Genomic DNA, 54,157 nt, shown 5'->3' with positions numbered 1-54,157 from the left:
CGCGTTGCTCACGCCGAGCGCCGCGGCCACGTCGGCGATCCTGACCGCCGCCACGCCCCGCGCCTCGATCTGCTCGATGGCGGCCCGCAGCAGCTCCTCGCGCCGCTCGGCCACACTCAACCGGACCCTCGCCACGCCGTCACCCTACACACCAGGCCCCTCGCGCAGGGGCCGCGACCTGCGCGGACGCCCTCACCGCCGGCGGCCGAACCGCTCCGCGATCACCGCCAGGCGCCGGGCGGCGACCGCGTGCGCGGCGGCCCGGGGCGTCGCCCCGTCGGCCTCCGCCCGCTCCAGCACCAGCTCGACCAGCGCCCGCATCGAGCGGCGCGTGTACGCGAACGCCTCGTCCGCGTCCGCGCCGATGTCACCGAAGAGCGTCCACCACCACCAGGCGTTCGTCCCCGAGTTCACGACGACGTCCGGCAGCACCCGCACCCCGCGCGCGTGCAGCAGTTCCTCCGCCTCGGGCAGGACGGGCATGTTGGCCGCCTCGGCGATCCAGCGGGCGCCGATCCGCTGCTGCTCGTCCACCCCGATCGCGTACGACACGGCCGCCGGCACCAGCACCTCCGCCTCCGCGGACAGCCAGGCGTCACCCGGCAGTTCACGGTCGTCGGCGCGCAGCGCGGAGCGGTCGACGGTGCCGTGGGCGTCCCGCGCGGCCAGCAGCGCCTCCACGTCCAGGCCGGCCGGGTTGGCGATCGTGCCCTTGACGTCGGCGACGGCCACGACCGACAGCCCCGCGCGCGTGAGGAAGCGCGCCGTGGCCCCGCCCATCGTGCCGAGCCCCTGCAGGGCGACCCGCGTGCCGGCGTACGGCACCCCGGCCCGGTCCAGGGCCGTGAGCACGGACTCGGCGACGCCGCAGCCGCCGACCAGCTCGTCCAGACCGATGCCGTCCACCTCGACCGCGAAGGCGTCCGCGAGCCGCTCACGGGCCGCCTCCTCGTCGTCCAGCAGCGGATAGACGGCCTGGACGCAGGAGACGAGCCCCGCCTCGGCGGCGGCCCGGTCGATCAGGTCCTGGGTCAGCCCGAGGTCCTCGCCGGTCGTCCAGCAGCTCTCCACGTACGGCCGCACCGCCCGCAGGTACCGCACCAGCAGCCCGTACGCCTCCGGGGCGCGCGGGTCGCAGTCGATGCCGCCCTTGGCCCCGCCCAGGGGGACGTAGCGTGCCTCGGGGTCGTAGTGCAGCGCCTCCTTGAGGCTCATGCCGCGGGCGAGGCCGGTCACCTCGTCGAGGGTGCAGCCCTCCCGCATGCGCAGACCGCCGCTGCACACACCCCGCACGAGCCGGTCGACGACCAGGAAGCCCTGACGGCCGGTGACGTCGTCGGTCCAGGTGAGGGACAACAAGGGGGCGGCCATACGGACTCCTCGACCAGGACCATTACTGAACAGCAGGTCAGTATCGAGATCCCTGAGTCCCCCTGTCAACGCGGTGCCGCAGGCCTGTTGACGAGGGCGGTCCGGCGTTGTCGGAGGGCCCGACCATAATGGGAGTCCTCAGCGACTCCACCTGGAGGTACCGTGGCCGGTTTCCGTACCCTGAGCTCCGGGCTCCGTGCCGTGCGGCCCGAGGCCTTCGGCGCGGACCCGAGCGGTGAGCGCCTCGCGCGCATCCGCAGATCGCCCCACTTCAAGGACGGGGTCTTCCAGAATCCCGGCGGCCCGGCGCGCACCCGCCCCTCGGGCTCGGCCCTCGACTTCGCCAAGGTCTTCTTCGACAAGGACTCCCGCCCCCGCCGCGCCCCCGCGGGCACGGTCCCGGTGCACGCCACCACCCTCGCCGACCTCGCCGAGCCGCCCGCCACGGGCCTGCGCCTGACCTGGATGGGTCACTCCAGCGTGCTCGCGGAGATCGACGGGCGCCGGGTGCTGTTCGACCCGGTCTGGGGTGAGCGCTGCTCCCCCTTCCCCTTCGCCGGTCCCAAGCGCCTGCACCCGGTCCCGCTCCCGCTCGCCGCCCTGGGCCCTGTCGACGTCGTCGTCATCTCGCACGACCACTACGACCACCTGGACACGCCCACCATCAAGGCGCTGGCCGGCAAGGACACCCTGTTCGCCGTGCCGCTCGGCGTCGGCGCCCACCTCGAACACTGGGGCGTGTCCCCCGGCCGGCTGCGCGAACTGGACTGGCACGAGGCGACGAAGGTCGGCTCCCTCACCCTGACCGCCACCCCGGCCCGCCACTTCTGCGGCCGCGGCCTGCGCAACACCCAGCACACCCTGTGGGCCTCCTGGGTCGTCGAGGGCGAGGAGCACCGGATCTACCACAGCGGTGACACCGGCTACTTCGATGGCTTCAAGGCCATCGGCGCCGAACACGGCCCGTTCGACGCGACGATGATCCAGATCGGCGCGTACTCCGAGTTCTGGCCCGACATCCACATGACACCCGAGGAGGGTCTGCTCGCCCACCTCGACCTCCAGGGCGGCGAGCCGGCGGGCGTGCTGCTGCCGATCCACTGGGCGACCTTCAACCTCGCCACGCACGCGTGGGCCGATCCGGGCGAGGGCACCCTGGCCGCCGCGCGCGCCGCCGGTGCGCCCGTCGCCCTGCCCCGGCCCGGCGAGCCCTTCGAGCCGACCGCCGAGACCTTCCCGGCCGAGCCGTGGTGGCGCGGTGTGGCGCTCGCCCCGGCGGGCGGATGGCCCGAGGTGCCGGCCCTCGAAGCCAAGGCCACGGCCGATACGATGAGTGACATACCGAAGGGTGCGGCCGAGGACGGCGAGGCCCCGGAGGCCGTACCGGCGGGCTGACCGAGGCCGCCGCGGCGGATCGCGGAGGGGGTCGGGGAGCGTGAGGCTCCCCGGCCCCCTTCTTCTGTCCGCGAGCACCTCTGAGCGCCTCTGACCAGCTCTGATCGACTTCTTTCGCTCTGGGATCCGGGAACTCCGGGGGGTCGTCGCTCTTACGTGCGAAGCCTCATACCAGAGCGGGACCCTCCCCGGGGGACTTTGTCAACTGCCCACCGCACATGATGCGTTGGCGACTACTGTGAGTGTCCGTCGGGCGACGTGTGGCCGAATACGCGGCTCTCTCGACCGACACCGCGATGGCGCATGCCCGAGTCGCGCACCCGCGCGAACCACCACGCCCGACGGACACAGTACGAGGACCCCCGATGTCTCACCTCCGCGCACCGGCCGCACGCGCAGACCGCCGTGAGGGCGGACGGCACGGACGACCGGTCGCCCGCACCGCACCCGCACCGGCCGAGACACACATACGGCCCCAGCTGCTGCGGCTCGCCGTGCTCCCTCCGACCGCCGTCGCCCTCAGCGCCTGCGCGGCCGTCCTGTTCGCCGTGCGCTCCACCGGCACCCGGCCCGGCCCGACCCTGTGGGCCGTCCTGGCCGGCGCCGTCGGAGTGACCGCCGCGGGCATCCTGATCGCGGCCGTGGCCGCCGACCGCGCCGCCCGCTCCGTCAGCGACCGCGTCGCCGCCCTGCGCCGCAACAGCGCACACGGCGAGGCCGACCTGCGCGCCCTGCTGGAGGCGCTGCGCCGCGGCGAGACCCCGCCCCAGCGCACCTCGCGCGGCGGGCCGCCCGCCGACGCCGACGAGTTCGAGCTGCTCGCCGCCGACCTCTCGCGCGCCCACGACGGGGCCGTCACCGCCGTGGTCCAGGCCGCCCAGCTCTCCAGCCAGGCCGGCAGCGAACAGAAGCTGGAGGTCTTCGTCAACCTCGCGCGGCGTCTTCAGTCGCTCGTGCACCGCGAGATCTCGATCCTCGACGAGCTGGAGAACGAGATCGAGGACCCCGACCTCCTCAAGGGCCTCTTCCACGTCGACCACCTCGCCACCCGCATCCGCCGCCACGCGGAGAACCTCGCCGTGCTCGGTGGCGCCGTCTCCCGGCGGCAGTGGAGCAACCCCGTCTCCATGATCGAGGTGCTGCGCTCCGCCATCGCCGAGGTCGAGCAGTACTCCCGGGTCAAGCTGGTCCCGCCGATCGACGGCGAGCTGCGCGGGCACGCCGTCGCCGACGTCATCCATCTGCTCGCCGAACTCGTCGAGAACGCCACGGTGTTCTCCGCCCCGCACACCCAGGTGCTGCTGCGCGCCAACCTCGTCACCTCCGGGCTCGCCGTCGAGGTCGAGGACCGCGGCCTCGGCATGCCCGCCGAGGAACAGAGCCGGATGAACGCCCTGCTCGCCGACCCCGACCAGGTCAACGTCGGCCGCCTGCTGGCCGACGGCCGCATCGGCCTCTTCGTCGTCTCCCAGCTCGCCCGCCGCCACGGCATCCGGGTCCGTCTGCAGACCAACATCTACGGCGGGGTCCAGGCCGTCCTCGTCGTACCGCAGGCCCTGTTGGGCTCGGCGACGGTGCTGCCCGGGCCGTCGGCGGAGGAGAAGCGCGGGGGAGCGGCGCCGGCCGCAGAGGACGTGCGGGGGCGGGCGCCCCGGACGGTGCAGGGGCAGGCGCAGGTCCGGGCGGAGCCCCGGCCACCGGCCGGCCGGACCCCGGCGCCCGGCCCCAGCAGCCGGACCGGCACGCCCCAGCCGCAGGCCATCCTGACGTCCGGGGCGGTTCAGTCCGGTACGCCGGTCACGGCCGAGGCACGGCGCAGGGCCGACGGACCGCCGGCGCGGAGCACGTCCGCCGGCGGCCGGCCGCCGTCCCCCGGACAGCCGCGGACCACCTCGGACGGGCTGCGGCCCCCGCTGACCCCGCAGCCCGTGCCCCCGAGCCCGCAGCCCGTGCCCCCGAGCCCGCAGACCGGCCCCGGAACCCGGCTCCCGGGCGGGTCGTCCCTCCCGTCCGGCCGGCCCGAGCACGACACCGCGCACCTGGGCGGCCGTGGCCCGGCCCCGCTGCCCGTGCCCCCGAGCTCGCAGGCCGGCCCCGGAACCCGGCTCCCGGGCGGGTCGTCCCTCCCGTCCGGCCGGCCCGAGCACGACACCGCGCACCTGGGCGACCGTGGCCCGGCCCCGTTGCCCGTGCGCGGCGCCCACGAGGAGCGGCCCAACCCGGCGGAGGCCGTTCCCGGCATCCGGCCCGGCGACCGGCCCGTCGTGGACGAGAACGCGGGCCGGGTACCGACCCCGCGCGCGGGCGCCGTGCGCGGCACCATGGGCAAGCCCCGACTGCCCCGCCGCCGCGCCCAGGAGCACATCGCGCCCCAGCTGCGCGGCGGCCCGGCCCCGCGCCAGGACGACGAGCGGCCCGCCGGCCACGACCCCGGCCTGATGGCGGCCTTCCAGCGCGGCATCGGCCTCGCCGAGGCCCAGCAGAGCCTGGAGGCGGACGCCCCGGAACCGGCCCCGTTCACGGCGCCGGACCCCCTGACGCCCTCGCCGCCCACCACGGACGTACCGCCCCCGACCGCCGTGTCCGAAGCACACCCCGCGCACGCGCCCGCCGTCCCCGAGGCGTACCGCGTGTCCGGCCCCGACCACCTCCCCACCACCCGGCACGACGGGAGCGCACCAGCCGGATGAGCACGCCCCTGACCACCCCCACCCCCACCGCCACCCCCACCTCTGCCCTCACCCCCACCGCTCCCGCAGACCTTCGTACCCCAAGGAGTCGATCCACCATGGCGAGCGATGCGCCGACCGGCCTCGTATCCGACCTCGACTGGCTGATGAGCGGCCTCGTGCAGCGTGTACCGCACACGACCAGCGCGGTCCTCCTCTCCTGCGACGGCCTCGTGAAGTCCGTGCACGGCCTCGACCCCGACAGCGCCGACCACATGGCCGCCCTGGCGTCCGGTCTGTACTCCCTCGGCCGCAGCGCCGGCGTCCGCTTCGGCGACGGCGGGGACGTGCGCCAGGTCGTCGTCGAGCTCGACTCGAGCCTGCTGTTCGTCACCACGGCCGGTTCCGGCACCTGCCTCGCCGTCCTAGCGGACCGCGAGGCCGACGCCGCGGTCCTCGGCTACGAGATGGCGATGCTCGTCAAGAGCGTCCGCCCCTACCTGGTGACCGCGCCCCGGCAGCACGCCGTGGAACCGTCGGTGATGGGGCCTTGAGCGTGGCAGCAGTCGGCGACGGGCCCTGGCTCGACGACGCGGCCGGACGGCTGGTGCGCCCGTTCACGGTCAGCAACGGCCGCACCGAGCCCACCGTCGCCCTCGACCTCATGACCCAGGTGAGGGCCACCGGGGCGACCCCCCTCGGCTACCTCGGCCCCGAGCACGCACAGGCCCTCGACCTGTGCCGCGCACCCGTCCCGGTCGCCGAGGTCGCCGCCCACCTCAAGCTGCCGGCGGTGGTCACCAAGGTGCTGCTGTCGGACCTCGTCGACTGCGGGGCGCTGACCACCAAGCCCCCCGAGTTCCACCACAACCCCACCGACCGGGCCCTACTGGAGGCAGTGCTCGATGGACTACGACGCCAGCTCTGAGCGCGATGAGCACGACGACGGCCCCGACCCCTTTCCCACCGCGCTGAAACTCCTGGTCGCGGGAGGGTTCGGGGTCGGCAAGACCACCTTCGTCGGCGCGGTCAGCGAGATCGCGCCCCTCAGCACCGAGGAGCTGCTCACCACGGTCAGCGCCGCGACCGACAACCTCGACGGCATCGAGAACAAGGTCGAGACGACCGTGGCGATGGACTTCGGCCGGATCACGCTCGACCCGCACCACGTGCTGTACCTGTTCGGCACCCCCGGACAGGAGCGGTTCTGGTTCATGTGGGACGAGCTGTCCGAGGGCGCCCTCGGCGCGGTCATCCTGGCCGACACCCGCCGTCTGGAGGAGTGCTTCGCGGCCGTCGACTTCTTCGAGGAACGCGGCCTCGGCTTCATCGTCGCCGTCAACGAGTTCGACGGAGCCCACCGCTACGACCCCGAGGAGGTGCGCGCGGCCCTGGACCTGCCCCCGGAGATCCCCGTCGTGCGCTGCGACGCACGTATCTCCGCCTCCGGCGTCCAGACCCTCCTCACCCTCGTCAGGCACCTCATCGCGCACGCACCGGCGGCACCCCGGCCGAGCCGCGGCGCCCACATGTGATTCCCGCACACAACGCACCGGAGCCGCACATGCCGTACCTCGACAGCGACGGAGCACGCCCATGAGCTACGACCCGCCGCGCCCGGCCGGTCGACTGCTGCTCACCCCCGAGGACAAGGAAGCTCCCGCCCGGATGCGCAGACTGCGCCGACTCGGCCTCGGGGAGCGGCCGGACCCCGCCCTCGACGCCTTCGCGGACCGTCTCGCCGAGCTGGCCGGGGCGCCGTACGCCATGGTCAACTTCATCGACGAGGAACAGCAGCTCCTCGCCGGGCTGCACACCCCGGACGGCGGCCGGGCCGCCCGCGGCGGCAAGCCCGAGCTGAGCCGCCGGCTGCCCCGCGACCACGGCTACTGTCCGTATGTCGTCGTGCGGCGCAAGGCGCTGGTCCTGGAGGACGTCCGCGACTATCCGCGCTTCGCCGGCAACCCGGTCGTCGACGAGTACGGCATCCGCTCCTACCTCGGCGCCCCGCTCATCGACACGACCGGCACGGTGCTCGGCACGGTGAGCGTCGCCGACCTCGCGCCCCGGCCCTGGGGGAAGGCGGGCCTGGAGACCATCAAGGCGACGGCGGCGGATCTCGCCGGACGGCTGGAACGCCGGGAGGCCGCAGGCCCGCCGTGAGCGGCGCCTCACGCGGTCACGAAGCGGGCCCGGGCGCGCCGGGCCACCGTCAGACGGCCCGCCAGACGTTGTCGAAGGCGGCATCCTCGACGGACCGTCGCTGCCGTACGCCCGCCAGTTCCGTCACCGCGTCGCCGACCGCGGCCAGCACGGTCACCACCGGGTCGGTCGGCGCACCCGGGAAACCGTCGGCCGGCTCCTCCCGGACACCGGCCGCGGCGGCCAGCGCGGCGAGGACCGGCTCACCCGACGCCCAGCGTTCCGCGGCGTGGCGACGGGCCGGTGACTCCGCCGGCGTCAGGCGGCCCGACCGTGCGCCGAACAGGCGGCCGCGCGGCCGGGTGAGGAGCCCGTCCGCCTCCAGCCGGGCGGTGTAGGCCGCCGACAGGCCACGGCCTCGGCGCCACAGCCAGTCCTCGACCGACTCGTACGGTTCCTCCCGGACGAGGGACGACGCGGCCTCCGCCAGAAGGCGGTCCTGCGCCGCCGGCTGCGGGCCGGGCACGAGGCGGTCGTCGTCGAGGACGAGCGCTCCGGCCTCTGCCAGGTCGATCACCTCGGCTCCCGCGAGGGCGAGGGACAGTTCACCCTGCTCCACCGGACGCACGGGCGGCACGTCCAACGAGACGAGCAACAGGTCCTGGGCTGTGGTCATGAGCGGCTCCCCGTCGGTCGGTCCCCCGTCCAGGGTCGCACGCCGCCGGGAGGCGTGAAGCGGATCTGTGGCACCGCTTAAGAAAGTCTCGATGGACCGGGCCGCCCCCGTACGGCAGATTGCTACGAGATCCCACCCTCCCCCCGCCGCGGGCTCCTTCGGCATGCCCGGCGCGGGCCTCACCCACAGGAGCCGTAGCGTTGAAGGCGCTGGTCAAGGAGAAGGCGGAGCCCGGGCTGTGGCTCACGGACGTGCCGGAGCCCGCAGTCGGACCCGGCGACGTACTGATCAAGGTGCTCCGCACCGGCATCTGCGGCACCGACCTGCACATCCGGGCCTGGGACGGCTGGGCGCGGCAGGCGATCCGCACCCCGCTCGTGGTCGGGCACGAGTTCGTCGGCGAGGTCGTGGAGACCGGCCGGGACGTCACCGACGTCGCCGTCGGCGACCGGGTCAGCGGCGAGGGCCACCTCGTGTGCGGCAAGTGCCGCAACTGTCTCGCCGGGCGCCGCCATCTGTGCCGGGCCACCGTCGGTCTCGGCGTCGGCCGCGACGGCGCCTTCGCCGAGTACGTCGCCCTGCCCGCGTCCAACGTCTGGGTGCACCGCGTGCCGGTCGACCTCGACGTGGCGGCGATCTTCGACCCGTTCGGCAACGCCGTGCACACCGCGCTCTCCTTCCCGCTGGTCGGTGAGGACGTCCTGATCACCGGCGCGGGCCCGATCGGCCTGATGGCCGCCGCCGTCGCCCGGCACGCGGGCGCCCGCAACGTCGTCGTCACCGACGTCAGCGCGGAGCGCCTGGAACTGGCCCGCAAGATCGGCGCGAGCCTCGCCCTCGACGTGTCGCAGGCGTCCATCGCCGACGGGCAGCGCGAGCTGGGCCTGCGCGAGGGCTTCGACATCGGCCTGGAGATGTCCGGGCGGCCCGAGGCCCTGCGCGACATGATCGCCAACATGACGCACGGCGGCCGTATCGCCATGCTCGGCCTGCCGTCCGAGGAGTTCCCGGTCGACTGGGCCCGGATCGTCACGTCGATGATCACGATCAAGGGCATCTACGGCCGCGAGATGTTCGAGACCTGGTACGCGATGTCGGTCCTCCTGGAGGGCGGCCTCGACCTCGCCCCCGTGATCACCGGCCGCTACGGCCACCGCGACTTCGAGGCGGCGTTCGAGGACGCGGCGAGCGGTCGCGGCGGCAAGGTCATCCTCGACTGGACCGAGTGACCTCCCTTCCGCCGGACCGAGTGACTCCCCTTCCGCGCAAGCACCTTCAGGAGCCTTCCCATGTTCGACTCCGTACGCGACGATCTTCGCGCCACCCTCGACGAGATCCGCGCCGCCGGGCTGCACAAGCCCGAGCGCGTCATCGGCACCCCGCAGTCCGCGACCGTGAACGTCACCGCGGGCGGCCGCCCCGGCGAGGTCCTCAACTTCTGCGCCAACAACTACCTCGGCCTCGCCGACCACCCCGAGGTGGTCGCCGCCGCCCACGAGGCACTGGACCGCTGGGGCTACGGCATGGCGTCCGTGCGCTTCATCTGCGGTACGCAGGAGGTGCACAAGGCGCTGGAGGCGCGGCTGTCGGCGTTCCTCGGCCAGGAGGACACGATCCTGTACTCCTCCTGCTTCGACGCCAACGGCGGTGTCTTCGAGACGCTGCTCGGCCCCGAGGACGCGGTGATCTCCGACGCCCTCAACCACGCCTCGATCATCGACGGCATCCGCCTGTCCAAGGCCCGTCGCCTCCGGTACGCCAACCGTGATCTGGCCGACCTGGAGGCGCAGTTGAAGGAGGCGTCCGACGCGCGCCGCCGTCTGGTCGTCACCGACGGCGTCTTCTCGATGGACGGCTATGTGGCCCCCCTCCGCGAGATCTGCGACCTCGCCGACCGCTACGACGCGATGGTCATGGTGGACGACTCGCACGCCGTCGGCTTCGTCGGCCCCGGCGGCCGGGGCACGCCCGAGCTGCACGGTGTGATGGACCGCGTCGACATCATCACCGGCACGCTGGGCAAGGCGCTCGGCGGCGCCTCCGGCGGTTATGTCGCCGCGCGTGCCGAGATCGTGGCGCTCCTGCGCCAGCGCTCGCGCCCGTACCTCTTCTCCAACACCCTCGCTCCGGTGATCGCCGCGGCCTCGCTGAAGGTCCTGGACCTGCTGGAGTCCGCCGACGACCTGCGGGTGCGGCTCGCCGAGAACACGGCCCTGTTCCGCCGCCGTATGACGGAGGAGGGCTTCGACGTCCTCCCCGGCGACCACGCCATCGCGCCCGTGATGATCGGCGACGCGGCGAAGGCGGGCCGGATGGCCGAGCTGCTGCTGGCGCGCGGGGTGTACGTGATCGGCTTCTCCTACCCGGTCGTTCCGCAGGGCCAGGCCCGTATCCGCGTCCAGCTGTCCGCGGCGCACTCCACGGACGACGTGAACCGGGCCGTCGACGCCTTCGTGGCGGCCCGTGCGGAACTGGAAGGCTGAGCACTCCGGACAAACTGAGAGAATCGGTCCCGTGATCGAAGCGCGGCGGCTCCACATCCTCCGTGCGGTGGCCGACCACCGCACCGTGACGGCGGCTGCCGCCGCGCTGTACCTCACGCCCTCCGCCGTCTCCCAGCAGCTCACGGCCCTGGAGCAGGAGACCGGCCACCGTCTGGTCGAACGGGGAGCGAAGGGCGTACGGCTCACCCCGGCCGGCGAGATCCTGCTCGCCCACACCCACGCGGTCCTCGCCCAGCTGGAGCGGGCCGAGGCGGAACTGGCCGCCTACGGCTCGGGGGCCGCCGGGACGGTCACGGTCGCCGCCTTCGCCACCGGCATCGCCCTGGTCGTGGCCCCCGCGGTGGCCCGGCTCGCCGGCACCGCGCCGGGGATAAGGATCCGCGTCCGGGACGCCGAGGGCGACGCGAGCCTGCCGATGGTCCTCGACCGCCAGGTCGATGTCGCGGTCGCCGTGGAGTACCGCGGGGCCCCGTCCGCCGACGACCCGCGCCTCACCCATGTCCCGCTGTACGCCGAGCCCTTCGACGCCGTCGTCCCGGTCACCCACCGGCTCGCCGACGTGGCCGAGGTGCCGCTCGCCGAGCTGGCGAAGGATCCGTGGATCGGCCCGTACCCCGGCAACCCCTGCCACGACGTGGTGGTCCTGGCCTGTGAGCACGCGGGCTTCCAGCCCCGCCTGGAGCACTCCTCGGACGACTTCCGGGCGGTCGTCGCGCTGGCCTCGGCCGATGCCGGGGTGGCGCTCGTGCCGCGGTCGGCGCTGCGCGGCATGGACCTCACGGGCGTGGTCGTCCGCCCCGTCGACGGGGTCGCCCCCACCCGCCGTGTCTTCGCGGCCGTACGCCGGGGCGCGGAGGAGCACCCGCTGATCCGGCCGGTGCTGGACGCGCTCGGGGAGGCGGCTCAGGAGTGAGTTCTACGTAACAAGGCTGTCTCATATCCGGGATAGATTCCCGGATATGAGAAACACGCAACAGGGCCGCACGCGACCCGCAGCCGGTGAGGCCGGGCCGCCGGACCCCGTCGACGCCCGGCTCGCCGCCCGCCTGGCCGAGCTGCGGGCCGAACGCGGGTGGTCGCTGGGGGAGCTGGCCGGGCTCAGCGGGGTGAGCCGCTCGACCCTGTCCCGCGCCGAGCGGGCGGAGATCAGCCCCACGGCCGCCACCCTCAACCGCCTGTGCCATGTCTACGGACGCACGATGTCCCGGCTGCTCGGCGAGGTGGAGGCGGAGCCCGCGCCGCTGGTCCGGGCCGCCGAGCAACCCCTGTGGGAGGACCGGACCTCCGGGTTCGTGCGGCGATCGGTGTCGCCGCCGCACCCCGGACTGCGGGGCGAACTGGTCGAGGGACGGCTCTCCGTGGGCGCCGACATCGCCTACGACCGGCCGCCCGTGGCCGGTCTGGAGCAGCACGTCTGGGTCCTGGAGGGCGCCGTCGACGTCACGGTGCAGGACGTCGACCATCACCTGGACGCCGGTGACTGCCTGCGGATGCGCGTGTGGGGGCCGACGCGGTTCCGGTGCGCGGGGGACACGGACGTGCGGTACGTGCTGGCGGTGGTGCTGCCATGACGACGACCCGTCTCGACGCCGGCCAACTGCTCGACAGAACGGACGCGTTGGCCGAGCTCCTGGTCGACACGGTGGACGGCGGTGCCTCGGTCGGCTTCCTCGCCCCGCTCGCCCGCGCGGAGGCCGTCGCCTGGTGGCGGGAGCGGGTGGCGGATGTGGCCGCCGGTCACCTCGCGGTCTGGGCGGCCCACGACGGCGACCGCGTCGTCGGCACCGTCAGCCTGGCCTTCCCCGGCAAGCCCAACAGCCGGCACCGCGCCGAACTCGTCAAGCTGATGGTCCGCCGGGAGGCTCGGGGAAGGGGCCTCGGCCGCAGGCTCCTGACCACCGCGGAGGAGGCCGCCGCCGCGGTGGGCGTCACCCTCCTCCACCTCGACACCGAGACCGACAGCCCCGCCGAACACCTCTACCGCAGTGCCGGATGGACCAGGGCGGGCGTGATCCCCGACTACGCGGCGAGCCCGGCCGGCGTCCTGCGGCCGACCACCCTGTACTACAAGCAGGTCGCCGCCGGGTGACTGTCAGTGGCAGGCGCTACGGTGCGAAGCATGCCGGACGCCGAAGACGTACGCCGTATCGCCCTGTCCCTGCCGGACACGACGGAGAAGATCGCCTGGAGCATGCCCACCTTCCGGGTCGCCGGGAAGATGTTCGCCACGCTGCCCGAGGAGGAGACCTCCATCGCCGTGCGCTGCCCCAAGGAGGAGCGCGACGAACTGGTCCTCGCCGAGCCCGGGAAGTTCTGGATCGCCGATCACGAGGCCCAGTTCGCCTGGGTCCGGGTCCGGCTGGCCGCCCTGGAGGACGAGGACGAGCTGCGTGACATCCTGGCCGACTCCTGGCGTCAGGCGGCACCGCCGCGGCTGCTGGAGGCGTATCCCGGGCTGGGGGTGGCGGCGGGGGAGTGACGCGGAGCCGGGGCGCCGGCCGGGGAGCGACGGCGGCCGGGCCCCGATAAACGGATGCGCGACCACCGACCCGAGTGCGGTATGGTTTCACTGCACGTTCGGCCGGGGGAAACCCCAGGTCAGACGGGCAACGGGACGTGGCGCAGCTTGGTAGCGCACTTGACTGGGGGTCAAGGGGTCGCAGGTTCAAATCCTGTCGTCCCGACCAGCTCTTATGCGGGTCGCAGGCCGTTTCCTCGAACACGAGGAGACGGCCTTCCTCGTGTTCGCGGGGTCCTTCAGAGGCGAGTCGTACGTCGCCCGGGCAGCTGTCGCAGCTCCTCGACCCGCAGCAGCCGGGCCAGGCCCACGTACACCAGCGCCATGGTCAGGGCCCCGGCCGTGAGCGCGAGCGCGGTGGGCAGGGTGCCGTCGCCCAGTGACCGACCGCAGGCCCGGTCCACCGCCCAGGCCAGGGCCGCGGCAAGACCTGCCGCGCACATCAGCCTGGTGTACGTACGCCGCAGCGCCCCGTCGTCGAGGCGGGCGCCGGTCCTGCGGCGCAGCAGCCGCACGGTGACGGCGAGGCCGGCCAGGTAGGACAGGGTGTAGGCGCCGGCCATGCCGGTCACCGCCCAGCGGGCGGGCAGCAGCAGGTGGCAGGCGGTGGCCAGGGCGATGTTGACCGCCGCGATCCGGACCGCCAGGAAGAACGGGGTCCGGGTGTCCTCGAAGGCGTAGAAGCCGCGCAGCAGCAGGTACTGCGCGGAGAAGGGGATCAGCCCGAGGCCGAAGGCCTGCAGCATGTGCCCGAGCGGCCGGGCGGAGGCCGCGTCGGCCGCGCCGTGGGCGAACAACAGCGTGGAGATCCGCGGGCCCAGGGCCAGGAACAGGAAGGCGGCGGGGACGATGACGACCCCGCTCACCCGCAGTCCGCGCGACAGGTCCGCGCGCAGGTCCGCGATCCGGCCCTCCGCCACCGCCCGGCTCATGCGCGGCAGCAGCGCCGTCACCAGGGAGACGGTCACCACCGACTGCGGCAGCATCCAGATCGTCTGCGCGTACGTGTACGCCGAGTAGCCCGCGCCGGCGTCGGGCAGTGCCTGGTCGGCCGCGTTGGCGTAGTTGGTGACCACCGTCAGGGCGACCAGGTTCGTCAGGACGAACAGCAGGGTCCACTGGGCGGCGCGGATCCCGGAGCCCAGACCCGAGCCGCGCCAGTCGAACCTCGGACGGAAGCGGAAACCGGCCGCCCGGGCGAACGGGATCAGGGCGAGGGCCTGCACCGCGACACCGGCCGTCGTCCCGATGCCCAGCAGGCGGACCTGGGCGCCGGTGATGTCCTGCACCCGTTCCGGTACGGTCATCAGGCCCAGGTAGGCGCCGAACATGCCCAGCAGGACGACGTTGTTGAGGACGGGGGTCCACATCATCGCGCCGAACCGCTCGCGTGCGTTGAGGACTTGGCCGTAGATGTTGTACAGGCCGTAGAAGAAGATCTGCGGCAGCAGGAAACGGGCGAAGACCACGGTGAGTTCGTAGGCCTCGTGGTTGTCCGGGGTGTCGCGCATGTACACCGCGACGATCTGCGGGGCCGCCCACACGGCGAGGGCGGTGCCGACGGCCAGGACGGTGACGACCAGGGTGACCAGTCGCTGTTCGTAGGCACGCCCGCCGTCGGGGTGGGTGGTCCTCGCCCGCACCAGCTGGGGCACCAGCACCGCGTTGAGCGCGCCGCCGATCAGCAGCGTGTACAGGCTGGTCGGCACCGTGTTCGCCGTGTTGTACGTGCTGGCCAGCAGGCCGGTGCCCAGGGCGGCCGCCTGGAGGACCTGCCGGATCAGGCCGGTCGCCCGGGACACCACGGTGCCCAGCGCCATCAGCACGGACGAGCGTGCCGCCCCGCCCGACCGCACGGCTCGCGCGTCGCTCTTCGTCCCCTCCACCATCCGGACAACCTACGTCATCAAGATCACCGGGATCCAACTCGCTTGGTCACAGGGCCGGTTGGTCGGCGTCCAGCGCGGGGGCCAGCAGGGTGAACGCGCGGTCGGTCAGGTCCGCCGGGTCCTCGGCGCCGTCGCTGTCGCTCCAGCGTCGCAGGACCGTGTCGAAGGCGGTGAGCGTCATTCCCGCGGCCAGCTGGGCCCGCAGGCCGGTGTCGGGGCCGGGTGGGAGGCGGTGGGCCAGTTCCGTGGCGAGGTCGTCGCGCCACTGCGCCTGGCGCTCCAGGAAGCGGGCGCGCAGGGCCGGGGTGCGCAGGATCAGGCGGACCACGCGCAGAGCCCGTTCGGCGTGGTCGGAGCGGTCGGCGCACTCGGCGACGGGCACCTGGACGGTGTGCCGCAGGGCGACCGAGGGGGGCTCGTCGGCGGGGCGGGCCGCCAGTTCCGCGCGCATCGCCTCGCCCATGCCGGACAGGAACTGGACGACGACGTCCTCCTTGGACGCGAAGTACCGGAAGAACGTCCGCTTGGACACGCCGGCCGCGACCGCGATCTCGTCGATGGTGACGCCGTCGAACCCCTTCAGGGCGAGCAACTGCAGGGCTGCTTCGGTCAGTTCGTCCGAGACGAGCTGACGTTTGCGCTGGGCCAGGCTGACTTCCGGTCGGGTGCTCACCACCCCATCGTACCTCTCATGCCATTTTTGGCACGCGATGTCTACTTGACACTTGGTGACATCGTAGGCAACGTGTGCCGCATGACCGAGCAGCAGCGCTGGACCACCGCGGAGATCCCGGACCGGACCGGACGGGTGCACGTCGTCACCGGAGCCACCAGTGGCCTCGGTCTGGCGACCACCCGGGCCCTCGCCCGTGCGGGCGGACACGTCGTGCTCGCCGTGCGCGACCCGGACAAGGGTCGGCGGACCGTCGCGGACCTCACCGCCGCACAGCCCGGCGCCCGGCTCGAGGTGCGCCGGCTCGACCTCGCCGACCTCGACTCCGTGCGCGCCTTCGCCGACGGGCTGCGCGCCGATCACGCGCGCGTGGACGTCCTCGTGAACAACGCCGGCGTGATGGCGCCACCGCGCACGCTCAGCGCCCAGGGGCACGAGATGCAGTTCGCCGTGAACCACCTCGGACACTTCGCGCTCACCGGTCTGCTGCTCGACCGGCTGGCCGCGGGGAGCGATCCGCGGGTCGTCACGGTCAGCTCCGTCAACCACCGGCAGGGTCACCTGCGCCTCGACGACCTCTCCGGCGAGCGCGGCTACCGGCCCATGGTGTTCTACAACCAGTCCAAGTTCGCGGGCGCCGTCTTCGGACGGGAGCTGCACCGACGGCTCGAGGCGGCGGGCAGTCCGGTGCGCAGCCTGCTCGCGCACCCCGGCTACACCCGCACCAACCTCCAGTTCAACGGGCCGGTCCGGCTCTACCGCGTGCTGTTCGGGCACCTCGGCGGCCCGCTGCTCGCACAGCCCGCCGACCAAGGCGCGCTGCCCCAGCTCTACGCGGCGACCGCGCCCGACGCCCGTGGCGGCGACTTCATCGGGCCGGACGGCCGGGGCGAGTTGCGGGGCGCGCCGACCCGGGTACGGCTGTCCGCCGAGGCGGCCGACGAGGAGACCGGGCGCCGGCTGTGGGAGGTGTCGGAAAAGCTCACCGGGGTGCGGTACGAACTGCCCGTGCGCTAGGGGGCGTTCATCCGGCGAGGGCGGGCGGGTCCGGGCGGTGCGGGGGATCGGCCGGGCCGGGCGGGTGCCGTCACCTGCGGCCGCGGGCCCGGGCCTCCCGCGGCGGACGGATGAACTGCAGCTCCAGCGTGACCGACGGCTCCGCGACGCCCGGCCCGCCCGCGGCCGCCCAGTCCAGGATCTCCTCCGTGCAGTCGTCGTCCGTGGCGAACCCGACCCAGGTGGCCCGGCCACCCGCCCGGCGTCCGGCGGCGGAGGGCTGCACGACGATGACGTTGGCCTGGTCGCAGGGGCCGAGGCAGTCCGTCGTACGGACCTGGAAAGCACCGTCGGACGCGGCGGCGGCCGCGCGCAGGCGGTCCAGTTGCCAGGCGTGGTCGTAGCCGGGGTGCTTGCGGGCGTCGCCACAGCAACAGCCCCGGCACACGACGAGGGTGCAGGGCCGGCGGGCGGCGGCCCCGATCGCCACCGCGCGCCGGCCCGGCAGCGCGGGACGCGGTGCCACGCCGGTCAGGAGGCCGAGAGGCCGACGTGGGCGAGGGCCTGCCGCAGCAGGAACCCGTGCCCGCCCGGCATCTCGCTCTGCACCGCGGGCGAGGCCGCCTCCTGCGGGTCGAACCACACCAGGTCCAGGGCGTCCTGCCGGGGCCGGCAGTCACCGGTCACCGGCACGATGTAGGCCAGCGACACCGCGTGCTGACGCGGGTCGTGGTACGGGGTGATGCCCTGCGTCGGGAAGTACTCGGCGACGGTGAAGGGCTGGAGGGAGGCCGGGACGCGGGGCAGGGCCACCGGGCCGAGATCCTTCTCCAGGTGGCGCAGCAGGGCGTCGCGGATCCGCTCGTGGTGCAGGACCCGGCCGGAGACCAGGGTCCGGCTGACATTGCCGTCCGGTCCGATGCGCAGCAGCAGGCCGATGCTGGTGACTTCGCCGCTGTCGTCGACGCGTACGGGCACGGCCTCGACGTACAGGATCGGCATGCGGGCGCGCGCCATCTCGAGCTCGTCGGAGCTCAGCCAGCCGGGCGTGGTCTCGGTCATGTCAGACATTGCTTGATCATACTTTCAGTGTCCGTCGGGAAGCCGGTAGACCCGGCGGGCGTTGTCCGCCGCGGCCCACCGCGCCACGCGCAGCGCGTCGGGCAGGCTCAGTTCGTCGGCGTCCACCCGGTCCTGGAGGAGCTCTCCCAGACCCCGGCGGAACGCCAGCGCGCCGAGCCCGTAGAACTCGGCGACACCATAGGCGTCGGAGCTGTACAGCAATTTGCGGAACGGTGTGATCTCCAGCGCCTCCTCCAGAACCGCTCGCGCCCGCACGGGACCCACATGATGCAGGGTGAGCCCCACGTCCAGGTAGACCTGCTCGAACACCGCGGCCAGATAGGCGACTTGCCGCTGGTAGGGCCAGCAGTGCAGGAACAGCACCGGGATCGTGCCCGCGACGAGGTGCAGCCACTCCGTCAGAAGGGTGGGGTCCACCCGGTGCAGCCGGATGTCGTCGTCGCCGAAGCCCGTGTGCAACTGCAGCGGCAGGCCCAGGTCCACGGCGGTCCACAGCAGATGGCGGACCAGCACCGGCTCGTCCAGCCGGCCGCCGCGGGACAGCCAGCGCCGGGCCGCCCGCGTCACCTCGGCGTCCGAGGGCCGGGCCGGGTCCAGTTCGAAGCCGGTGCGGTACGCGGCCACCGACTTCACCCCGACCACCCCGGGCCGCCGTACCGCGTCCAGCGCGGCCGCCCGGAACGCGTCCGCGTATCCGCCCGCCTCGACGCCCCGCGCGGCCACCGCCTCCGCGACGGCCTCCAGCCGTACGACCTCGTGCGCGACCCCGCCCGCCGCCTCGGCGAGTTCGCCGGGCGTCGTCAGGCGGTGCGGGGCGAAGCCGGTGTCCACGCAGAACACGCCGGTCCGGGCGGCCATGAGGAAACGCCGGTTGACCTCCGACGGGCCCAACTCGGCCCGCCGGGCCAGGTAGTCCTCGGCGGGGGCGTGCCGCTCCAGGTCCAGCACCGGGGCGCAGTGGCGCCGTACGGCCACGCCGGCCGGGGTGTCGAACGGCGAGACGCCGGGCCAGCGGTCGCCCTCGGTCAGCAGCGCCTCGAAGCCCGCGCGGTCGAGCGGGCCGGTGACGACGCCGTGGCAGTGGTGGTCCACCAACTCCAGCTCGGCGAGCGCCTCGTGGACCGGTCCGGAGGGGCCGGCCATCTCAGTACTTCCAGCGGTAGGCCGCGGCCACCTGCTCGTCGTCCAGCCCGTCCACCGCCTCGATCTCCCCCTGCCGTACGGCGACGACCGCGTCGGCGAGGACCGGGCCCAGCGCCGCCCGCAGCACCTCGTCCCCCCGGAACTCCGCCACGGCCTCGCCCAGCGAGGTCGGCAGCCGGCGCACGCCCCGGGCCGCGGCCTCCGCGGCGTCGAGGTGGGCCGGGTCGCCGGTGGTCTCCTCGGGCAGGACCGCCCCCGAGCCGAGCCCGTCGAGGCCCGCGGCGATCAGACAGCCGAGGGCGAGATAGGGGTTGGCGGCCAGATCGACGGGCTTGACCTCCAGGTTCGCCTGCTCGGCGCGCCGGCCCGCCGTGCCCCGCACCAGACGCACCGCCGACTCCCGGGTCTCCAGGCCCCACGCGGTGAACACCCCCGCCCACTGGGAGGGTTGGAGCCGCAGATAGCTCGCCGGACTCGGCGCGGTCACCGCCGTCAGGGCCGGCAGGCGGGCCAGGACTCCGGCCGCGAAGGCCTCCGCGTCGGCCGTCATGCCGTACCGGCGGTCGCCGCCCGCGTGCAGGTTGACGCCGTCGCGCCAGGCGGAGAGGTGGACATGGCCGCCGTTGCCGACGCCCTGCGCGACGACGGCCGGCGAGAAGGAGACGCGCAGGCCGTGGCGGCGGGCCAGCGCGCGGACGGTCTGGCGTACGAGGACGCTGCGGTCGGCCGCCGCCACCGGGTCCAGGGCGCCCACGGAGATCTCGAACTGGCCGGGCGCGTACTCGGGATGGACCTGGTCGACGTCCACGCCCTGCGCCGCGCACGCCGCCAGCAGATCGGCGGTGTACTCGCTCAGCTCGACCTGCCGGGTCGCGCCGTACGCGGGTCCGGAGGCCGCCGGCACGAACTCCCCGGCCGGTGCCAAGTCCAGGCCGAGAGTCCACTCGATCTCGATGCCCGCCTTGAAGGTGAGGCCGTGCTCGCGGGCCGCGCCGGCGACGATGCGGCGCAGGACGGTGCGGGAGCAGCCCGGGTGCCGTTCGCCGTCCTGGGTGACACGGTCGACCGGCGCCCACGCCCAGCCCGGCTGTCCGGCCAGGACGACCAGCCGGTCCAGGTCGGGGTACAGGCGCAGGTCGCCGTCCGGGGAGCCCAGCACGTCGGTGGTGACGATGCGGTCGTCGGCCAGGAACGTGTCGAACACCGGGGACATGCCGACGCCCCAGGCCGCCGCCGAGGCCAGCCCGGCGACCGGGATCGTCTTCACCCGGCCGATCCCCGCGGTGTCGACATAGGCCAGGACGACGCCGTGCACGCCCCTCCCCGACAGCTCCCCGCCGAGCGCTCTCGCCCGCTCGACGTCACCGGGGCGTCCACCGGGCACGGGGTCGGCAAGGGTGGTCATACGGCCTCCACGGTCACGGCCTCCACGGTCGGTCGCCGGTCAGGGTTTCACGGCCACCGCGCCGTACTGCGGCACCACGGCGGGGGAGCCGGGCTCGGCCCGCCACTGCGAGCAGGACACCAGGCCCGGCTCCAGCAGCTCCAGGCCCTCGAAGAACGCGGCGATCTCCGCACCGCTGCGGGCGGTGATCGGCGGAGTGGCGTTCTCGTTCCAGAACTTCATCGCCGGGATCTGGCCCTCGCCGCCCACCTCGCTGTCGTGGGTGGGATGGGTCAGGACGAGGAAACTGCCGGAGGGCACCTCCGCCATGAGCCGCCGCACGATGTGCCGGGCCGCCTCGACGTCCAGGACGAAGTTCAGGATGCCGAGCATCATCACCGCGACCGGCCGGCTGAAGTCGAGGGTCTTGGCGGCGCGTTCGAGGATCGCGTCCGGGTCGTGCACATCGGCGTCGACGTAGTCGGTGACGCCGTCGGTGGTGCCGGTCAGCAGGGTGCGGGCGTGCACCAGCACGATGGGGTCGTTGTCGACGTACACGATCCGTGAGTCGGGCGCGACGCGCTGGGCGATCTCATGGGTGTTGTCCGCCGTCGGCAGCCCGGTGCCGATGTCGAGGAACTGCCGTATCCCGCGCTCCTCGGCCAGGAACCGCACCGCGCGGCCCAGGAACCAGCGGTCGGCGCGGGCGATCTCCCGGATCAGCGGGAACATGCCGGCGACGTGCTCGCCGACCTGCTGGTCGACCTCGTAGTTGTCCTTGCCGCCGATCCAGTAGTTCCACACCCGCGCGTTGTGCGCCACGCCGGTGTTCAGCCGTGCGGTACCGCCCGACGGCGTGTGGCCCTCGCTCACGTCACTGCCCCTTCTCGCGTCCAGCCCCGTCGTCCGCCATTGTGCCGCCGGAAGATCACCGGTGTCCCGGGAATCGGCGCAGCCGTGGACCGGCTCGGGGCGGGGCGGCGTCCCCCGGTAGGGTGACAATCCGGTCACCCCCGTACAGGAAGCAGGACATGCCCTACTCCGACGCCCCGCACCTGACCGCCTCCGAGCCGTCGGCCGCCGCCGCCGACATCCGTCTGATCGTCACCGACATGGACGGCACGCTGCTCGACGACGACAAGCAGGTGCCCGACGGGCTGTGGGAGGTGCTCGCGCTGCTGCGGGAGCGCGGGGTGCTGTTCAGCCCGGCGAGCGGACGGCAGTACGCCACGCTGGCGCGGGAGTTCGCCGAGGTCGCCGACGGGATGGTCTTCATCGCGGAGAACGGCACCTATGTCGTGCGCGACGGGAAGGAACTGAGCTCCGACCCGCTCGACCCGGCGGTGGTCACCCGCGTCGTCGCGGCCGTACGGCGGCTCGCGGCCGACGGCGTGGACGTCGGGGCCGTCGTGTGCGGGAAGCGGTCCGCGTACGTCGAGCGGACCGACGAGGCCTTCCTGGCGGAGGTCCGCAGGTACTACGTGCGGCACGAGGTCGTCGAGGACGTCGCCGCCGTCGAGGACGACATCATCAAGGTCGCCCTGTTCGACTTCGGGTCGGCCGAGGAGACCACCGCCCCGGCCCTGGCGCCCTTCGCGGACACCCACCAGGTCGTCGTCTCCGGCGAGCACTGGGTCGACGTCATGAACCGCACCGCCAACAAGGGCGCGGCCCTGCGCCGCCTCCAGCGCGAGCTGGGCATCACGCCCGCGCAGACCCTGGTGTTCGGCGACTACCTCAACGACCTGGAGATGCTGGACGCCGCCGACTGGTCCTTCGCCATGGCCAACGCCCACCCGGAGGTCGTCCGCCGGGCCCGCCACCTCGCCCCGGCCAACAACGACAACGGTGTGCTGCGCACCGTCGTCCGCCTGCTCGGCCTGCCGGTCGGCGGCCTCTGAGCGCACGGCTCATGCACGGGGCCGCGCGTGCCCGTGCTGCCAGGCCCAGGCCGCGATCTCGACGCGGTTGCGGGCGTTCAGCTTGAGCTGGACGCTGGACAGATGTGTCTTGACGGTGGACAGGGACACATACAGCTCGGCCGCGATCTCGGCGTTGGTGCGGCCGAGGGCGACCAGCCGGACCACGTCGAGCTCGCGGTCGGTCAGGGGCTCGGCGGGTGACGGCGGACGGGGCGGGACGACCTCTCGCGGGGGCTGCGTGACGTGCTTGAGCAGCCGGACCGTGACCGACGGGGAGACCAGCGAGTCGCCGGCCGCGGCCGCGCGGACCGCCTCCGCGAGCAGGGTCGGCCCCGAGTCCTTCAGCAGGAAGCCGCACGCGCCGCCGCGCAGCGCCCCGTAGACGTACTCGTCGAGGTCGAAGGTGGTGACCACGACCACCCGCATCGGGTCGGCGACCTCGGGGCCCGCCAGCAGCCGGGTGGCCTCCAGCCCGTCCAGCTTCGGCATCCGGATGTCCAGCAGGCACACGTCCGGCCGTACCTTCCGGGCCAGCGCGACCGCCTCCTCACCGTCGGCGGCCTCGGCGACCACCGTGATGTCCGGCTGGGCGTCGAGGAAGAAGCGGAAGCCCGTGCGGACCATGTCCTGGTCGTCGGCGATGAGGACGCGGATGGGCGCGCCGGGCGGGGTGGGGCTCGTCATGGCTCGATCATGCCTCAGGGGTGGTCCGGCTCAGGTGCGGGCCGTCTCCCGTGCCGGCGTTCTCGGGCCGCCGGCCGCCGGCCGGCAGCGCGGTGGTGGAGCCGTGCTCCTTCATGAGGCCGTGACCGGCCAGGACGGTGTCCATGGCGGTGGGCCGGCCTTCTCAGCGCTCGAACTTCCAGGTGACGGAGGTGTCCGTGGCCTTGACCACGGTGACGGGGATGTCGACGGTCTCGCCGCCGCCCTTCTTGCCGGTGCAGGTGAGGGTGGCCCCGGCGACGGCCTTGAGGCCGGTGGGGCAGGTGACGCCGGAGACCTCGTCGCCGACCCAGGGGAGCGGGTGGTACTTGCTCTCGGTGCGGGCGGCGACGATGCCGGCCCTGAGCGCCTTGTGGCCGCCGACGGTCGCCGTGCTGTACCGGTCAAGTCCGGTGGTCGACTCGGTGCCGGAGAGCAGATGGGTGCCGACTCCGAAGACCGCGGCCACGGCGGCCGCACCGCCCACGGCGCCGACGAGGAACCTGCGCTGCATCACGTATCTCCTGAGGTGAGGGGGAGGAAGTGGCTCCACTCTCGCCCGCGGGCCCGGGCGCGCGCCTCGGCCATACGGTCAGGGACGGCGGGCCGTCTCCTCGACCGTTCGGCCGATCCCGCGGCCGGCCCACGCGCCTACGGTGATCCGCATGACCTCTTACTCCGGCCGGGGCTGCGCCCGGGGGCTCGCCGTCGGCGCCCTCCTGGCGTCCGCCGCCCTCGACGTGCTCATCGTGGGGAGCGGCGGCTTCACCGTGGGGCCACCTCTGCTGGTGCCGGCCGTGGGCCTCGCCGCCGTGCTGTGGCCGGCCGGGAGGCGCCCCTCCTGGCTCACCCCGCAGCTGCGCACGGCCGTCCCCGCGGCGCTCTCCGTCCTGGTGACGGCGTGCTGGGTGCCGGCGGGCGACAAGGTGGCGTTCGGCCCCGGCGAGGTGGTGCTCCTGCTCTGCCTGCTGTTCATCGCCGTACGCCACTGTCCGCGGCCGTGGGCCGTGGGGTGCGGCACGCTGGCCGGCGGGGCCCTGCTCCTGCTGCCGGCGCGGTACGCGCACTCCCTCACCCGGGAGGAGCCGCTGGCGCTCGTCGTGGTCGGCCTGCTCCTGGCCGGCCTCGTCGCCGGGCTCGCCGGGCAGCTGCGCTCCCTGGACTACCGGCGCACCGTCGCCGTCGCCGAGACCCGCCGGGAGGAGCGGCTGGCCATCGCCGCCGACCTGCACGACTTCGTCGCCCACCATGTCACCGGCATCCTCGTGCAGACCCAGGTGGCCCGCATGATGGCCGACAGCCGGCCCGGCGAACTCGACCCCGTCCTCGCCGGCATCGAAGGCGCCGCCACCGAGGCCCTGGCGTCGATGCGCCGCACGGTGGGCCTCCTGCGCGACACCGGACCCGAGGCGGCCGACCGCCGCCCGGTCGGCGACCTGGCCGGCATCGCCGAGCTCGCCGAGCGCTTCGGCGTGCCCGGCCAGCGGGTCACCCTGCACCGCGACCCGGCCGTCCCCGACGACCTCCCGCACGAGGTGCAGGCGGCGGCCTTCCGCGTCGCCCAGGAGGCCCTGACCAACGTACGGCGGCACGCGGCCGACGCCGCCGAGGTCACCGTCGCCCTGCGCCGCGACGGCGACCGGCTGACGGTCGCCGTCACCGACGACGGCCGCGGCGGCACCCGCCTTCCCGACGCCGCCCACGGCGGCGGCTTCGGCCTCGTCGGCCTGAAGGAACGGGTGACGGCACTCGGCGGCGAGCTGTGGGCGGGACCACGCGCGCGGGACGGCTGGGAAGTGCGGGCCGAGTTCCCGGCGGAGCCCGGCGGGAGGGGCCGCTGAGCGACCCTGGTGGGCCGGTGAGCCGGTGAGCCGGTGAGCCGGGATGCGCGGGGCGCGGCGCGGGTGCCGTCCGGTGACGACGGGTGCTGGTCGGGGGCCGTCGACGCCGGCGTCACCGGCCTGGGGTGCGCACCCTCGCCGTCGGACTCGCCCCTTCCCGCCGCGCGCCACCGGTTCGTCGACGCCGTCCAGTCGAGTGCGGACGGAGGGCGGACGCTGGGATGATGAGGCGCATCGAGGAGAGGGGAGCGGTATGAGCGAGCCGGCCGTCGTCGCGCGTCTCGCCCGTGAGGTGACCTCCGGGCTGAAGACGGCAGACCTGGAGGACTTCTACCGGGATCTGCACCGCCACCCCGAGCTCTCCTTCCAGGAGCACCGCACGGCCGCCCGCCTCGCGGTGCGGCTGCGCGCGGCCGGATACGAGGTGACGGAGGGCGTCGCCCGCACCGGAGTGGTGGGCGTGCTCGCCAACGGGGACGGTCCGGTGGTGTGGCTGCGCGGCGACATGGACGCACTGCCCGTGCGGGAGGCGACCGGCCTCGACTACGCCTCCACCGTCGACGGCGTCATGCACGCCTGCGGCCACGACCTGCACATCACCTGGCTCGCCGGCGCCGCCGAGGCGCTCGCCGCCGCCCGCGACACCTGGTCCGGCACGCTCGTCGTGGTCGGCCAGCCCGCGGAGGAGGCGGGCGGCGGGGCGGCGGCGATGGTCGCGGACGGGGTGCACGAGCGCTTCCCGCGCCCCGACGTGCTGCTCGGCCAGCACGTCACCCCCGGCCTCGTCGGCTTCTGTCCGCACACCCCGGGACTGACCCTGTCGGCCTCCGACGACCTGGAGGTCGTCGTCCACGGCGTGGGCGGCCATGGCTCCCGGCCCGAGTCGACGGTCGACCCCGTCGTGACGGCCGCGTACGTCGTCACCCGGCTGCAGACCGTCGTCGCGCGCGAGGTCGCCGCGAACGAGTCCGTGGTGCTGACGGTGGGGCAGTTCCACGCCGGGACCAAGCCCAACATCATCCCCGCCGAGGCGAGGCTCTCCCTCAACCTGCGCACCCAGGACACCCGGGTGCGCGAGCGCGTCCTCGCCGCGATCCGGCGCATCGTCGAGGGGGAGTGCGCGGCGGCCGGCTGCCCGGTGCCGCCCGAGGTGACGGTGCTCCCCGGCTACCCCGTCACCGTCAACGACGCGGCCCTCGACCAGGAGATCGCGGCCGTGCACGGAGAACTCCTCGGCGCGCACACGGTGTTCGACTTCGGCCAGGCGATGGGCAGCGAGGACTTCTCCCTCCTCGCGCCCGAGGGAGTGCCGTACGACTACTGGTACGTGACGTCGACACCGGCCGGGGTGTGGGAGGCGGCGCCGGGCGAGGAACTGGCGGAGAAGGTCGCCAACGTGCCCGGCAACCACAGCCCGTTGTTCGCGCCGGACCTCTCCGTGGTCGTGCCGGGCGTGCAGACGCTGGTGTCGGCCGCGCTCAGCCGGCTGACACGGCTCAGGGCTTGAGCGGATCGTGGCCGATCGTCATCAGACGGTGGCGCCGCCGGGTGTCCTCCGCCTCCGGCTCGTTCTCCGGTTCCGTCTGCGCGGTCACCGTGTCCACGACCCGGTACATCACACGGATGTCGTCGTCGGTCAGATCGGTGCGCCGCTTCTGCAGGATCGCCAGGACGTGCTGCCCGGTCGGCGTGCCGGCCTCCTCGGGCAGGGGCTCCGCGTTCTCGTCGGCGTCCCGCACCCGCAGCCAGGCGGCCAGCTCCTGCGAGGTCATGTTCACCACGCGGTGGAAGTCCTCCCACAGCGCGTCGAGTTCGAGGGCGTCGGTCATGGCATGCTCTTTCGTACGGTGGGTCAGTGGTCGCGCGGCCAGTTCTCCGCCTCGAACATCCACCGCTGCTTCTCCAGGTCGGCGGTGATGCCGATCAGCAGGTCCTGGGTGACCGGGTCCGGCTCGTCGGTCGCGGCGATCCGCTCCCGCAGCCGGTCGATGGCCGCCCCCAGGGTCTCGCTGAGCAACTGGACGACGTCCTCGTCGCGCAGCCAGCCGTCCTTCGGGGACGGCAGGGTGAACGCCGAGGCGATCGTCTCCGGGCGGCCGTCGGGCGCGAGGCCCAGAGCCGCGGCGCGCTCGGCGACCGTGTCGGCGTGGGCGCGGGCCGTCGAGACGACCTCGTCGAGCTGGAGATGGATGGAACGGAAGCGCGGACCCACGATGTTCCAGTGCGCCTGCTTCCCGATCAGGGACAGTCCCAGCAGGTCGACGAGGGTGCTCTGCAACGCGTCGAAGGTGACCTGACGGGCCGGTTCGGGAAGCGGGCTCTTCACGACAGTCATACCGAGGTTCTCCTGGTCGCGTCGGATCGGGCGGTACGGAGCAGGTCTGCGCGTTCCTCCTCGCCGGTCCCGCCCCACACTCCCGAGGTCTGCCCGCTGTCGAGGGCGTAGTCCAGGCAGGCGGCGGTCACCGGGCAGCGGGCGCAGACGCGCTTGGCGTCCGCGGTGTCCCGCAGGGCCGGTCCGGACGTGCCCACGGGGAAGAACAGCTCGGGGTCCTCGCCCACGCAGGCGGCACGGCGCAACCACTCCATGGGGGCGCGGGTGCCCAGGGCTAACCGCTGCAAACAGCCGTGTCCCAGCGTCTCAGCGGCCCGGCTTCGCGCGTGCGAGCACGCCGACGGTCGGCCCGCGGGCACCTCGGCGGTCAGCCGGGGAGCGTGCCGACGGCCGGCCCGCGGGCACGCCGGCGAGCAGGCCGCGAGCAGGCCGGCGGTCGGTCGCCGGCGGTCAGTCCGCGAGCACGCCGTCGAGGAAGCGCGTCAGGTCCGCGAGCACCTCGTCCTTGTTCGTCTCGTGGAACACCTCGTGCCGGGCCCCCGGGTAGATCCGCTCGGTCAGCCGGCCCCCGCTCAGCCGCTCCACGCCGACCCGGCTGCCGTCCGGCGGCACGAGCCGGTCGTCTTCGCCGTGCAGCCACAGCAGCGGGAGCGGGCCGACGTCGCCTCCCTTGGCGACCGTCTCCAGGGTGCGTACGAACGCCTCCAGCGTCGGCCGCTTCATCGGTCCGTGCCAGACCAGCGGATCGCCGGCGTAGGCGGCGCCCACCGCGGGGTCCCGGGAGAGCGCGGACGGGCTGACGGGCGTGTCCGGGATCTCGTCGAGGGCGAGCAGCCGCCCGGGCAGCTCCCAGGCGCCGATGACCGGACCGGACAGAACGAGCGCGGCGAGCCCGTCGCCGTACCGCTGGCCGTGGCGGGCGGCGATCAGGCCGCCCATGGAGTGCCCGATCACGACCACCCGCAGCCCGGGGTGCGCGGCACGCGCGAGCCCGGCGACGGTCTGCACGTCGGTGACCACGTCCTCGAAGTCGTCGATCACCACCCGCTCCCCGGCCGACCTCCCGTGCCCGGCATGGTCGACGGCGAACACGGCCGCGCCGTGCCCGGCCAGGACGCCCGCGACCTCCTCGTAGCGGCCGGCGTGCTCGCCGTAGCCGTGCACCAGGAGGGCGACGTACCGCGGGCGGGGCCGGTGGGGCCACGCGTACGCGGTCAGCGGGCCCCGGGTGCCCGCGAGGACGTGCTCGGCCATGTCTCCTCCAGCTGCGTCGGCGAAGGTCCTCGGGGATCTTCCCAGGGGCCCGGGCGGCGGTCTATAGTCCAAAACTAGCAGTGCTAATTAAGTGCTCCGGGCAACACCCCGGTCCGCAGCGTCGTCGGTCAGGAGTCCTGTCGTGCGTCCCGTCCACTTCGCGGCCGCCCGCCGCACCCCCATCGGAAGGCTGCGCGGCGCCCTGTCCACCGTGCGCCCCGACGACCTCGCCGCCACGGTGATCCGCGCCCTCGTCGCCGACGTGCCCGCGCTCGACCCGGCCCGGATCGACGACGTCTACTGGGGCGCCGCCAACCAGGCCGGCGAGGACAACCGCAACGTCGCCCGCATGGCCGCCCTGCTCGCCGGCCTCCCCGAGACCGTCCCCGGCGCCACGGTGAACCGGCTGTGCGCCTCCGGACTGGAGGCGGTCACCGTCGCCGCCCGCACCGTCGCCGCCGGCGAGGCCGACATCGTGCTCGCGGGCGGCTCCGAGTCGATGAGCCGCGCCCCCTTCGTCCTGGCCCGCCCCGACGAGGCCCTCCCGCACCGTGTCGAGACCGTCGACACCCGCCTCGGCTGGCGTCTGGTCAACCCGGCGATGAAGGACCTCCACGGCCTGCTCTCCATGGGCGAGACCGCCGAGGAGGTCGCCGAGCGGTACGGCGTCTCCCGCGAACGCCAGGACGAGTTCGCCCTGCGCAGCCACCGGCGTGCCGCCCTGGCCCGCAAGAACGGCCACTTCGACGACGAGCTCCTGCCGGTCCCACGGCCCGACGGCGTGGTCGTCAACGCCGACGAGGGCATCCGCGAGGACACCTCGTACGAGAAGCTCGCGGGGCTCCGGCCCGTCTTCCGGCCGGGCGGCACGGTCACCGCGGGCAACGCCTCCCCGATGAACGACGGCGCCGCCGGCCTCCTCCTGGTCAGCGAGGAGGCCCTGAACGAGCTGGGGCTCGAGTCCCTGGGCCGCTACGTGGCCGGCGCCTCCGCCGGCGTCCACCCCGACGTGATGGGCATCGGCCCGGTCCCCGCGACCCGCAAGGCGCTGACCCGCGCCGGCTGGAGCGTCGCCGACGTCCAGGAGGCCGAGTTCAACGAGGCGTTCGCCGCCCAGGCACTGGCGTGCGTGGACCAGCTCGGCATCGATCCCGACCTGGTCAACCCCAGCGGCGGGGCGATCGCCCTCGGCCATCCGCTGGGCTGCTCGGGCGCCCGCATCCTGACGACGTTGCTGCACCGGATGCGCAGGACGGGGGCGGAGCGGGGGCTGGCGACGATGTGTGTGGGCGTGGGGCAGGGGAGCGCGGTGCTGGTGGAGCGGCACTGACCGCAGTTCCGAGCGCCGGTCCGGCACCTTGTCAGCGAGACCCGGCGACACATCCCGTCCGGGAGCATCCACCTCCGGGGGAGTCCGTGGAGGAGCCCGTCCGGGGCCGATGCGGGGGCCCGGGAGCGGCAGTCCCCGGCGGGCGGCCACACCGGCACGGATGCGGCCGCCACCAGTCGAGACGCTCCTTACGAGCGTCCGTCGGCTGCGCCTAGCATCAGTACCCGCATGAACACGATGACGCACCTCACCGGCTGGGAGTTCGCCGCCCTCGCCTTCGCCGCCCTGCTGGTCGGCTTCTCCAAGACGGCCGTGAGCGGGGCCAACACGGTGAGCCTGGCGGTCTTCGCCGCGGTGCTGCCCCCTCGCGCGTCCACGGGCGTACTGCTGCCGATCCTGATCGCGGGGGACGTCCTCGCCGTCCTCACCTACCGGCGGCACGCCCACTGGCCCACGCTGTGGCGGCTGTTCCCGGCGGTCGCGGCCGGTGTGGTGGTCGGCACGCTGTTCCTGATGTGGGCCGACGACGCGGCCGTCGGCACCTCGATCGGCGCGATCCTGCTGCTGATGGCCGCGGTCACGGTGTGGCGGCGCCGCACCGCGGAGGCGGCGGAGGACCCCGACGCCGTGGTCACCCGGGCCGGCCGGCTCAAGGCTCGTTCGTACGGCGTCCTCGGCGGCTTCACCACGATGGTCGCCAACGCGGGCGGCCCCGTGATGTCGATGTACCTGCTGTCCGCGGGCTTCCGCAAACTCGGCTTCCTCGGCACCTCCGCCTTCTTCTTCCTGATCGTCAACGTCTCCAAGGTGCCGTTCAGCGTGGGCCTCGGCCTGATCAACGGGCCCTCGCTGCTCCTGGACGCCGCGCTGGTCCTGTTCGTCATCCCCGGGGCGCTGCTCGGCAAGTGGGCGGTGGACCGCATCAACCAGCGGCTGTTCGAGCAGCTGGTGATCGCCGCCACGGTGGTCGGCGGTGTCCAGCTGCTGCTGCGCTAGACCCAGCTGCCGCCAAGCCGGCCCCAGCTGCTACCGAGCCGGACCCAGCAGACACCGCTCCTCACGCAGCTACGACCGCGCCAGACCCAGCAGCGCCGGCACGTCCGCGAACGAGTCGACGACCCGGTCGGGTGCGCCGTCGGCCGCCTCGAGCGTCTCCGGCAGGAACTTGCCGGTTCTGACCAGTACGCCCGTGATCCCGGCCCGCTGTGCCGCCAGCACGTCCGACTCGACGTCGTCCCCCACCATCAGCGCCTCCCGCGCGCCCACCCCCAGGTGCCCGAGCGCGGCGGCGAAGAAGGCGGGCGAGGGCTTCCCGGTCACCTCCGCCTCCACCCGCGCGGCCGCCTCGAGCCCCGTGACGAAAGCGCCCGCGTCGAGCCGCAGCCCGTCCTCGGTACGCCAGTACAGGTTCCGGTGCATCGCCACCAGCCGCGCGCCCCGCTGGAGGTGCCCGAAGGCCCGGTCCAGCGCCGCGTACCCGAACTCGGGACCGGCCCCGCCGAGGACGACCACGTCGACGTCGCCGCCGTCCTCGTCGACCAGCGTGACCCCGGCGAGGTCCTCCCGGACGTCACCGCTGTTCAGCAGCGCGCAGCGCGCCCGCGGATACCGCTCGGCGAGGTGCGCGGCGGTGACGGCGGGGGCCGTGAGGATGTCGTCGGCGTCCACCGGGAACCCCGCCTCCGCCAGGGTCCGCGCGATGGAGGCCCGCGTGCGCGAGGTCGTGTTGGTGACCAGGGCGACGCCGAGCCCGGCGTCCCGGACCGTCCGCAGCGCCTCCACCGTGCCCGGGAGCGGTTTCCAGGAGACGGTGAGGACGCCGTCGACGTCGATCAGGAGGGCCCGCACACCGGTCACCCGTTCCGCGTCCATAGGGGGACGATAACGCCGGGGTCAGCCGCCCGCCGGAAGGATCATGCAGGTGGTGGTCGCGTGCGCGATGAGCCGGCCCCGCTCGTCGAGGACCTTGCCGTCGGCGGTGGCGGTGCGGCGGCCCGCGTGGATCACGGTGCCCTCGGCGGTGAGGGTCTGCCCGTCGGTGCGGGCCGCCCGGATGTAGTTCACCTTCAGTTCCAGCGTGGTGTAGCCGGTGCCCGCGGGGAGTGTGGTGTGGACCGCGCAGCCCAGGGCCGAGTCGAGCAGGGTGGCGGCGATGCCGCCGTGCACGGTGCCGAGGGGATTGGCGAAGTCCGGGCGGGTGTCGAGCGAGATCACCACGCGGCCGTGCTCCACCTCGTCGAAGCGCATCCCGAGCAGCCGTCCGATGGACGGCACGTCGCCCAGGCGCCCGGCCTTGACGAGCCGCATGAGCTCCAGGCCGGACAGGGCGGTGAGGCCGGTGGTGGTCAAGCGGGTTCCTTTCGAAGGGGCCCCGGAGCAGGGGGCTGGGGCAGAGGTCCGGACAGGGTCCCGAGTACCGGTCCTGGGGAGGGGCCCGGTGTGCGGGACGTCAGTCGCCCAGCGGGTTCGTCGTGTCCCGCAGAGCGGCCAGGGCCGGCGCGTACATACGTGACTTGATCGTGCGCAGGGTGTCGCCTGCCTTCCCGGCCTGGCGCTCGGCGATCCTGAGGGCGGTCGAGCGTACGGCGTCCTCGTCGACCGCCTGGTCGACGATCCCGGCGGACAGCGCGTCGTGCCCGCCGTAGCGCTGCGCGGTGATCATCGCCTCGGTCGCGGCCTGCGGGTCCAGCCTGGCCTGGATGAGCGCGGACATGCCCGGGGTGAACGGGATGCCGAGGTCGGCCTCGGGCAGACACCAGAATCCGCGGTCGGATCGCATCACCCGGAAGTCGTGGGCCAGCGAGAACATCGCCCCCGCCGCGAAGGTGTGCCCCTGCAGGGCCGCCACGGTCACGACCGGCAGGGACAGCAGCCGCGCGAACAGTTCCTGGACCGAGCCGACGTAGTCCACCTGCTGGTCGGCGTGCGCGAACAGCCAGTCCAGGTCGAGGCCGTTGGACCAGAACTTGCCCGTGGCGGCGGTGACCAGGGCGCGCGGCCCCTCGGCCTTCTCCACCTCGTCGAGGGCGGCGCCGACGGCCTCGACCCAGTCGGGATGGAAGCGGTTCTCGTCGTCCCCGAGGTCGAGGACGAACACGGTGTCCTGGCGGTCGAGCGTGGGCATGGCGACTCCTTCAGACGGGGGTGGTGCCTCAGGACCGGAGACCGGACGAGGACCGCAGCGCGTGGTCCAGCAGGTCGTGGATCTCCGCGGCGGCCGCGTCGAGCGGGGCCGTGCTCTGCTCGGCCCGGCACAGGACCACCGCGCCCTCGACCGCGGCGACGATGAACGAGGCCAGCCGGCGGCTGCGCTCCTCGGGCAGCCCGTGGCGCAGCAGCAGGGCGGCGAGCGCGTCCTGCCAGCGGGTGAAGGCCGCGGCCGCCGAGCGGGCGGGTTCCCCGGCCTCGTCGTCGGTCTCCACGGCGACCGCCACGACCGGACAGCCGGCCCGGAAGTCGCTGCGCAGGAGGCGCTCCCGCCACAGCGTGAAGAACGCGTCGATCGCGTCGAGCGGGTCGGGAGCCCCCACGGCGGTCTCGATCAGGCCGGCGATGACGTCCCCGGCGAACACGACCGCCTCGTCGATCAGCTGGGCGCGCCCACCCGGGAAGTGGTGGTACACGGAGCCGCGCGGGGCGCCGCTGTGCGCGAGCACGCGGTCGATGCTGACGCCGGCTGCTCCGTGCTCGCCCAGCAGCGCGGCGGCACTGGCCACCATCCGCTCACGACTGTCGCTCCTGCGCGGGCTCACAGCTGCCTCTCTGGTACGTCGGCGCAGGGGCCCCTCGGGCAGGGCTTGCTACCGCGCAGTAATTATGCTCTATGACATAGAAGACGCAAGAGGCATGTGGAGGTGCAGGGTCGGTTCCCGCGGGTGGACGCGGTCGTAGCCGGTCGTGGCCGTGCGGCGGCCGCCGCTGCCGGAGGGGGTGGCGGTGGCACCGGAGTGGCGGGCGTGCTGGGGCGGCGGGCGTGCTGGGGCGGCCGGGGTTCGGCCGCCCCGTCAGCCTCGGCCTCAGCGCGCCGTGACGGAGGCGCGCAGGCGGTCGATCGCGCGGAGCACCTCCGTGCGGTTCTTGGCGCTCTTGATCCAGGCGGGGAGACGGGCGACGTACGTCATCTTCCGGCCGTGCTCGTACCAGGGGGCCCGCTCTCGCAGCGAGGCGGCCACGAACCGTCTGAGCAGGTCGAGGTGTTCGAGGTTGTACGCCCACACCACCCCGTGGCGCGTCCGCGTCTGGAGCCACAGGGCCGGCCGCAAGGGCTGACCCGAGGGTGACGGTCCCACGGCGACGCGGGAGAAGCCGCAGGAACGGCAGACCAGACGGAACTCCGGGTAGACCCGGCCGCGTGCGTCGGGGGCGCGGCCGGGGTGCCGCTCGTAGTGGGCCACGCGCGCACAGCGCGGGCAGCGGACCAGGGCCGACGAGGCGTACGCGCACGTGGTCCTGCCGGGATCGTGGAACCGGACGGGGGACATGCCGCGAGTATGACGGCCGCTCCCGTGACCGAGCACTCGGATTTCAGGGTGCGGCAGGTGCCACGGCGGGCATCCCGCCCGCTGCGGCAGGGCCGCCCAGGGCGAGCCGCCGGCCGCCATGAACCAGCGGACCGCGTCGGCGCCGTGACTCTCCCGAGGTCACGACCACGTCGGCGGACCGGCCCCGTGCGCGGGAGCGGTCCGCCCGGGTGCCGTACGAGCGCGTACGAGCGCCCTACGCGTCCTCGGGGTTGCGGCGCAGCAGATACGTGTCCATGATCCAGCCCTTGCGCTCCCGCGCCTCGGCCCGCAGCCGCTCGATGCGGGGGCCGGCCTCGGCGAGCGGCCCGGACACGAGGATCTCGTCCGGCGTGCCTATGTAGGCACCCCAGTAGATGTGGACGTCCTGCTCCGCGTACTGCCGGAAGGTCTGATGGGCGTCCAGCATCACGACCACGTCGTCCACGCCCTCGGGGAAGCCCTCGGCGAGCCGCCGTCCGGTGGTGATCTGCACCGGCCGGGCCACCCTGTTCAGTCCCGTCCGATGCCGGGCGACCAGCGCCGAGACACTGCTGATCCCCGGCACGACGTCGTACTCGAACGCCACCGCGCCCCGCGCCAGCACCTCCTCCAGGATCCCCAGCGTGCTGTCGTACAGCGCCGGGTCACCCCACACCAGGAACGCGCCGCTCTCGTCCTCGCCGAGCTCCTCGGCGATCAGCCGCTCGTAGATCCCGGCGCGGGCGCTGCGCCAGTCGCCGACGGCGGGGGAGTAGGCCGCGCCGCCCGCACCGCGGTCCCGCTCCGGATCGCGGGCCTGCACGACCCGGTACGTCCCCTCCGGTATGTGCGCGTCCAGCATGTCCCGGCGCAGTCGCGTGAGGTCGCTCTTCACCTCGCCCTTGTCCAGGACGAAGAACACGTCCGTGCTCCGCAGCGCCTTGACGGCCTGCAGGGTCAGATGGTCGGGGTCGCCCGCGCCGATGCCGATGACATGAATCTTTCGCACGACCCCGAGTCTGCCGTACGCCACTGACAGTGACCGGGCCGGGTGTCAGCGCAGTCGCGGTGCCGACGCCCGCGCGTCCACCGCCGCGCCGGTCCGCTCCACGTCGTGCGCGAGCTCACGCGCCCAGTCGGCCAGCCCCGCCAGATCCATGCCGTACGGACGCCCCTGCCCGCCGCCCGCCGCCCACTCCTCCACGGCCCCGGCGCCGCGACGCAGCAGCCGCGGCCCGCCCGTGACGTTCCCCCGGGCCACGTGGGTGAGCCCCACGGCGAGCTGCGCGAGCCCGCGCCACAGCGTGCGCTCGGTCTCCGGGCCCGACTTCCAGGCGTCCTCGAAGACCTCGTGCGCGTGGAACGGTTTGCCCGCGTCCAGCAGGGCCTGCGCCTCGGCGACGGACTCCTCGGGCGTCCGGACGACCCCCTCCGGCTGCCGCTCCACACCCGCCGCGCCGTACGGCAGGGGCCGTCCGAGCCCGTCCCGCGGCCGGGCGTTGCGCGCCCGTCCCTCGCCGTCCCGGTCCCGCGTTCCGACGGACCGGCCACCGCTCCTGCTTCCTGTGCTGCCCATACGGCGATTGTCCCGCGCCGGTGCCCCCTTCGGCGCAACGCCCGGCGTGGGGTAAAGTGCTGTTCGCGCGATCACGCGGAACTCCGCGGGAAGCGCACCGGGACGTGGCGCAGCTTGGTAGCGCACTTGACTGGGGGTCAAGGGGTCGCAGGTTCAAATCCTGTCGTCCCGACGGTGCGAAGGGTCTTCGCAGGCGAGAGCCTGTGAGGGCCCTTCTTCTCATGCCCGGGGTTCCCGCTCGCCCGACCTGTGTGCCGATGTCGACGGTGTCCGCGTGCCCGAGGGCCGTGTGACCGTCCCCCGCCCCATCCACGCCGTGGATGACCCGGATACGGGATTCGGATCCTCCGGGGGATGGCGAGGGCCGCCCCGGCCCCGCATAGTCGTCGCTACCCGCACGCCGCTGCCCCCGGATCCGCCGCCGGCGTGCGGCGCTCCCCCGCATGCCGTGCGCCGCCGGCGCCCGTGAGGCATGCCCGCTCCCGTACGCCGTCCCCTGGAGTCGCCATGCCCGGTACCGTGCCCACGCCGCCTCCCGCCCCGGTCGACGACACCGCTCCCTCACCCGTCGCCGTGTCGGGTCCGGCCCATCTGCTGCGGGTGACCCTGCTGATGGCGGGCAGCTGTCTGCCGATCCTGGGGGCGGTGCTGATCGCCCCGGTGCTACCGAGGATGCAGGACTCCTTCGACTCGGCCCCCGGGGCCAAGGCACTGGTTCCCCTCGCGCTGACCGTCCCGGCGCTGTCACTGGCGCTGCTCGCGCCGTTCGCCGGGGCGATCGTGGACCGGCTGGGCCGCAAGCGCCTGCTGCTCGTGGCGACCGTCCTGTACGCCGCGTTCGGCACGGCGCCGCTCTGGCTGGACTCCCTGGGCGCGATCATCGCCAGCCGCGCCCTGGTCGGCGTCACCGAGGCCGCGATCATGACCTGCTGCACCACCCTGATCGGCGACTACTACTCCGGTCACCAGCGGGTGAAGTACCTCGCCCTGCAGACCATGTGCGCCTCGGCGTCGGCCACCGTCTTCTTCGTGCTCGGCGGCGCGGTCGGCGCGGCCGGCTGGCGCATGCCCTTCTGGGTCTACGCCATCAGTCTGGCGCTCGCCCCGCTGATGGCCGCGACTCTGCCCGACCCGGCGTCCCGCGCCGCCCGCGACGAGGCGCCGGCCGGGACCCCTGCCGAGGCCCCGGTCGGGGCGGAGGCTCACCGTGCCTTTCCCTGGCGGCAGTTGGCGGGCGTCTGCGCCCTCACCTTCTTCGGGGCGATGGTCTTCTACACGGTCCCGGTGGAGATGGCGTACCTGCTCGACGACCTCGGCGTGGCGAACTCGGGCGTGATCGGCCTGGCCACCGCGATCGCGAGTGCCGCCACCGTGGCGGGAGCGGTCACCTTCGCCCGGCTGAAGCGCTCGCCCGACCCGATGCTGCCCGCGGTCCTCGCGGTCTGCGCCGCCGGCTTCGGCGTCATGTACCTGGCGGGCGACGCCCCGCTCCTCGTCGTCGGAGCGGTGATCAACTGCCTGGGCACGGGCATGCTGCTGCCCGCCCTCCTCACCAGCGCCATGTCCCGCCTGGCGTTCGAGGACCGGGGCCGGGGCACGGGGCTGTGGACGGCGGCCTTCTTCGGCGGCGAGTTCGTCTGCCCGCTGGTGCTGCTCGCCGTGGAACCGGCGGTGGGCTCGCTCGCCGGGGCGGTGGGCGTGCTGGGGCTGGCCGCCGCGATCGTCGCGGCGGGGCTGTGGGCGGCGGCCCGGCGCCGCGCGGACGCCGCGGACGTCCGGCCGTTGCCGGAGCAACTGGCCTGAGCCGCGGAGGCCGACGGGCCGGGGGACGGAAGACGGTGCCCCCGGCCCTGTCCCGCGTCCAGGCCTCGGCCGTCGCGCCGAGTGACGGCGAGCCCGGTATGTGCCGGAACCGCCAGGCCGCCAGGCCGCGGGGCCGCCGTCCGGGCGGGCCCGCACCCCCGGCGAGTCCGCCGGTGTTCAGGCCTCGTCCGTGCCGTGGCCGGTCAGGGTCGCGCCCACCTCCGCGGCCTTCTGCCGGAGCCAGATGTGGGCCGCGTCCCGGGCGTGCACCGGGTGCCACCACATCGCCTCCTGCACCGGTACGGCCTCGAAGGGGCAGGGCAGGACGCGCACCGCCGCGGAGCGGGCCGCCTTGCGGGCCAGGCGCTCCTGGATCATCGCGACCCGGCGGGTGCCCTCGATCATGTGCGGAAGCAGCTGGAAGGTCTGCACGGACACCTCCACCTGGGGGCTGATGCCGAGCATGCTCAGCTGGCGGGCGGCCGGGGCGTCGTAGGGCCGCTGGTAGACGGCCCAGGGCAGGCGGGCCAGCTGGTCGAGGGTGAGTTCGTGGCCGATCTCGGGGTGGTCGTCGGCGACCAGGCACAGCCAGCGGTCCCGGTGGAGGTCGACGGCGGGGAAGCCGTCGATGACGCCGTGCGGCATCAGCAGTCCGTCGACGGTGCTCAGCACGGCGGCGGTGTTCTCCACGACGGAGGGCGCCGGATGCTGGAAGCTGAGCCGGATGCCGGGCGCCTCGTGGTGCAGGACGCGGGCGAGCGCGGCACCGAAGACGGCCGCGCCGTAGTCGGAGGCGAGCAGGGTGAACTCGCGGGTCTCGGCGGCCGGGTCGAAGTCGGCCTGGCTGGCGAAGACGCGCTCCAACAGGTCGCACGCCGTGGCGCTGCGGTCGCGCAGCGCGACGCCGAGCGGGGTCAGCTCGTAGGAGTTGCCGGTCCGGGCGAGCAGTTCGTCGTCGAAATGGCGGCGCAGCCGGGCCAGGGCCGCGCTCATCGCGGGCTGGCTCAGTCCGACGCGCTCGCCGGCCCGGGTGACGTTGCGCTCCTCGAGCAGCGCCCGCAGGGCCACGACCAGGTTCAGGTCGAGTCGGGACAGGTTCAACGGGGCACCGCCTAGCAAGCCGAGAGGTATCCACAGCGTGGATGTGGTGCATCCACAAGATTGATTTCCGTGATTCGCCGTTCGGGCTCAGAGTAGACCGCAACCCAGCAGGAGGACATCTGATGGCAACGCTCGCGCAACCTGCCGGCCCGTTCGCGCTCGGCACCGTCTCCGCTCCGGGCGGGGAGCCGTTTCCCGCTCTCCTGGCCGACGGCCGCGTACTCGACCTGAGCAGGGCCCTGGACCGGTCGCCGTCCGGGGTGCGGGCCGTACTGGAACGGTGGGAGGAGACCCTCCCCGTCCTGCACACCCTCGCCGCCGACGACGCCCTCGACTGGCGGCCGCTGGAGGGCCTGCGGGTGCACGCGCCGGTCGAGCCCCGCCAGATCTTCCAGTCCGGCGCCAACTACCGGCAGCACGTGATCGACCTGGAGGTCGCCCACCGCGCCCCCGACGACCCCCGCACGGTCGAGGAGGCGCGCGCGGAGATCGCGGCCGTCATGGACCGCCGGGCCGCCGAGGACCTGCCGTACGTCTTCGTCGGTCTGCCCACCACCGTCGCCGGCCCGTACGACGACGTCGTGCTCCCCTCCTGGGCCGAGCAGCCGGACTGGGAGCTGGAGCTGGCGGCCGTCATCGCCGGGCCCGCGCACCGGGTGTCCGTCGAGGAGGCCCTGGAGTACGTCGCCGGCTACACGATCGCCAACGACCTCACCGACCGCGCCACCGTCTTCCGCCGGGACATGAAGGCCATCGGCACCGACTGGCTGCGCTGCAAGAACGCCCCCGGCTTCACCCCGCTCGGGCCCTGGATCGTCCCCGCCGAGTCGATCGCCGACCCGGGTGACCTGCGGGTCACGCTGAAGCTGAACGGCCGGACCATGCAGGACGAGTCCACCAAGGACATGCTCTTCGGCGTCGCGCGGCTGGTGTCGTACATCTCGCAGACCGCCCGCCTCCTGCCCGGCGACCTCGTGCTGACCGGCAGCCCGGCCGGGAACGGCATCCACTGGGGGCGGCTGCTGCGCGACGGCGACGTCATGGAGGGGTCGATCACCGGTCTGGGCGTGCAGCGCACGCGGTGTGTGGAGGAGCAGTCGTGAGCCCGGACCGTCACGACCCCGAGGGCGCGATCGCCGAGGCCGCCAAGGCGTACTCGAACTGGGGGCGCTGGGGCGAGGACGACGTCCTCGGCACGCTGAACTTCCTCGACGAGGCCAAGCGGCGCGAGGGAGCGGCCCTGGTACACCGGGGTGTCAGCTTCTCCCTCTCGCAGCGGTTCGACATGAACGGGCCGCAGAAGGGCTGGCGCCGGCGGACGAACCCCGTGCACACCATGCTCGACACGGGCACCGACGCCGCCCTCGGCAACCAGGGCTTCCCGCACGGCATCGGCGGCGCGGACGACGTGATCGCGATGCCGCTGCAGTGCTCCACCCAGTGGGACGGGCTCGGGCACATCTTCGACCACGGCAAGGCGTGGAACGGACGTGCGGCCGAGCAGGTCGTCACCTCCGACGGCGACCTCGTCACCGGCATCGAGCACATGGCCCCGTACGTGGCCGGGCGCGGGGTGCTGCTGGACGTGGGCCGGGTCGTCGGCACGGACGAGCTGCCCGACGGTTTCGCCGTCACCGAGGAGCACCTCGAGCAGACCGCCGAAACCCACGGGGTGACCGTCGGCCGCGGCGACATCGTCCTCGTCCGCACCGGTCACCTCGCCCGCGCCCGGCGCGACGGCTGGGGCGACTACGCGGGCGGTCCCGCGCCCGGCCTGTCGTTCACCACCGCCGGCTGGCTGCACCGCACCGAGATCGCCGCGATCGCCACCGACACCTGGGGTTTCGAGGTCAGGCCCAACGAGTTCGAGAACGCCTTCCAGCCGCTGCACCAGGTCGTCATCCCCAACATGGGCCTGCTCATCGGCGAGATGTGGGACCTCGACGCCCTCGCCGAGGACTGCGCGGCGGACGGCGTGTACGAGTTCTGGCTCACCGCCGCGCCCCTGCCGATCACCGGAGCCGTCGGCTCCCCGGTCAACCCCATCGCCGTCAAGTAGCCCACCGAGCCGCCGGATGCGCCGTCCCTCCCCGGACAGCGGCGGCGCGTCCGGCCCGCACCGCTCCATCCGCTCCACCCCCCACTCCACCCGCTTCGCCGGGTGACCCGCCGCACCCCCTGGCCCGCGCTCCTCGCGGGCGAGCCGCACCCCCGCCGCCCGAAGCCGCGCGGCCCAACCCCGGGAGGTATCCCCGACATGGCTGACAGCCCCACCCTCCCCCACTCTCGACTTGGCTCGAGCGGGGGGACCCCCGTCGTCCTGGTCGTCGGCGGCGGCGCCTCCGGCAACGCGGTCACCGTCCTGCTGCGCCGCGCCGGCGTCGCCGTGGACCTGATCGAGGCCAGACCCGACTGGAACGCCACCACCGGATCCGGCATCACCCTGCACGGCAACGCCCTGCGCGTGCTGCGCGAACTGGGCCTGTGGGAACAGGTGGAGGCCTCGGGATTTCCCTTCGGCACCCTCGGCATCACGGCCCCCGACGGCACGGTGCTGCACGTCGCCGAGGACATCAGGACCGGCGGCGACGACCTGCCCGCCACCCTCGGCATGCGGCGCCCCCAGCTCCAGCAGATCCTCATCGACGCGGTCCGCGCCTCCGGCGCCACCGTGCGCCTGGGCACCACCGCCGAGTCCCTGGAGCAGGACGCCGACGGCGTCCGGGTGCGCTTCAGCGACGGCGGCGAGGGCCGCTACGACCTGGTGATCGCCGCCGACGGCCTCAACTCCGCCACCCGCGCCGCGATCGGCATCACCGACAAGCCCGAACCGACCGGCATGGGCATCTGGCGCATCGCCGCTCCACGGCCCGAGCGCGTGGTACGCACCGACCTCGCCTACGGCGGCCCCGCCTACATCGCCGGCTACACCCCCACCGGCGAGAACACCCTGTACGCGTACCTCGTCGAGGGGTGCCGCGACCGCGCGTCCGTCGACGAGGCCGACCAGGCCGACGAGATGCGCCGCCTGGCGCGGGCGTACGGCGGGGCCTGGCCGGAGATCACCCAGCACATCACCGACCCGAAGCAGGTCAACTACACCTGGTTCACCCGGATGCTGGTCGAGGGTTCCTGGCATCGCGGCCGGGTCGTCCTCGTCGGCGACGCCGCCCACTGCTGCCCGCCCACGATCGCGCAGGGCGCGGCCATGTCCCTGGAGGACGCCCTCGTGCTCGCCGAGCTGCTCACGAGCGGACGGGACTGGGACGAGGAGCTGTTCCAGAGCTACCACGACCGCCGTGTCCCCCGGGTCCGGACCGTCGTCGAGGCGTCCGTGCAGATCGGCCAGTGGCAGCTGGACGGAGTGCGCGACGCCGACGTCCCCGGGCTGATCGGCCGCACGATGAACTTCCTGAAGGAGCTGCCGTGACGGCGCCCACCGTCGACGTGCACGCGCACGTCCTGCTGCCCAGGGTCGAGGAGGCCGTCGCCGGTCACCCCGGCCTCGCGGAGGCCCGGGACCTCGACGCCCGCCGCAACGGCCCGGCGGCCCTCGCCGTGAACGGCCCCATGGTCGGTGAGCGCGTGCCCCGGCTGACGGACGCCGCCGTGCGCCTGGCGGCCATGGACGCGGCCGGCGTGGACGTGCAGCTGGTGAGCCCCTCGCCGGGTCACTACCACTACTGGGCCGACCCCGAACTGGCCGAGGAGATCTGCCGGTTGGCCAACGAGGGCACCGCCGCGCACTGCGCCGAGGCTCCCGACCGGCTGCCCGGCCTGGGCCTGATCCCCCTCCAGCACCCCGGCCTCGCGGTCGCGCTGCTCGACCACGCGCTGGACCAGGGACTGAGGGGCGTGGAGATCTCCTCCCACGCGCCAGGGCCGGGCGGGACCCGGGAGGTGGAACTCTCCGACCCACGGCTCGCCCCGTTCTGGGCGCGCGCGGAGGAGACCGGCGCCCTGGTCTTCCTGCACCCGTTCGGCTGCACCCTCGACGAACGCCTGGACCGGTGGTACCTGTCCAACACGGTCGGCCAGCCCACCGAGAACGCCGTCGCCCTCTCCCACCTGATCTTCTCCGGGGTCCTGGACCGCCATCCGCGACTGAAGCTGATCGCGGCGCACGGCGGCGGCTACCTCCCCACGCACATCGGCCGCTCCGACCACGCCTGGCGGGTCCGCCCCGACGCCCGGGACTGCGCCCATGAGCCGAGCAGCTACCTGAAGCGGCTGTACTTCGACTCCCTCGTCCACGATCCGCACGTCCTGCGGGAACTGGTCCGGGCCGCCGGTCCGGAACGGGTCCTGCTCGGTTCCGACTTCCCCTTCGACATGGGCACCGAGGACCCGCTGGGCGCGCTGCGCGCCGCGGACCTGCCCGACACCGACTTCCACGCCGTCCGCGGCAAGAACGCCGTCGCCCTGCTCGACCTCGCCTGAGGAGGATCCCCCCCCATGAGCGACCGCCTGCTCACCCATCTGCGGCACGTCGACCTCGCCGTGCCCGACTACGACAAGCAGCTCGACTTCTACGCCGGCGTGTGGGGCCTGACCAAGGTCGCCGAGGACTCCGGCATCTCCTTCCTCGCCGCCGAGGGCAGCCCCGAGCAGTACGTCGTCCGGCTGCGCAAGGCCGAGGAGAAGCGCCTCGACCTGGTCTCCTACGGCGCCGCGAGCGCGGCCGACGTGGACACCCTCGCCGAGCGACTCCTCGCCGGGGGCGTGCGGTTGATCTCCCGGCCGGACAGGGTCGAGACCCCCGGCGGCGGTTACGGCTTCCGCTTCTTCGACGTCGACGGCCGCACCGTCGAGGTCTCCGCGGACGTGGAGGTACGGCAGCACCGCAAGATCGAGGAGAAGGAGTCGATCCCGGTCAAGCTGTCGCACGTCGTGCTCAACTCGCCGGACCTCGACAAGACGCGTGAGTGGTACGAGACCCACCTCGGCTTCCGCCTCTCCGACACCCTGAGCTCGCCGCACATGGGCGAGGTCATGCACTTCATGCGGATCAGCGACCAGCACCACTCCATGGCCCTCGCGAAGGGCCCGCACACCTCCCTGCACCACGTCTCCTTCGAGATGCGCGGCCTGGACGAGTACATGCGCGGCTCCGGCCGCGTGATGCGGGCCGGCTTCAGGAAGATCTGGGGTCCGGGCCGGCACATGGCCGGGGACAACACCTTCACCTACTTCCTCGACCCCCACGGCAACACCGTCGAGTACACGACGGAGCTCGAAGTGCTGGACGAGGACACCTGGCACCCCCACGTCTACGACTTCTCCCAGCCCGAGGTCACCGACCAGTGGGGCACCGCGAACCCGATGAACGAACTGGTCGCCAAGGAGTCGTTCAACGACGTCGACCGCGGCGTGTTCGTCGCCCCGCCGGTCTGACCGTCCGGCGTCCGCCCACGCCGACCGGGACCGGCGAGGTCCCCGAGCCACCGGGGGCGCGGCGATCCCCGGTCACGCCCCGACTGCCCGCCGCGCCCCCCGGGCCTTCGCACCCGCCCGCCCGCCGACAGGACCCCTCCCATGCGTTTCGCCACATACGAACACCACGACCGACACCATGTGGCCGTCGTCGACGAGGACGGCACGCTCCGCCCCCTGCCCGGAGTGCACTCGCTGACCGGACTGCTCGCCCAGGGGGGCGGCCTGCCGCGACTGCTCGACGCGGGCACCGACATGCTCGACGTCCCGGCCGGCCCCCACGTCTGCGAGGTACGGCTCCTGCCCCCGCTCCAGCCGCCCACCGTGCGGGACTTCGTCACGTTCGAGGAGCACGTGGAGGGCGTACGGCGGTCCGTGGACGGGGCCGCCGGAGTGCCGGAGCGGTGGTACGCGGCGCCGACGTTCTACTTCACCAACCCCTACGCGGTGTACGGCCCGCACGACGACATCCCCGTGCCCCCGGGGTCGGGCGTCCTCGACTTCGAACTCGAGGTCGCCGCCGTGATCGGGACGGAGGGCCGCGACCTCACCCCCGAGCAGGCCCGCGACCACATCGTCGGCTACACCGTCCTCAACGACTGGTCCGCCCGCGACCTGCAGTCCGCCGAGATGAAGGTCGGCCTCGGCCCCTGCAAGGGCAAGGACACCGCCACCACCCTCGGCCCGTACCTGGTCACCGCCGACGAGCTGGAGCAGTACCGCGACGCGGACGGCTTCCTGCGCCTGGCGCTGACCGCGGAGATCAACGGCGAGGTGGTCGGCGAGGACCTGCTGTCCCACATGAGCTGGACCTTCGAGGAGATGGTCGCCTACGCCTCACGCGGCACCGTCGTCCGCCCCGGTGACGTCCTCGGTTCCGGGACCTGCGGCAACGGCGGCTGCCTGGCGGAGCTGTGGGGCGTACGGGGGAGGCAGGACCCGCCGCCGTTGCGGCCCGGCGACACGGTCACCCTCACCGTCGAGGGCGTCGGCACCGTCTCCAACACCGTGGTCGCCGGCGCCGATCCCGTCCCGCTCCCCGCCGCCCGCCGACGCACCCGGGAGCGGCCGTGACCGACCCGCACCCCTCAGGGCCCCTCCCGGCCGGAGGCTCGGGGAGACTGCCCGGCAAGGTCGTCGTGGTCACCGGCGCGGCCGGCGGCCAGGGCGCCGCGGAGGCCGAGGCGCTGACCCGGGAGGGCGCCCGGGTGATCGCCACCGACGTGACGGAGGCCCCCGGCTGCCGCCGCCTCGACGTCACCAGCGAGCGGGACTGGGCGGAACTGGCCGCCGAGCTGCGCGAGGCGTACGGACAGGTGCACGGCCTGGTCAACAACGCGGGCGTCACCTGGCGCGCCCGTATCGACGACGTACGCCCCGAGGACATGGCCCGGGTCCACGCCGTCAACGTCACCGGCCCGCTCCTGGGCATCCAGCACCTGGTGCCGCTGATGCGCGCGGGCGCGTCGATCGTGAACGTGGGTTCGTCGGCGGCGCTGACCGCCCACTACCCGGTCGCGTACACCACCAGCAAGTGGGCGCTGCGCGGCCTGTCGCGGACCGCCGCCATGGAACTGGGGCCGCGCGGCATCCGGGTGAACACCGTCCATCCCGGTTTCATCGAGACGGACATGACCGCCTCCGCCGCGCCCGCGTTCCGCGAGGCCAACCTCCTCGGGACACCGCTGGGCCGTACCGGGAGCGTGGACGACGTCGCCCCGCTCGTGGTGTTCCTCCTGTCCGACGAGTCCGGCTTCATCACGGGCGCCGAGATCCCGGTCGACGGCGGCCTCACCGCGCACGGCGGCGCCAAGCCGATCTCGGACGCCGTGCGTCCGGACGCCTGAACCCGCACCGACGTACGACAGAAAGGCACTCCGCCATGGACGCGGTCCGCGCGAGCGCCGCGGAGGCGGTCGCCGACGTCCCCGACGGGGCGTCGCCGGCCGTCGGCGGCTTCGGCCTCAGCGGCATCCCCGACGTGCTGATCCGGGCCACACACGGCCAAGGACGGCTCCCCGAAGATCGTCGAGCGGTGCACGCTCCCGCTCACCGGCGAGCGCTGCCTCCATCGGATCATCACCGACCTCGGCGTCCTCGACGCCACCGACGACGGCCCGGCGCTCGTCGGGACGGCGCCCGGGGTCACCGTCGAGGACATCGCGGCGAGGACCGCCGCCCGGGTGCGCGTCCCGGACGAGACGGCCCCCTTGCCTTGAAGCGCACTTCAACATGAAGACTCCTGAGCGAGCCGGCGACGGACCGCCGGCCGAACGGGAGGGTTCACCATGCGGTACCGCACCATCGGGACCGACCCCGCCACCCGCCGCGAGGTCAGCGTGCTCGCGCTCGGCGCGATGCTGTTCGGGTCGGTGACGGACGAGGAGACGTCCTTCGCGATCCTCGACCGGTATGTCGAGGCCGGCGGGAACTTCGTCGACACGTCCGACAACTACGCGTTCTGGGTGGACGGTGGCCAAGGCGGCCAGAGCGAGGAGTTGCTCGGGCGCTGGCGGCGCAGCCGGGGCGTCGGGGACGAGATCGTCATCGCCACCAAGCTCGGCGCCCGGCCGCTCGCCCCGGGCACCGGCTACACCGACAACGCCGAGGGCCTGTCGGCGAAGGTGATCCGGGAGTCCGCCGAACGCAGCCGGGAACGGCTCGGTGTCGAGAAGCTGGATCTGCTCTACGCGCACATCGACGACCACACGGTCCCGCAGCGCGAGACCGTCGAGGGCTTCGCCGCGCTCGTGGCCGAGGGCACGGTCGGGCTGCTCGGGGTGAGCAACCAGGCGATCTGGCGGGTGGAGCGGGCACGCGCCCTCGTCGCCGCGGCCGGGCTGCCCGGCTACGAGGTGCTCCAGTACCAGTACAGCCATCTGCGCCCGCGCACCGACATCCCCGACGACCTCTTCCCGGACGGCAGTCTCGGTCACGCCGGAGCCGAACTGCTCGGCTACCTGCGGGCCGAGCCCGGCCTGACCCTGGTCGCCTACTCGCCGCTGCTCAAGGGCGCGTACACCCGCCAGGACCGGCCCCTGCCCCCGGACTACGACCACCCGGGCACCCCGGCCCGGCTCGCCGTCCTGCGCGACGTCGCGCGCGAGACCGGCGCGAGCGTCAACCAGGTCGTACTGGCCTGGCAGTTGGGCGGGGAGCTGCCCGTCGTCCCGCTGGCCGGCGCGTCGTCGGTGGCGCAACTGGAGGAGAACCTCGCGGCGGTGGACCTGGAGCTGACCGAGGACCAGCGGGCCCGGCTGGACGCCGTCCACTGATGACTGTGGAGTAACCAGGGAGGCTACGCTGGGATCATGCCGTCCACCCGCCGTACCGCCCGACAGGCCGACCTGCTGGAACGACTCGTCGCGCTGCTCACGGCGGAGGGGTTCTCGGATCTCACCCTCGACGACCTGGCCGAGCGGCTGCGTTGCTCGAAGACCACGCTCTACCAGCTCGCCCGCAGCAAGCAGGGGCTGGTGGTCGAGGCGGCCAAGCACTACTTCCGCACGGCCACCGAGGCCGTGGAGAAGCGGGTGGCGCAGACCGTCGACCCGTCGGACCGGGTCCGCGTGTACCTGACCGCGGTGGCCGAACAGCTGCGCCCCCTCTCCCGCCGGTTCCTCGACGACGTCGCGGACTTCCCGCCCGCCCGCGAGGTGTACGAGGCCAACACCCGGATGGCCGCGGAGCGGGTGCGGCAGCTGATCGCCGAGGGGGTCTCCGGCGGCGCCTTCCGGGACGTGCACACCGCGTTCGTCGGGGAGGTCGCCGCCGCGACCATGCGGCAGATCCAGCAGGGCGAGCTGAAGGCCCGCGCCGGGCTGACCGACGCGGAGGCGTACGAGCAGCTCGCCTCGCTGATCGTGCACGCCGTGTCGTCCGGTCGCTGATCGGTTCCGGTCTGACTGTCCACCTGATTCCGGGGTGCTGTGGCACACCCCGTTGCCGTACTGTGAATGATACGTTCGTACACACCGCAGTATCATTCCCAGTACTACTCGTGGAGGTCGCCATGCCTGCCACTCGCGCCCTTCCGACCGAGGAAGCCGTCGATCTCATCCAGCTCACGCGCACCCTCGCCGCCAAGGAACTCGCACCCCGGGTCGCCGACGCGGAGGCGGACGGGGCCTTCCCCCGGGACGTCTTCCGCACCCTCGGGCGCAGCGGGCTGCTCGGGCTGCCGTTCGCCGAGGAGGACGGCGGGGCGGGACAGCCGTACGAGGTCTATCTCCAGGTGCTGGAGGAGGTCGCCGCGGTCTGGTCGAGCGTCGCGGTGGGCATCTCGGTGCACGCGCTCTCCTGCTTCCCGCTCGCCCGGTTCGGCACCGAGGAGCAGCGGCGCACGTGGCTGCCGGAGATGCTGGGCGGGGAACTCCTCGGCGCGTACTGCCTGTCCGAGCCGCACGCCGGTTCCGACCCGGCGGCCATGCGCACCCGCGCCGTGCGCGACGGGGACTCGTACGTCCTCAACGGCGCCAAGGCGTGGACCACCCACGGCGGCTACGCCGACTTCTACACCGTCATGGCCCGCACCTCCGACGACCGCACCCATGGCATCTCCTGCTTCCTGATCCCGGCCGGCACCCCCGGTCTCAGCGCCGATCCGCCGGAGCGGAAGATGGGGCTGACGGGGTCGGCGACGGCCACCATGCGGCTCGACGACGTCCGGGTGCCGGTCGAGCGGCGGATCGGGGAGGAGGGGCAGGGCCTGAAGATCGCGCTCGCCTCCCTCGACTGCGGCCGCCTCGGCATCGCCGCCGTCGCCACCGGCCTCGCCCAGGGCGCCCTCGACCACGCGGTGCGCTACGCCCGTGAGCGGGAGACCTTCGGCAAGCCGATCATCGAGCACCAGGGGCTGGCGTTCGTCCTCGCCGACATGGGCGCCGCGATCGAGTCGGCGCGCGCCACCGCGCTGTCCGCCGCCCGTCTCAAGGACCTCGGACTGTCCTTCACCCGGGAGGCGTCCATCGCCAAGCTGGTGGCCACCGACAACGCCATGAAGGTGACCACGGACGCCGTGCAGGTGCTCGGCGGGTACGGATACACGCGCGACTTCCCCGTCGAGCGCTACATGCGCGAGGCGAAGGTCATGCAGATCTTCGAAGGAACCAACCAGATCCAGCGCATGATCATCTCCCGTGCGCTGGACCGGAGCGAGGGCGGTGTCCTCACCGCCCTCGGCAAGGAGTGATGATGCAGCTCGAGAACACCGCCGCCCTCGTCACCGGCGGTGCGTCCGGCCTCGGCGCGGCCACCGCCAAGGCCCTCGCCGAGCGGGGCGCGACGGTCTTCGCCCTCGACCTCAAGGACGGCGTCGACAAGGCCCCCGAGGTCGCCGGCGTCACCTACGTCGCGGCCGACGTCACCGACCCCGAGCAGGTCCGCGCCGCCGTCGCCACCGCGGCCGGCGCAGGCGTCCCGCTGCGCACGGTCGTCAACTGCGCCGGCATCGGCCCGTCGATGCGGATCCTCGGCAAGAAGGGCGTCCACGACCTCGCTCTGTACGCCAAGGTGATCCAGATCAACCTGATCGGCACCTTCAACGTGCTCGCGCTCGCCTCCGAGGCCATCGCCGAGACCGAGGCCGACGAGAACGGCCAGCGGGGCGTCATCGTCAACACCGCCTCCATCGCCGCCTACGACGGCCAGATCGGCCAGGCCGCCTACTCCTCCTCCAAGGGCGGCGTCGTCGGCCTGACCCTGCCCGCGGCCCGCGACCTCGCGCAGTACGGCATCCGTGTGTGCACCATCGCCCCGGGCATCGTGGAGACACCGATGCTGGCCACCGTGTCGGAGGAGTTCCGCGCCTCGCTCGCCGCCGGCGTCCCCTTCCCGCGCCGCCTGGCGCAGCCCGAGGAGTACGCCAGGCTCGCCCTGGCGATCGTCGACCACGACTACCTCAACGGGGAGACGATCCGCATGGACGGCGCCCTGCGGATGGCGCCGCGGTAAGGCCGACGCGGCCGTGTCCTAGGGTCTGACCAGCAGTTGGAAGTCGAACGCGTAGCGGGACGCGCGGTAGATGTGCGTCCCGTACTCGACGGGCCGCCCGGTGTCGTCGTACGCGGTGCGCTGCATGGTCAGCAGGGCCGCCCCCTCCTCCTCCGCGAGCAGGGCGGCCTCCTCGGCGCCGGCGGAGCGGGCGCCGATGGTCTGCCGGGCGCTGTGCAGCGTGATGCCCGCCGCGCGCAGCAGCCGGTACAGACCCGTCTCCTCCAGCCGCTGTGTGTCGAGGTCCAGCAGCGCCGGGGGCAGGTAGTTGCACAGGAACGCCACCGGCTGGCCGTGCGTCGAGCGCAGCCGCTCCAGGAGCGTGACCTCGGCGCCCTCCGCGATCCCCAGGGCGGCGGCGACGTCGGCGGTCGCCGGGACGCGTTCGTTGCGCAGGACGTGCGTGGTCGGCCCCTGTCCGGCCGCCTCCAGGTCGTCGTAGAGGCTGCTCAGTTCCAGCGGCCGTTTCACCTGGCTGTGCACCACCTGTGTGCCCACTCCGCGGCGGCGCACCAGCAGGCCCTTGTCGACCAGGGACTGGATCGCCTGGCGGACCGTCGGGCGGGACAGGCCGAGGCGGGTCGAGAGGTCGATCTCGTTGCCCAGCAGGTTGCCGGGGGCGAGGGCCCCGTGCTCGATCGCCGCCTCCAACTGCTGGGCGAGCTGGTAGTAGAGCGGCACCGGGCTGGTGCGGTCCAGCTCGAAGGGCAGCGTGTCGACCGCGGAGCCGGACGCGACACGGGTGCGGTCGCCGGTCTTCGCCATCGGGGCACCTCCTGGGGTGATGGGTGACGCCCATGCGCACGGGGTAGAGATCGTTCCTCAGGTGTAGGGCCCTGTGACCCGTGCTGTCAATGCTTTGTTCTTACATTCGGACCTGCTCGTGAAATGATGTCCTAACAAAGTATTGACAGGGGCAGCCCCAGGGGATTGGATCCCGTGCCAACAGCGGTACGGTGCAGGACCTCAGAGGATGGGGGCACCGGAACCTCCCAGGCTGACTCCCCTTCCCCGTCGTTTCCCCTGTCGCACAGTGAGGTGCAGGAAAGATGGAAAGCTCTTCCCCCCGCTCCCGCAGAATCGCCCCGGTCGTGGCCATGGCCGCGGCGGTGGCCCTGACCCTCGCGGGCTGCTCCAGCAGTTCCGGTGGCAAGAAGGCCGAGGAAGGGGGGAGCGACGCCTCCGCGGGCAAGGCCACCACGCCCCAGATGACGGTGGCGCTGGTGACCCACCAGTCGCCCGGCGACACCTTCTGGGACATCGTCCGCAAGGGCGCCGAGGCCGCGGCCGCCAAGGACAACGTCAAGCTGATCTACTCCGCCGACCCCAACGCCGGCAACCAGGCCAACCTGGTCCAGAACGCCATCGACCAGAAGGTCGACGGCATCGCCGTCACCCTCGCCAAGCCCGACGCCCTCAAGGACGTCATCAGCAAGGCGAAGTCCGCGAACATACCCGTGGTCGGCCTCAACTCCGGTGTGAGCGAGTGGAAGAAGCTCGGTCTGCTCGAGTTCTTCGGCCAGGACGAGACGGTGGCCGGCGAGGCCCTCGGCAACCGCCTGAACACCCTCGGCGCCAAGAAGGCCGTCTGTGTCATCCAGGAGCAGGGCAACATCGGCCTCACCCAGCGCTGCGACGGTGTGAAGAAGACGTTCTCCGGATCCATCGAGAACCTCTTCGTCAACGGCACCGACATGCCGTCCGTGAAGTCGACGATCACCGCCAAGCTCAAGCAGGACAGCTCCATCGACCACGTCATCACGCTCGGCGCGCCGATCGCGCTGACGGCCGCGCAGTCCGTGTCCGAGACGGGCAGCAAGGCCAAGGTCGCCACCTTCGACCTCAACAAGGACCTGACCGGAGCCATCAGCAAGGGCACCATCGAGTTCGCCGTCGACCAGCAGCCCTACCTCCAGGGCTACTTGGCCGTCGACTCGCTGTGGCTCTACAAGAACAACGGCAACTACATGGGCGGTGGCGAGCAGCCGGTGCTCACCGGTCCGGCCTTCGTCGACAAGTCCAACGTCGAGGCGGTCGCCAACTACGCCGCGAAGGGCACTCGGTGAGGATCATGACCCAGCACGCCGAGCCGGCGGTGACCGCACCGCCGGCCTCCGGCCCGAAGGAAACCGACGGCCGGACGACCCGACGACCCCTGGCCCTCAGACTGCTGGCCCGTCCCGAGGTGGGCGTCTTCCTCGGCGCCGTCGCGGTGTACGTGTTCTTCCTCATCACCGCGTCGCCGGTGCGCGACGGCAGCTCGATGGCCAACATCCTCTACCAGTCGTCGACCATCGGGATCATGGCGCTGCCCGTGGCCCTGCTGATGATCGGCGGCGAGTTCGACCTGTCGTCCGGTGTCGCCGTGATCAGTTCGGCGCTCACCGCGGCCATGCTCAGCTACCAGTTGACGCTGAACGTGTGGATGGGCGTGATCCTCGCCCTGGTGTTCTCGCTCGCCGTGGGCCTGTTCAACGGCTGGATGCTGGTCAGGACCGGCCTGCCCAGCTTCCTCGTCACCCTCGGCACGTTCCTGATCCTGCAGGGTGTGAACCTGGCGGTGACCAAGCTGGTCACCGGCAACGTCGCCACCGACGACATCAGCGACATGGACGGCTTCGACCAGGCCAAGGCCGTCTTCGCCTCGACGTTCGAGATCGGCGGCGTCAACGTGAAGATCACCGTCGTGTGGTGGCTGGTCTTCGCGGCGCTGGCCACCTGGGTGCTGCTGCGCACCAAGTACGGCAACTGGATCTTCGCCGTCGGCGGCAACAAGGAGTCCGCGCGGGCCGTCGGCGTCCCGGTCACCTTCACCAAGATCTCCCTGTTCATGCTGGTCGGCTTCGGCGCCTGGTTCGTCGGCATGCACCAGCTGTTCTCCTTCAACACCGTGCAGTCCGGCGAGGGCGTCGGGCAGGAGCTGATCTACATCGCCGCGGCCGTCATCGGCGGCTGCCTGCTCACCGGCGGCTACGGCTCCGCCATCGGCCCGGTCTTCGGCGCCTTCATGTTCGGCATGGTCCAGCAGGGCATCGTCTACGCCGGCTGGAACCCCGACTGGTTCAAGGCCTTCCTCGGCGTGATGCTCCTCGGCGCCGTCCTCATCAATCTGTGGGTCCAGCGCACGGCGACCCGGAGGTGACCACCCCCATGACGACCGACAACACCGGCACCCACGGCGCCATCCTCGCGGACACGCCCCCCGCGGACGGCGACCGCCCGCTCGTCGAACTGCGCAACGCGGGCAAGTCCTACGGCAACATCCGCGCTCTGCACGGCGTGAGCCTCGAAGTCCACCCCGGCAAGGTCACCTGCGTCCTCGGCGACAACGGCGCCGGCAAGTCCACCCTCATCAAAATCATCTCGGGCCTGCACCAGCACACCGAGGGCGAGTTCCGCGTCGACGGCGAACCGGTGCGCTTCTCCACCCCGCGTGAAGCCCTGGACCGCGGTATCGCCACCGTCTACCAGGACCTGGCGACCGTCCCCCTGATGCCGGTGTGGCGCAACTTCTTCCTCGGCTCCGAGATCACCAAGGGACCCTGGCCCGTCCGCCGTCTCGACATCGACACGATGAAGAAGACCGCCGACGAGGAACTGCGCAACATGGGCATCGTCCTCGACGACCTCGAGCAGCCCATCGGCACCCTCTCCGGCGGCCAGCGCCAGTGCGTCGCCATCGCCCGCGCCGTCCACTTCGGCGCCCGCGTCCTCATCCTCGACGAGCCCACCGCCGCCCTCGGCGTCAAACAGTCCGGCGTGGTCCTGAAGTACATCGCCGCCGCCCGCGACCGCGGCCTCGGCGTCATCTTCATCACCCACAACCCCCACCACGCCTACATGGTCGGCGACCACTTCAGCGTCCTGCGCCTGGGCACCATGGAACTCTCCGCCGACCGCAGCCAGGTCAGCCTCGAAGAACTCACCAACCACATGGCCGGCGGC

At 73.2% G+C, this 54,157-nt stretch carries 59 protein-coding genes, 2 tRNA genes and 1 pseudogene (1 of these 62 cut by a window edge); 36 read left to right on the top strand and 26 right to left on the bottom strand.

Features of this window, described 5'->3' with window-relative positions:
• Both ACPT94_RS31075 and ACPT94_RS31070 read right to left on the bottom strand, forming a co-directional pair.
• Positions 1-135, bottom strand: the start of a protein-coding gene (locus tag ACPT94_RS31075) for a TetR/AcrR family transcriptional regulator (RefSeq protein WP_360345827.1). 486 nt of this gene lie to the left of the window's left edge; the window shows 135 of its 621 coding nt (coding positions 1-135); it begins with the start codon at positions 133-135; its stop codon lies off the left edge, out of view.
• 57 nt (positions 136-192) lie between these two features.
• Positions 193-1,371, bottom strand: a complete 1,179-nt coding sequence (locus ACPT94_RS31070) for a Glu/Leu/Phe/Val dehydrogenase dimerization domain-containing protein (protein ID WP_425247358.1) — start codon at positions 1,369-1,371, stop codon at positions 193-195.
• Positions 1,372-1,533: 162 nt separating this feature from the next.
• Between ACPT94_RS31070 and ACPT94_RS31065 the strand changes: the two genes are divergently transcribed.
• From ACPT94_RS31065 to ACPT94_RS31040, 6 genes are all read left to right on the top strand, one after another.
• On the top strand, positions 1,534-2,766 hold the full coding sequence (locus tag ACPT94_RS31065) for an MBL fold metallo-hydrolase (RefSeq protein WP_425247357.1): 1,233 nt from the start codon (positions 1,534-1,536) through the stop codon (positions 2,764-2,766).
• A gap of 365 nt (positions 2,767-3,131) precedes the next feature.
• Complete coding sequence (locus tag ACPT94_RS31060; RefSeq protein WP_425247356.1) at positions 3,132-5,456, top strand: ATP-binding protein; 2,325 nt, start codon at positions 3,132-3,134, stop codon at positions 5,454-5,456.
• A gap of 98 nt (positions 5,457-5,554) precedes the next feature.
• The gene (locus ACPT94_RS31055) at positions 5,555-5,989 is read left to right on the top strand and encodes a roadblock/LC7 domain-containing protein (protein WP_360345819.1); all 435 of its coding nucleotides are present in this window, start codon (positions 5,555-5,557) and stop codon (positions 5,987-5,989) included.
• 2 nt (positions 5,990-5,991) lie between these two features.
• A complete protein-coding gene (locus ACPT94_RS31050) occupies positions 5,992-6,363 on the top strand; it encodes a DUF742 domain-containing protein (protein WP_360345817.1) in 372 nt (123 codons plus the stop codon).
• On the top strand, positions 6,341-6,970 hold the full coding sequence (locus tag ACPT94_RS31045; RefSeq protein ID WP_360345816.1) for a GTP-binding protein: 630 nt from the start codon (positions 6,341-6,343) through the stop codon (positions 6,968-6,970). The genes ACPT94_RS31050 and ACPT94_RS31045 overlap by 23 nt, the downstream gene beginning before the upstream one ends.
• A gap of 61 nt (positions 6,971-7,031) precedes the next feature.
• Positions 7,032-7,598 (top strand): GAF domain-containing protein, encoded by a 567-nt coding sequence (locus ACPT94_RS31040; protein ID WP_360345814.1) that lies wholly within the window; start codon positions 7,032-7,034, stop codon positions 7,596-7,598.
• A gap of 49 nt (positions 7,599-7,647) precedes the next feature.
• Here ACPT94_RS31040 and ACPT94_RS31035 read toward each other — a convergent pair whose 3' ends face one another.
• Entirely contained in the window at positions 7,648-8,253 is a 606-nt protein-coding gene (locus ACPT94_RS31035; protein ID WP_360345812.1) for a GOLPH3/VPS74 family protein, read from the bottom strand.
• Between the two features lie 200 nt (positions 8,254-8,453).
• Here ACPT94_RS31035 and tdh point away from each other — a divergent pair, with 200 nt between their 5' ends.
• From tdh to ACPT94_RS31000, 7 genes are all read left to right on the top strand, one after another.
• A complete protein-coding gene (gene tdh / locus ACPT94_RS31030; protein ID WP_360345810.1) occupies positions 8,454-9,482 on the top strand; it encodes an L-threonine 3-dehydrogenase in 1,029 nt (342 codons plus the stop codon).
• Positions 9,483-9,542: 60 nt separating this feature from the next.
• Entirely contained in the window at positions 9,543-10,736 is a 1,194-nt protein-coding gene (locus ACPT94_RS31025) for a glycine C-acetyltransferase (protein WP_425247355.1), read from the top strand.
• A 31-nt stretch (positions 10,737-10,767) separates the two neighbouring features.
• Positions 10,768-11,670, top strand: a complete 903-nt coding sequence (locus ACPT94_RS31020; RefSeq protein ID WP_360345806.1) for a LysR family transcriptional regulator — start codon at positions 10,768-10,770, stop codon at positions 11,668-11,670.
• A gap of 46 nt (positions 11,671-11,716) precedes the next feature.
• Positions 11,717-12,328 carry a helix-turn-helix domain-containing protein gene (locus ACPT94_RS31015; protein ID WP_360345804.1) on the top strand — a complete coding sequence of 204 codons (612 nt, stop codon included), beginning with the start codon at positions 11,717-11,719 and terminating at the stop codon, positions 12,326-12,328.
• A complete protein-coding gene (locus ACPT94_RS31010; RefSeq protein ID WP_360345802.1) occupies positions 12,325-12,846 on the top strand; it encodes a GNAT family N-acetyltransferase in 522 nt (173 codons plus the stop codon). Before ACPT94_RS31015 ends, ACPT94_RS31010 begins: the two co-directional genes overlap by 4 nt.
• Before the next feature lie 30 nt (positions 12,847-12,876).
• Entirely contained in the window at positions 12,877-13,236 is a 360-nt protein-coding gene (locus ACPT94_RS31005) for an MmcQ/YjbR family DNA-binding protein (RefSeq protein ID WP_360345800.1), read from the top strand.
• A 131-nt stretch (positions 13,237-13,367) separates the two neighbouring features.
• Positions 13,368-13,444 (top strand) — tRNA-Pro (locus ACPT94_RS31000).
• A gap of 70 nt (positions 13,445-13,514) precedes the next feature.
• On the opposite strand, the gene murJ is transcribed toward ACPT94_RS31000, so the two are convergent.
• On the bottom strand, positions 13,515-15,164 hold the full coding sequence (murJ, locus tag ACPT94_RS30995; RefSeq protein WP_360345798.1) for a murein biosynthesis integral membrane protein MurJ: 1,650 nt from the start codon (positions 15,162-15,164) through the stop codon (positions 13,515-13,517).
• 46 nt (positions 15,165-15,210) lie between these two features.
• Complete coding sequence (locus tag ACPT94_RS30990) at positions 15,211-15,837, bottom strand: TetR family transcriptional regulator (RefSeq protein ID WP_360345796.1); 627 nt, start codon at positions 15,835-15,837, stop codon at positions 15,211-15,213.
• An 81-nt stretch (positions 15,838-15,918) separates the two neighbouring features.
• On the opposite strand from ACPT94_RS30990, the gene ACPT94_RS30985 reads away from it, so the two are divergent.
• Complete coding sequence (locus ACPT94_RS30985; protein WP_425247354.1) at positions 15,919-16,854, top strand: oxidoreductase; 936 nt, start codon at positions 15,919-15,921, stop codon at positions 16,852-16,854.
• 70 nt (positions 16,855-16,924) lie between these two features.
• Here ACPT94_RS30985 and ACPT94_RS30980 read toward each other — a convergent pair whose 3' ends face one another.
• The 5 genes from ACPT94_RS30980 to ACPT94_RS30960 are packed head-to-tail and all read right to left on the bottom strand — an operon-like array spanning position 16,925 to position 21,316.
• Positions 16,925-17,317, bottom strand: coding sequence for a (2Fe-2S) ferredoxin domain-containing protein (locus ACPT94_RS30980; protein WP_360345901.1), 393 nt, complete (start codon positions 17,315-17,317; stop codon positions 16,925-16,927).
• A 47-nt stretch (positions 17,318-17,364) separates the two neighbouring features.
• The gene (locus ACPT94_RS30975) at positions 17,365-17,895 is read right to left on the bottom strand and encodes an NUDIX hydrolase family protein (protein WP_360345899.1); all 531 of its coding nucleotides are present in this window, start codon (positions 17,893-17,895) and stop codon (positions 17,365-17,367) included.
• Positions 17,896-17,919: 24 nt separating this feature from the next.
• A complete protein-coding gene (locus ACPT94_RS30970; protein WP_425247353.1) occupies positions 17,920-19,059 on the bottom strand; it encodes an amidohydrolase family protein in 1,140 nt (379 codons plus the stop codon).
• Position 19,060: 1 nt separating this feature from the next.
• The gene (locus tag ACPT94_RS30965) at positions 19,061-20,464 is read right to left on the bottom strand and encodes a glutamine synthetase family protein (RefSeq protein WP_360345790.1); all 1,404 of its coding nucleotides are present in this window, start codon (positions 20,462-20,464) and stop codon (positions 19,061-19,063) included.
• A 39-nt stretch (positions 20,465-20,503) separates the two neighbouring features.
• A complete protein-coding gene (locus tag ACPT94_RS30960; RefSeq protein WP_360345788.1) occupies positions 20,504-21,316 on the bottom strand; it encodes an SAM-dependent methyltransferase in 813 nt (270 codons plus the stop codon).
• Positions 21,317-21,474: 158 nt separating this feature from the next.
• Between ACPT94_RS30960 and ACPT94_RS30955 the strand changes: the two genes are divergently transcribed.
• A complete protein-coding gene (locus ACPT94_RS30955; protein ID WP_425247352.1) occupies positions 21,475-22,344 on the top strand; it encodes a Cof-type HAD-IIB family hydrolase in 870 nt (289 codons plus the stop codon).
• Between the two features lie 9 nt (positions 22,345-22,353).
• Here the strand turns inward: ACPT94_RS30955 and ACPT94_RS30950 are convergent, their stop codons facing one another.
• From ACPT94_RS30950 to ACPT94_RS30940, 3 genes are read right to left on the bottom strand one after another with little or no spacing between them, the layout of a single operon-like run.
• Positions 22,354-23,049, bottom strand: coding sequence for a response regulator (locus ACPT94_RS30950; RefSeq protein WP_360345784.1), 696 nt, complete (start codon positions 23,047-23,049; stop codon positions 22,354-22,356).
• 7 nt (positions 23,050-23,056) lie between these two features.
• Positions 23,057-23,194, bottom strand: coding sequence for a hypothetical protein (locus ACPT94_RS30945; protein ID WP_425247351.1), 138 nt, complete (start codon positions 23,192-23,194; stop codon positions 23,057-23,059).
• Positions 23,195-23,212: 18 nt separating this feature from the next.
• Positions 23,213-23,581 carry a DUF4333 domain-containing protein gene (locus tag ACPT94_RS30940; RefSeq protein ID WP_360345782.1) on the bottom strand — a complete coding sequence of 123 codons (369 nt, stop codon included), beginning with the start codon at positions 23,579-23,581 and terminating at the stop codon, positions 23,213-23,215.
• 151 nt (positions 23,582-23,732) lie between these two features.
• On the opposite strand from ACPT94_RS30940, the gene ACPT94_RS30935 reads away from it, so the two are divergent.
• Both ACPT94_RS30935 and ACPT94_RS30930 read left to right on the top strand, forming a co-directional pair.
• Entirely contained in the window at positions 23,733-24,908 is a 1,176-nt protein-coding gene (locus ACPT94_RS30935; RefSeq protein ID WP_425247350.1) for a sensor histidine kinase, read from the top strand.
• A 253-nt stretch (positions 24,909-25,161) separates the two neighbouring features.
• On the top strand, positions 25,162-26,415 hold the full coding sequence (locus ACPT94_RS30930) for an amidohydrolase (protein WP_360345778.1): 1,254 nt from the start codon (positions 25,162-25,164) through the stop codon (positions 26,413-26,415).
• Here the strand turns inward: ACPT94_RS30930 and ACPT94_RS30925 are convergent.
• The 4 genes from ACPT94_RS30925 to ACPT94_RS30910 form a co-directional block, all read right to left on the bottom strand.
• A complete protein-coding gene (locus tag ACPT94_RS30925; protein ID WP_425247349.1) occupies positions 26,405-26,737 on the bottom strand; it encodes a DUF3140 domain-containing protein in 333 nt (110 codons plus the stop codon). The two genes, ACPT94_RS30930 and ACPT94_RS30925, sit on opposite strands and share 11 nt — an antisense overlap.
• Before the next feature lie 23 nt (positions 26,738-26,760).
• On the bottom strand, positions 26,761-27,243 hold the full coding sequence (locus ACPT94_RS30920; RefSeq protein WP_360345774.1) for a Dps family protein: 483 nt from the start codon (positions 27,241-27,243) through the stop codon (positions 26,761-26,763).
• On the bottom strand, positions 27,240-27,497 hold the full coding sequence (locus tag ACPT94_RS30915; RefSeq protein WP_360345772.1) for a WhiB family transcriptional regulator: 258 nt from the start codon (positions 27,495-27,497) through the stop codon (positions 27,240-27,242). The genes ACPT94_RS30920 and ACPT94_RS30915 overlap by 4 nt, the downstream gene beginning before the upstream one ends.
• A 196-nt stretch (positions 27,498-27,693) precedes the next feature.
• Positions 27,694-28,497, bottom strand: a complete 804-nt coding sequence (locus ACPT94_RS30910; protein WP_425247348.1) for an alpha/beta hydrolase — start codon at positions 28,495-28,497, stop codon at positions 27,694-27,696.
• A gap of 142 nt (positions 28,498-28,639) precedes the next feature.
• Between ACPT94_RS30910 and ACPT94_RS30905 the strand changes: the two genes are divergently transcribed.
• Complete coding sequence (locus ACPT94_RS30905) at positions 28,640-29,827, top strand: thiolase family protein (protein WP_425247347.1); 1,188 nt, start codon at positions 28,640-28,642, stop codon at positions 29,825-29,827.
• A 228-nt stretch (positions 29,828-30,055) separates the two neighbouring features.
• Positions 30,056-30,823: a sulfite exporter TauE/SafE family protein gene (locus tag ACPT94_RS30900; RefSeq protein WP_360345766.1), complete on the top strand. Its 768-nt coding sequence runs from the start codon at positions 30,056-30,058 to the stop codon at positions 30,821-30,823.
• Positions 30,824-30,892: 69 nt separating this feature from the next.
• On the opposite strand, the gene ACPT94_RS30895 is transcribed toward ACPT94_RS30900, so the two are convergent.
• The 7 genes from ACPT94_RS30895 to ACPT94_RS30865 form a co-directional block, all read right to left on the bottom strand.
• The gene (locus ACPT94_RS30895) at positions 30,893-31,699 is read right to left on the bottom strand and encodes an HAD-IIA family hydrolase (protein WP_425247346.1); all 807 of its coding nucleotides are present in this window, start codon (positions 31,697-31,699) and stop codon (positions 30,893-30,895) included.
• 21 nt (positions 31,700-31,720) lie between these two features.
• Positions 31,721-32,176, bottom strand: coding sequence for a PaaI family thioesterase (locus ACPT94_RS30890; RefSeq protein WP_360345764.1), 456 nt, complete (start codon positions 32,174-32,176; stop codon positions 31,721-31,723).
• Positions 32,177-32,276: 100 nt separating this feature from the next.
• Positions 32,277-32,951 (bottom strand): enoyl-CoA hydratase-related protein, encoded by a 675-nt coding sequence (locus ACPT94_RS30885; RefSeq protein WP_360345762.1) that lies wholly within the window; start codon positions 32,949-32,951, stop codon positions 32,277-32,279.
• Between the two features lie 28 nt (positions 32,952-32,979).
• On the bottom strand, positions 32,980-33,579 hold the full coding sequence (locus ACPT94_RS30880) for a TetR/AcrR family transcriptional regulator (protein WP_425247345.1): 600 nt from the start codon (positions 33,577-33,579) through the stop codon (positions 32,980-32,982).
• Between the two features lie 264 nt (positions 33,580-33,843).
• On the bottom strand, positions 33,844-34,308 hold the full coding sequence (locus tag ACPT94_RS30875; protein ID WP_425247344.1) for a hypothetical protein: 465 nt from the start codon (positions 34,306-34,308) through the stop codon (positions 33,844-33,846).
• A 235-nt stretch (positions 34,309-34,543) separates the two neighbouring features.
• Complete coding sequence (cobF, locus tag ACPT94_RS30870) at positions 34,544-35,317, bottom strand: precorrin-6A synthase (deacetylating) (protein ID WP_360345756.1); 774 nt, start codon at positions 35,315-35,317, stop codon at positions 34,544-34,546.
• Between the two features lie 45 nt (positions 35,318-35,362).
• Positions 35,363-35,884 carry a DUF309 domain-containing protein gene (locus ACPT94_RS30865; RefSeq protein ID WP_425247343.1) on the bottom strand — a complete coding sequence of 174 codons (522 nt, stop codon included), beginning with the start codon at positions 35,882-35,884 and terminating at the stop codon, positions 35,363-35,365.
• Positions 35,885-35,982: 98 nt separating this feature from the next.
• On the opposite strand from ACPT94_RS30865, the gene ACPT94_RS30860 reads away from it, so the two are divergent.
• Positions 35,983-36,056: transfer RNA gene (locus tag ACPT94_RS30860), tRNA-Pro, on the top strand.
• Positions 36,057-36,391: 335 nt separating this feature from the next.
• Positions 36,392-37,687, top strand: coding sequence for an MFS transporter (locus tag ACPT94_RS30855; RefSeq protein WP_425247342.1), 1,296 nt, complete (start codon positions 36,392-36,394; stop codon positions 37,685-37,687).
• A 177-nt stretch (positions 37,688-37,864) separates the two neighbouring features.
• On the opposite strand, the gene ACPT94_RS30850 is transcribed toward ACPT94_RS30855, so the two are convergent.
• Positions 37,865-38,788, bottom strand: coding sequence for a LysR family transcriptional regulator (locus ACPT94_RS30850; RefSeq protein WP_425247341.1), 924 nt, complete (start codon positions 38,786-38,788; stop codon positions 37,865-37,867).
• Between the two features lie 122 nt (positions 38,789-38,910).
• Here ACPT94_RS30850 and ACPT94_RS30845 point away from each other — a divergent pair, with 122 nt between their 5' ends.
• From ACPT94_RS30845 to ACPT94_RS30790, 12 genes and pseudogenes are all read left to right on the top strand, one after another.
• On the top strand, positions 38,911-39,891 hold the full coding sequence (locus tag ACPT94_RS30845) for a fumarylacetoacetate hydrolase family protein (RefSeq protein WP_425247340.1): 981 nt from the start codon (positions 38,911-38,913) through the stop codon (positions 39,889-39,891).
• Positions 39,888-40,847 carry a cyclase family protein gene (locus ACPT94_RS30840; protein ID WP_360345746.1) on the top strand — a complete coding sequence of 320 codons (960 nt, stop codon included), beginning with the start codon at positions 39,888-39,890 and terminating at the stop codon, positions 40,845-40,847. Before ACPT94_RS30845 ends, ACPT94_RS30840 begins: the two co-directional genes overlap by 4 nt.
• A gap of 198 nt (positions 40,848-41,045) precedes the next feature.
• The gene (locus ACPT94_RS30835; RefSeq protein ID WP_360345744.1) at positions 41,046-42,218 is read left to right on the top strand and encodes an FAD-dependent oxidoreductase; all 1,173 of its coding nucleotides are present in this window, start codon (positions 41,046-41,048) and stop codon (positions 42,216-42,218) included.
• Positions 42,215-43,228 (top strand): amidohydrolase family protein, encoded by a 1,014-nt coding sequence (locus tag ACPT94_RS30830; protein ID WP_360345742.1) that lies wholly within the window; start codon positions 42,215-42,217, stop codon positions 43,226-43,228. Before ACPT94_RS30835 ends, ACPT94_RS30830 begins: the two co-directional genes overlap by 4 nt.
• Positions 43,229-43,243: 15 nt before the next feature.
• A complete protein-coding gene (locus ACPT94_RS30825; protein WP_360345740.1) occupies positions 43,244-44,182 on the top strand; it encodes a VOC family protein in 939 nt (312 codons plus the stop codon).
• Positions 44,183-44,323: 141 nt separating this feature from the next.
• The gene (locus tag ACPT94_RS30820; RefSeq protein ID WP_425247339.1) at positions 44,324-45,295 is read left to right on the top strand and encodes a fumarylacetoacetate hydrolase family protein; all 972 of its coding nucleotides are present in this window, start codon (positions 44,324-44,326) and stop codon (positions 45,293-45,295) included.
• Positions 45,292-46,068, top strand: a complete 777-nt coding sequence (locus tag ACPT94_RS30815) for an SDR family NAD(P)-dependent oxidoreductase (protein WP_425247337.1) — start codon at positions 45,292-45,294, stop codon at positions 46,066-46,068. Before ACPT94_RS30820 ends, ACPT94_RS30815 begins: the two co-directional genes overlap by 4 nt.
• Positions 46,069-46,218: 150 nt before the next feature.
• Positions 46,219-46,440: pseudogene (locus tag ACPT94_RS30810) on the top strand (CoA-transferase); the annotation flags it as partial.
• 69 nt (positions 46,441-46,509) lie between these two features.
• On the top strand, positions 46,510-47,496 hold the full coding sequence (locus ACPT94_RS30805) for an aldo/keto reductase (RefSeq protein ID WP_425247336.1): 987 nt from the start codon (positions 46,510-46,512) through the stop codon (positions 47,494-47,496).
• 36 nt (positions 47,497-47,532) lie between these two features.
• Entirely contained in the window at positions 47,533-48,111 is a 579-nt protein-coding gene (locus ACPT94_RS30800; RefSeq protein WP_425247335.1) for a TetR/AcrR family transcriptional regulator, read from the top strand.
• A gap of 122 nt (positions 48,112-48,233) precedes the next feature.
• The gene (locus tag ACPT94_RS30795; RefSeq protein ID WP_360345730.1) at positions 48,234-49,412 is read left to right on the top strand and encodes an acyl-CoA dehydrogenase family protein; all 1,179 of its coding nucleotides are present in this window, start codon (positions 48,234-48,236) and stop codon (positions 49,410-49,412) included.
• A 2-nt stretch (positions 49,413-49,414) separates the two neighbouring features.
• Positions 49,415-50,173 carry an SDR family NAD(P)-dependent oxidoreductase gene (locus ACPT94_RS30790; protein ID WP_360345895.1) on the top strand — a complete coding sequence of 253 codons (759 nt, stop codon included), beginning with the start codon at positions 49,415-49,417 and terminating at the stop codon, positions 50,171-50,173.
• Between the two features lie 18 nt (positions 50,174-50,191).
• Here ACPT94_RS30790 and ACPT94_RS30785 read toward each other — a convergent pair whose 3' ends face one another.
• Positions 50,192-50,977, bottom strand: coding sequence for a GntR family transcriptional regulator (locus ACPT94_RS30785; protein ID WP_360345728.1), 786 nt, complete (start codon positions 50,975-50,977; stop codon positions 50,192-50,194).
• Positions 50,978-51,261: 284 nt separating this feature from the next.
• Between ACPT94_RS30785 and ACPT94_RS30780 the strand changes: the two genes are divergently transcribed.
• The 3 genes from ACPT94_RS30780 to ACPT94_RS30770 form a co-directional block, all read left to right on the top strand.
• On the top strand, positions 51,262-52,278 hold the full coding sequence (locus ACPT94_RS30780) for a sugar ABC transporter substrate-binding protein (RefSeq protein WP_360345726.1): 1,017 nt from the start codon (positions 51,262-51,264) through the stop codon (positions 52,276-52,278).
• A 5-nt stretch (positions 52,279-52,283) separates the two neighbouring features.
• Positions 52,284-53,354, top strand: a complete 1,071-nt coding sequence (locus ACPT94_RS30775) for an ABC transporter permease (protein WP_425247334.1) — start codon at positions 52,284-52,286, stop codon at positions 53,352-53,354.
• Positions 53,355-53,362: 8 nt separating this feature from the next.
• A partial coding sequence (locus tag ACPT94_RS30770) for an ATP-binding cassette domain-containing protein (RefSeq protein WP_425246469.1) occupies positions 53,363-54,157 on the top strand: 795 nt, incomplete at its 3' end.

It is taken from the genome of Streptomyces aurantiaciflavus, assembly GCF_049808595.1.
In the GTDB taxonomy this organism is placed as follows: domain Bacteria; phylum Actinomycetota; class Actinomycetes; order Streptomycetales; family Streptomycetaceae; genus Streptomyces.
The sequence above is the reverse complement of the archived record's forward strand: the minus strand, read 5'-3'. Positions and strand labels throughout refer to the sequence as shown.

What these genes read in the sequence shown, in the direction of transcription:
- ACPT94_RS31045 (WP_360345816.1), top strand. Translation starts at nt 6,341, where the DNA reads ATGGACTACGACGCCAGCTCTGAGCGCGATGAGCACGACGACGGCCCC.
- ACPT94_RS31055 (WP_360345819.1), top strand. Translation starts at nt 5,555, where the DNA reads ATGGCGAGCGATGCGCCGACCGGCCTCGTATCCGACCTCGACTGGCTG.
- ACPT94_RS31070 (WP_425247358.1), bottom strand. Translation starts at nt 1,371, where the DNA reads ATGGCCGCCCCCTTGTTGTCCCTCACCTGGACCGACGACGTCACCGGC.
- ACPT94_RS30895 (WP_425247346.1), bottom strand. Translation starts at nt 31,699, where the DNA reads ATGGACGCGGAACGGGTGACCGGTGTGCGGGCCCTCCTGATCGACGTC.
- ACPT94_RS30920 (WP_360345774.1), bottom strand. Translation starts at nt 27,243, where the DNA reads ATGACTGTCGTGAAGAGCCCGCTTCCCGAACCGGCCCGTCAGGTCACC.
- ACPT94_RS31010 (WP_360345802.1), top strand. Translation starts at nt 12,325, where the DNA reads ATGACGACGACCCGTCTCGACGCCGGCCAACTGCTCGACAGAACGGAC.
- ACPT94_RS30950 (WP_360345784.1), bottom strand. Translation starts at nt 23,049, where the DNA reads ATGACGAGCCCCACCCCGCCCGGCGCGCCCATCCGCGTCCTCATCGCC.
- ACPT94_RS30785 (WP_360345728.1), bottom strand. Translation starts at nt 50,977, where the DNA reads ATGGCGAAGACCGGCGACCGCACCCGTGTCGCGTCCGGCTCCGCGGTC.
- ACPT94_RS30900 (WP_360345766.1), top strand. Translation starts at nt 30,056, where the DNA reads ATGAACACGATGACGCACCTCACCGGCTGGGAGTTCGCCGCCCTCGCC.
- ACPT94_RS30930 (WP_360345778.1), top strand. Translation starts at nt 25,162, where the DNA reads ATGAGCGAGCCGGCCGTCGTCGCGCGTCTCGCCCGTGAGGTGACCTCC.
- ACPT94_RS31005 (WP_360345800.1), top strand. Translation starts at nt 12,877, where the DNA reads ATGCCGGACGCCGAAGACGTACGCCGTATCGCCCTGTCCCTGCCGGAC.
- ACPT94_RS30975 (WP_360345899.1), bottom strand. Translation starts at nt 17,895, where the DNA reads ATGACCGAGACCACGCCCGGCTGGCTGAGCTCCGACGAGCTCGAGATG.
- ACPT94_RS30945 (WP_425247351.1), bottom strand. Translation starts at nt 23,194, where the DNA reads ATGGACACCGTCCTGGCCGGTCACGGCCTCATGAAGGAGCACGGCTCC.
- ACPT94_RS30790 (WP_360345895.1), top strand. Translation starts at nt 49,415, where the DNA reads ATGCAGCTCGAGAACACCGCCGCCCTCGTCACCGGCGGTGCGTCCGGC.
- ACPT94_RS30940 (WP_360345782.1), bottom strand. Translation starts at nt 23,581, where the DNA reads ATGCAGCGCAGGTTCCTCGTCGGCGCCGTGGGCGGTGCGGCCGCCGTG.
- ACPT94_RS30820 (WP_425247339.1), top strand. Translation starts at nt 44,324, where the DNA reads ATGCGTTTCGCCACATACGAACACCACGACCGACACCATGTGGCCGTC.
- ACPT94_RS30825 (WP_360345740.1), top strand. Translation starts at nt 43,244, where the DNA reads ATGAGCGACCGCCTGCTCACCCATCTGCGGCACGTCGACCTCGCCGTG.
- ACPT94_RS30925 (WP_425247349.1), bottom strand. Translation starts at nt 26,737, where the DNA reads ATGACCGACGCCCTCGAACTCGACGCGCTGTGGGAGGACTTCCACCGC.
- ACPT94_RS30985 (WP_425247354.1), top strand. Translation starts at nt 15,919, where the DNA reads ATGACCGAGCAGCAGCGCTGGACCACCGCGGAGATCCCGGACCGGACC.
- ACPT94_RS30835 (WP_360345744.1), top strand. Translation starts at nt 41,046, where the DNA reads ATGGCTGACAGCCCCACCCTCCCCCACTCTCGACTTGGCTCGAGCGGG.
- ACPT94_RS31060 (WP_425247356.1), top strand. Translation starts at nt 3,132, where the DNA reads ATGTCTCACCTCCGCGCACCGGCCGCACGCGCAGACCGCCGTGAGGGC.
- ACPT94_RS30805 (WP_425247336.1), top strand. Translation starts at nt 46,510, where the DNA reads ATGCGGTACCGCACCATCGGGACCGACCCCGCCACCCGCCGCGAGGTC.
- ACPT94_RS30775 (WP_425247334.1), top strand. Translation starts at nt 52,284, where the DNA reads ATGACCCAGCACGCCGAGCCGGCGGTGACCGCACCGCCGGCCTCCGGC.
- ACPT94_RS30855 (WP_425247342.1), top strand. Translation starts at nt 36,392, where the DNA reads ATGCCCGGTACCGTGCCCACGCCGCCTCCCGCCCCGGTCGACGACACC.
- ACPT94_RS30845 (WP_425247340.1), top strand. Translation starts at nt 38,911, where the DNA reads ATGGCAACGCTCGCGCAACCTGCCGGCCCGTTCGCGCTCGGCACCGTC.
- ACPT94_RS30915 (WP_360345772.1), bottom strand. Translation starts at nt 27,497, where the DNA reads ATGGAGTGGTTGCGCCGTGCCGCCTGCGTGGGCGAGGACCCCGAGCTG.
- ACPT94_RS30935 (WP_425247350.1), top strand. Translation starts at nt 23,733, where the DNA reads ATGACCTCTTACTCCGGCCGGGGCTGCGCCCGGGGGCTCGCCGTCGGC.
- ACPT94_RS30800 (WP_425247335.1), top strand. Translation starts at nt 47,533, where the DNA reads ATGCCGTCCACCCGCCGTACCGCCCGACAGGCCGACCTGCTGGAACGA.
- ACPT94_RS30965 (WP_360345790.1), bottom strand. Translation starts at nt 20,464, where the DNA reads ATGACCACCCTTGCCGACCCCGTGCCCGGTGGACGCCCCGGTGACGTC.
- ACPT94_RS30780 (WP_360345726.1), top strand. Translation starts at nt 51,262, where the DNA reads ATGGAAAGCTCTTCCCCCCGCTCCCGCAGAATCGCCCCGGTCGTGGCC.
- ACPT94_RS30970 (WP_425247353.1), bottom strand. Translation starts at nt 19,059, where the DNA reads ATGGCCGGCCCCTCCGGACCGGTCCACGAGGCGCTCGCCGAGCTGGAG.
- ACPT94_RS31025 (WP_425247355.1), top strand. Translation starts at nt 9,543, where the DNA reads ATGTTCGACTCCGTACGCGACGATCTTCGCGCCACCCTCGACGAGATC.
- ACPT94_RS30865 (WP_425247343.1), bottom strand. Translation starts at nt 35,884, where the DNA reads ATGGGCAGCACAGGAAGCAGGAGCGGTGGCCGGTCCGTCGGAACGCGG.
- ACPT94_RS31035 (WP_360345812.1), bottom strand. Translation starts at nt 8,253, where the DNA reads ATGACCACAGCCCAGGACCTGTTGCTCGTCTCGTTGGACGTGCCGCCC.
- ACPT94_RS30875 (WP_425247344.1), bottom strand. Translation starts at nt 34,308, where the DNA reads ATGTCCCCCGTCCGGTTCCACGATCCCGGCAGGACCACGTGCGCGTAC.
- ACPT94_RS30955 (WP_425247352.1), top strand. Translation starts at nt 21,475, where the DNA reads ATGCCCTACTCCGACGCCCCGCACCTGACCGCCTCCGAGCCGTCGGCC.
- ACPT94_RS31015 (WP_360345804.1), top strand. Translation starts at nt 11,717, where the DNA reads ATGAGAAACACGCAACAGGGCCGCACGCGACCCGCAGCCGGTGAGGCC.
- ACPT94_RS30795 (WP_360345730.1), top strand. Translation starts at nt 48,234, where the DNA reads ATGCCTGCCACTCGCGCCCTTCCGACCGAGGAAGCCGTCGATCTCATC.
- ACPT94_RS31040 (WP_360345814.1), top strand. Translation starts at nt 7,032, where the DNA reads ATGAGCTACGACCCGCCGCGCCCGGCCGGTCGACTGCTGCTCACCCCC.
- ACPT94_RS30910 (WP_425247348.1), bottom strand. Translation starts at nt 28,497, where the DNA reads ATGGCCGAGCACGTCCTCGCGGGCACCCGGGGCCCGCTGACCGCGTAC.
- ACPT94_RS30885 (WP_360345762.1), bottom strand. Translation starts at nt 32,951, where the DNA reads ATGCCCACGCTCGACCGCCAGGACACCGTGTTCGTCCTCGACCTCGGG.
- murJ (WP_360345798.1), bottom strand. Translation starts at nt 15,164, where the DNA reads ATGGTGGAGGGGACGAAGAGCGACGCGCGAGCCGTGCGGTCGGGCGGG.